This window comes from Thermomonas sp., assembly GCF_023953935.1.
GTDB lineage: Bacteria > Pseudomonadota > Gammaproteobacteria > Xanthomonadales > Xanthomonadaceae > Thermomonas.
In genome coordinates this window covers 1-57,671 of record NZ_JAMLIW010000008.1, presented here as the reverse complement: position 1 = coordinate 57,671, position 57,671 = coordinate 1, and the positions used below count along the sequence as shown (strand labels likewise).

Annotated in this window: 41 protein-coding genes (1 of these 41 running past the window's edge); 24 read left to right on the top strand and 17 right to left on the bottom strand. The window is 64.8% G+C overall.

The annotated features are described in order from the left end of the window. The 3 genes from M9902_RS09800 to M9902_RS09790 form a co-directional block, all read left to right on the top strand. Positions 1-4,399: the 3' portion of an NAD-glutamate dehydrogenase domain-containing protein gene (locus M9902_RS09800; protein WP_297174036.1), read on the top strand. It extends 557 nt beyond the left edge of the window; the window shows 4,399 of its 4,956 coding nt (coding positions 558-4,956); its start codon lies beyond the left edge, outside the window; the stop codon is at positions 4,397-4,399. A gap of 76 nt (positions 4,400-4,475) precedes the next feature. Next, positions 4,476-5,249, top strand: coding sequence for an NAD kinase (locus M9902_RS09795; RefSeq protein WP_297174039.1), 774 nt, complete (start codon positions 4,476-4,478; stop codon positions 5,247-5,249). A 53-nt stretch (positions 5,250-5,302) separates the two neighbouring features. Further along, positions 5,303-6,208, top strand: coding sequence for a 5'-nucleotidase (locus M9902_RS09790; RefSeq protein WP_297222637.1), 906 nt, complete (start codon positions 5,303-5,305; stop codon positions 6,206-6,208). A gap of 189 nt (positions 6,209-6,397) precedes the next feature. Here M9902_RS09790 and M9902_RS09785 read toward each other — a convergent pair whose 3' ends face one another. From M9902_RS09785 to recN, 5 genes are all read right to left on the bottom strand, one after another. Then, the gene (locus M9902_RS09785) at positions 6,398-6,934 is read right to left on the bottom strand and encodes a DUF2939 domain-containing protein (RefSeq protein ID WP_297222635.1); all 537 of its coding nucleotides are present in this window, start codon (positions 6,932-6,934) and stop codon (positions 6,398-6,400) included. 275 nt (positions 6,935-7,209) lie between these two features. Continuing rightward, the gene (locus tag M9902_RS09780) at positions 7,210-8,388 is read right to left on the bottom strand and encodes a DUF4785 domain-containing protein (protein ID WP_297222633.1); all 1,179 of its coding nucleotides are present in this window, start codon (positions 8,386-8,388) and stop codon (positions 7,210-7,212) included. Between the two features lie 10 nt (positions 8,389-8,398). After that, positions 8,399-9,271 (bottom strand): hypothetical protein, encoded by an 873-nt coding sequence (locus M9902_RS09775; RefSeq protein ID WP_297174932.1) that lies wholly within the window; start codon positions 9,269-9,271, stop codon positions 8,399-8,401. A 209-nt stretch (positions 9,272-9,480) separates the two neighbouring features. Further along, positions 9,481-10,929 (bottom strand): exodeoxyribonuclease I, encoded by a 1,449-nt coding sequence (gene sbcB / locus M9902_RS09770; RefSeq protein WP_297222631.1) that lies wholly within the window; start codon positions 10,927-10,929, stop codon positions 9,481-9,483. 34 nt (positions 10,930-10,963) lie between these two features. Beyond that, entirely contained in the window at positions 10,964-12,622 is a 1,659-nt protein-coding gene (recN, locus tag M9902_RS09765) for a DNA repair protein RecN (protein WP_297222629.1), read from the bottom strand. A gap of 88 nt (positions 12,623-12,710) precedes the next feature. Here recN and hrcA point away from each other — a divergent pair, with 88 nt between their 5' ends. The 13 genes from hrcA (at position 12,711) to recJ (ending at position 30,234) form a co-directional block, all read left to right on the top strand. Next, positions 12,711-13,763: a heat-inducible transcriptional repressor HrcA gene (gene hrcA, locus M9902_RS09760; RefSeq protein ID WP_297222627.1), complete on the top strand. Its 1,053-nt coding sequence runs from the start codon at positions 12,711-12,713 to the stop codon at positions 13,761-13,763. Between the two features lie 51 nt (positions 13,764-13,814). After that, positions 13,815-14,315 (top strand): nucleotide exchange factor GrpE, encoded by a 501-nt coding sequence (grpE, locus tag M9902_RS09755; RefSeq protein ID WP_297174921.1) that lies wholly within the window; start codon positions 13,815-13,817, stop codon positions 14,313-14,315. Positions 14,316-14,429: 114 nt separating this feature from the next. Further along, positions 14,430-16,358 carry a molecular chaperone DnaK gene (gene dnaK / locus M9902_RS09750; RefSeq protein WP_297222625.1) on the top strand — a complete coding sequence of 643 codons (1,929 nt, stop codon included), beginning with the start codon at positions 14,430-14,432 and terminating at the stop codon, positions 16,356-16,358. Positions 16,359-16,510: 152 nt separating this feature from the next. Beyond that, positions 16,511-17,641 carry a molecular chaperone DnaJ gene (gene dnaJ, locus M9902_RS09745; protein ID WP_297222623.1) on the top strand — a complete coding sequence of 377 codons (1,131 nt, stop codon included), beginning with the start codon at positions 16,511-16,513 and terminating at the stop codon, positions 17,639-17,641. A 156-nt stretch (positions 17,642-17,797) separates the two neighbouring features. After that, positions 17,798-18,916, top strand: a complete 1,119-nt coding sequence (locus M9902_RS09740) for a prephenate dehydrogenase (protein ID WP_297222620.1) — start codon at positions 17,798-17,800, stop codon at positions 18,914-18,916. A gap of 114 nt (positions 18,917-19,030) precedes the next feature. Beyond that, positions 19,031-21,325 carry a DUF1631 family protein gene (locus tag M9902_RS09735; protein ID WP_297222618.1) on the top strand — a complete coding sequence of 765 codons (2,295 nt, stop codon included), beginning with the start codon at positions 19,031-19,033 and terminating at the stop codon, positions 21,323-21,325. 70 nt (positions 21,326-21,395) lie between these two features. After that, positions 21,396-22,100 carry a 4-hydroxy-tetrahydrodipicolinate reductase gene (gene dapB / locus M9902_RS09730; RefSeq protein WP_297174905.1) on the top strand — a complete coding sequence of 235 codons (705 nt, stop codon included), beginning with the start codon at positions 21,396-21,398 and terminating at the stop codon, positions 22,098-22,100. Between the two features lie 116 nt (positions 22,101-22,216). After that, positions 22,217-22,555, top strand: coding sequence for a DUF6150 family protein (locus tag M9902_RS09725; RefSeq protein ID WP_297222615.1), 339 nt, complete (start codon positions 22,217-22,219; stop codon positions 22,553-22,555). A 189-nt stretch (positions 22,556-22,744) separates the two neighbouring features. Beyond that, positions 22,745-23,881, top strand: a complete 1,137-nt coding sequence (gene carA, locus M9902_RS09720; RefSeq protein WP_297222613.1) for a glutamine-hydrolyzing carbamoyl-phosphate synthase small subunit — start codon at positions 22,745-22,747, stop codon at positions 23,879-23,881. Between the two features lies 1 nt (position 23,882). Beyond that, on the top strand, positions 23,883-27,128 hold the full coding sequence (gene carB / locus M9902_RS09715; RefSeq protein WP_297222611.1) for a carbamoyl-phosphate synthase large subunit: 3,246 nt from the start codon (positions 23,883-23,885) through the stop codon (positions 27,126-27,128). A 14-nt stretch (positions 27,129-27,142) separates the two neighbouring features. Beyond that, on the top strand, positions 27,143-27,607 hold the full coding sequence (gene greA, locus M9902_RS09710) for a transcription elongation factor GreA (RefSeq protein ID WP_297222761.1): 465 nt from the start codon (positions 27,143-27,145) through the stop codon (positions 27,605-27,607). 12 nt (positions 27,608-27,619) lie between these two features. Then, entirely contained in the window at positions 27,620-28,555 is a 936-nt protein-coding gene (locus tag M9902_RS09705) for a phosphoglycerate mutase (RefSeq protein ID WP_297222610.1), read from the top strand. A 17-nt stretch (positions 28,556-28,572) separates the two neighbouring features. After that, entirely contained in the window at positions 28,573-30,234 is a 1,662-nt protein-coding gene (gene recJ / locus M9902_RS09700; protein ID WP_297222759.1) for a single-stranded-DNA-specific exonuclease RecJ, read from the top strand. 195 nt (positions 30,235-30,429) lie between these two features. On the opposite strand, the gene M9902_RS09695 is transcribed toward recJ, so the two are convergent. The 4 genes from M9902_RS09695 to M9902_RS09680 are packed head-to-tail and all read right to left on the bottom strand — an operon-like array spanning position 30,430 to position 35,568. Next, positions 30,430-31,905 (bottom strand): hypothetical protein, encoded by a 1,476-nt coding sequence (locus M9902_RS09695; RefSeq protein WP_297222609.1) that lies wholly within the window; start codon positions 31,903-31,905, stop codon positions 30,430-30,432. Between the two features lie 35 nt (positions 31,906-31,940). Then, on the bottom strand, positions 31,941-32,942 hold the full coding sequence (locus tag M9902_RS09690) for an AAA family ATPase (RefSeq protein WP_297222607.1): 1,002 nt from the start codon (positions 32,940-32,942) through the stop codon (positions 31,941-31,943). A 51-nt stretch (positions 32,943-32,993) separates the two neighbouring features. Beyond that, the gene (locus tag M9902_RS09685; RefSeq protein WP_297222605.1) at positions 32,994-34,853 is read right to left on the bottom strand and encodes a hypothetical protein; all 1,860 of its coding nucleotides are present in this window, start codon (positions 34,851-34,853) and stop codon (positions 32,994-32,996) included. Next, positions 34,846-35,568 carry a hypothetical protein gene (locus tag M9902_RS09680; protein WP_297222603.1) on the bottom strand — a complete coding sequence of 241 codons (723 nt, stop codon included), beginning with the start codon at positions 35,566-35,568 and terminating at the stop codon, positions 34,846-34,848. Before M9902_RS09680 ends, M9902_RS09685 begins: the two co-directional genes overlap by 8 nt. Positions 35,569-36,458: 890 nt before the next feature. On the opposite strand from M9902_RS09680, the gene M9902_RS09675 reads away from it, so the two are divergent. Further along, on the top strand, positions 36,459-36,821 hold the full coding sequence (locus M9902_RS09675) for a hypothetical protein (RefSeq protein ID WP_297222601.1): 363 nt from the start codon (positions 36,459-36,461) through the stop codon (positions 36,819-36,821). Positions 36,822-36,859: 38 nt separating this feature from the next. Here M9902_RS09675 and M9902_RS09670 read toward each other — a convergent pair whose 3' ends face one another. Continuing rightward, on the bottom strand, positions 36,860-37,576 hold the full coding sequence (locus tag M9902_RS09670) for a hypothetical protein (RefSeq protein WP_297222599.1): 717 nt from the start codon (positions 37,574-37,576) through the stop codon (positions 36,860-36,862). Between the two features lie 177 nt (positions 37,577-37,753). On the opposite strand from M9902_RS09670, the gene M9902_RS09665 reads away from it, so the two are divergent. The 6 genes from M9902_RS09665 to M9902_RS09640 all read left to right on the top strand — a co-directional run bounded on the left by M9902_RS09665 (position 37,754) and on the right by M9902_RS09640 (position 48,205). Beyond that, complete coding sequence (locus tag M9902_RS09665; protein WP_297222597.1) at positions 37,754-38,017, top strand: helix-turn-helix transcriptional regulator; 264 nt, start codon at positions 37,754-37,756, stop codon at positions 38,015-38,017. Positions 38,018-38,443: 426 nt separating this feature from the next. Then, entirely contained in the window at positions 38,444-41,809 is a 3,366-nt protein-coding gene (hsdR, locus tag M9902_RS09660) for a type I restriction-modification system endonuclease (protein WP_297222595.1), read from the top strand. A gap of 18 nt (positions 41,810-41,827) precedes the next feature. Beyond that, positions 41,828-43,270, top strand: coding sequence for an N-6 DNA methylase (locus M9902_RS09655; protein ID WP_297222593.1), 1,443 nt, complete (start codon positions 41,828-41,830; stop codon positions 43,268-43,270). Then, the gene (locus M9902_RS09650; protein ID WP_297222591.1) at positions 43,267-44,652 is read left to right on the top strand and encodes a restriction endonuclease subunit S; all 1,386 of its coding nucleotides are present in this window, start codon (positions 43,267-43,269) and stop codon (positions 44,650-44,652) included. The genes M9902_RS09655 and M9902_RS09650 overlap by 4 nt, the downstream gene beginning before the upstream one ends. Further along, entirely contained in the window at positions 44,652-46,898 is a 2,247-nt protein-coding gene (locus M9902_RS09645) for an AAA family ATPase (RefSeq protein WP_297222589.1), read from the top strand. Before M9902_RS09650 ends, M9902_RS09645 begins: the two co-directional genes overlap by 1 nt. Continuing rightward, positions 46,895-48,205 carry an McrC family protein gene (locus M9902_RS09640; RefSeq protein ID WP_297222587.1) on the top strand — a complete coding sequence of 437 codons (1,311 nt, stop codon included), beginning with the start codon at positions 46,895-46,897 and terminating at the stop codon, positions 48,203-48,205. The genes M9902_RS09645 and M9902_RS09640 overlap by 4 nt, the downstream gene beginning before the upstream one ends. 45 nt (positions 48,206-48,250) lie before the next feature. Here M9902_RS09640 and M9902_RS09635 read toward each other — a convergent pair whose 3' ends face one another. Both M9902_RS09635 and umuD read right to left on the bottom strand, forming a co-directional pair. Further along, a complete protein-coding gene (locus tag M9902_RS09635; RefSeq protein WP_297222585.1) occupies positions 48,251-49,597 on the bottom strand; it encodes a Y-family DNA polymerase in 1,347 nt (448 codons plus the stop codon). Next, positions 49,542-49,997, bottom strand: a complete 456-nt coding sequence (umuD, locus tag M9902_RS09630) for a translesion error-prone DNA polymerase V autoproteolytic subunit (protein ID WP_297222583.1) — start codon at positions 49,995-49,997, stop codon at positions 49,542-49,544. Before umuD ends, M9902_RS09635 begins: the two co-directional genes overlap by 56 nt. 172 nt (positions 49,998-50,169) lie before the next feature. Here umuD and M9902_RS09625 point away from each other — a divergent pair, with 172 nt between their 5' ends. Continuing rightward, positions 50,170-51,141, top strand: coding sequence for an SOS response-associated peptidase family protein (locus M9902_RS09625; protein WP_297222581.1), 972 nt, complete (start codon positions 50,170-50,172; stop codon positions 51,139-51,141). A gap of 32 nt (positions 51,142-51,173) precedes the next feature. On the opposite strand, the gene M9902_RS09620 is transcribed toward M9902_RS09625, so the two are convergent. The 5 genes from M9902_RS09620 to M9902_RS09600 form a co-directional block, all read right to left on the bottom strand. Next, positions 51,174-51,461 (bottom strand): P-II family nitrogen regulator, encoded by a 288-nt coding sequence (locus M9902_RS09620; protein WP_297222578.1) that lies wholly within the window; start codon positions 51,459-51,461, stop codon positions 51,174-51,176. Beyond that, positions 51,458-54,571, bottom strand: coding sequence for a CusA/CzcA family heavy metal efflux RND transporter (locus tag M9902_RS09615; protein WP_297222577.1), 3,114 nt, complete (start codon positions 54,569-54,571; stop codon positions 51,458-51,460). The genes M9902_RS09620 and M9902_RS09615 overlap by 4 nt, the downstream gene beginning before the upstream one ends. A gap of 30 nt (positions 54,572-54,601) precedes the next feature. After that, positions 54,602-55,801 carry an efflux RND transporter periplasmic adaptor subunit gene (locus tag M9902_RS09610; RefSeq protein WP_297222575.1) on the bottom strand — a complete coding sequence of 400 codons (1,200 nt, stop codon included), beginning with the start codon at positions 55,799-55,801 and terminating at the stop codon, positions 54,602-54,604. Between the two features lie 11 nt (positions 55,802-55,812). Then, positions 55,813-57,093, bottom strand: a complete 1,281-nt coding sequence (locus M9902_RS09605; protein ID WP_297222573.1) for a TolC family protein — start codon at positions 57,091-57,093, stop codon at positions 55,813-55,815. Positions 57,094-57,158: 65 nt separating this feature from the next. After that, positions 57,159-57,542: a hypothetical protein gene (locus M9902_RS09600; RefSeq protein ID WP_297222571.1), complete on the bottom strand. Its 384-nt coding sequence runs from the start codon at positions 57,540-57,542 to the stop codon at positions 57,159-57,161. Positions 57,543-57,671: the final 129 nt, after the last annotated feature.

The following is a 57,671-nucleotide window of genomic DNA, read 5'->3' as shown; positions in this document are numbered from 1 at the left end:
GATGCGGGCGCAGATGCGCACGCTGGCCGACGATCTTCCGAACCGCAAGCTGCCGCTGAGCGCAGCCGAGAAGCACGAGGCGCAGGAATTCCTGGGCTGGGCCGCGGACAACCACTTCACCTTCTTCGGCTATCGCGAATACCGGGTCGAGCGCGAAGGCAAGGAAGACGTGCTGCGCGCCGTGCCCGGCAGCGGCCTGGGGTTGTTGCGCAACGACGGTGACAGCAAGGCGCGCCCGGTCAAATCACTCGCCGCCCACACCATGCGTCATTCCGGCGCGGTCGATGCGCTGATCCTGACCAAGACCAACGCCCGCGCCACGGTGCATCGCCCGGGCTACATGGATTACATCGGCGTGCTCGAGTTCGACGCCAACGGCCGGGCGATCCGCGAGCAGCGTTTCCTCGGCTTGTACACCTCCAGCGCATACACCCGCCGGCCGTGGGACATCCCGCTGGTGCGCGGACGCCACAATTACGTGATGGACAAGTCCGGGCTGGACCCGGACAGCCACAGCGGCAAGGCCTTGCGCCACATCCTGGAGACCCTGCCGCGCGATGAGCTGTTCCAGTCCGGCGAGGAGGAGCTGCTCAAGACCTGCCTGGGCATCCTGTCGCTGCAGGAGCGGGTGCGCAGCAAGCTGTTCCTGCGCCGCGACCGCTACGGGCGCTATTACTCCGCGCTGGCCTACGTGCCGCGCGATCGGGTCAACAACCGCATTCGCGAGCGGATCGAGGCGATGCTCCGCGACGCCCTCGGCGGCGAACGGGTCGACACCAACGTGCAGATCGACGACTCGCCGCTGGCACAGCTGCATATTCTGGTCCGGCCCTCGGCCGACGCCGAACGCAAGCCGGCCGACCTGCCGATGCTGGAGCGCCGTCTGGGCGAAATCGTGCGCGATTGGCGCGACGAATTGCGCGAGCGCCTGGTCGAACGCCACGGCGAGGAGGCTGGCCTCAAGCTGCTGGCGCGCTTCGGCAGCGCGCTGCCGGCCGGCTACATCGAAGACGTCAGCCCGAACGTGGCCGCCGATGATGTCGAGCACCTGGCGGCGTTGACCGGGCCCGAGGATCTGCGGCTGGCGCTCGACGCCGCTCCCGGCAAGCAGGGCGGGATGCGCTTCAAGCTGTACCGGCCGCTGAAGGACATCCCGCTTTCCGATGCCCTGCCGATGATGGAGAACATGGGGCTGCGGGTCATCACCGAGCATCCGTATCGGCTCGATGCGGAAGGCGGGGTGGTGTACATCCAGGACTTCGAAGTCGAATCGCTGCTGGGCGACCTGGACGTCGATGCGCTGGACGAGAATTTCGAGGAGGCTTTCGCCCATATCTGGCGCGGCGCTGCCGAAAACGACGGCTTCAACCGGCTGGTGCTCGCCGCCGGGCTGTCGTGGAAGCAAGTCGCAATGCTGCGCGCCTACTGCAAATACCTGCTGCAAACCGGCATCGCCTTCTCCCAGAGCTACATGGAGTCCACGCTGGCGCGCTACCCGCTGCTGGCGCGGCTGCTGGTCGAACTGTTCGAAGCACGCTTCGATCCGGCCACCGGCCATGAGAGCGCCGGCGAGATCAAGCGCGGCATGGAACATTTCGGCGCGCAGCTGCGGATGCTGGCGGCGGGCGACGAGAATGCGATGAAGGCACTGACGACGCTGGTGAAGGCCCGCGCCGGCACCCGCGAAGCGCAAGCCACGGCCGCCCGCGAAACCCTGCTGGGCCTGCTCGACCGCGTCGCCAGCCTCGACGAAGATCGCATCCTGCGCAGTTTCATCGGCGTGATCGAAGCGACCCTGCGCACCAACTACTACATCGACTACGCGCGGGATGAAAGCGGGGATGGCCTGCGCAAGGACGGCGGCCCGGCCGATTACCTTGCCTTCAAGTTCGATACCGCCAAGGTGCCGGACTTGCCCAAGCCGCGTCCGTTCCGCGAGATCTGGGTCTGCGGCCCGAAGGTGGAAGGCACCCACCTGCGCTTCGGCGCGGTGGCGCGCGGTGGCCTGCGCTGGTCGGATCGGCGCGAGGATTTCCGCACCGAGGTGCTGGGCCTGGTCAAGGCGCAGATGGTGAAGAACACCGTGATCGTGCCGGTCGGCAGCAAGGGCGGGTTCTATCCCAAACAGCTGCCGAATCCGGCGCAGGACCGCGAAGCCTGGCTGACCGAAGGCAAGGCCTGCTACCGCCGTTTCATCAACGGCCTGCTCGACCTGACCGACAACCTGACTACCGACGGCAAGATCGTGCCGCCGCGCAACGTCGTCCGCCACGATGACGACGATCCCTATCTGGTGGTCGCGGCCGACAAGGGCACCGCGAGCTTCTCGGACATCGCCAACGGCATCGCCGAGGCGCACGGCTACTGGCTGCACGACGCTTTCGCTTCCGGCGGCAGCGCCGGCTACAGCCACAAGGGCATGGGCATCACCGCGCGCGGCGCCTGGGAGTCGGTCAAGCACCACTTCCGCACCTTGGGCAAGGATTGCCAGAAGGAAGACTTCAGCTGCGTCGGCATCGGCGACATGTCCGGTGACGTGTTCGGCAACGGCATGCTGCTGAGCAAGCACATCCGGCTGGTCTGTGCCTTCGACCACCGCCACGTGTTCCTCGACCCGAACCCGGACGTGGCGGTTTCGTTCAAGGAACGCCAGCGCCTGTTCAACCTGCCACGCTCCAGCTGGGCCGACTATGACGCCAAGCTGATCAGCAAGGGCGGCGGCGTGTTCGCGCGTTCGCTCAAGTCGATCACGATCACGTCGGAGATGCGGGCGGCACTGGGCCTCGACGACGCGATCAAGCAGATGACCCCGACCGAGCTGATTCACGCCGCGCTGCGGGCGCCGGTAGACCTGCTCTACAACGGCGGCATCGGCACCTACGTCAAGTCTGCCGGCGAGAGCAACGCCGATGTCGGCGATCGCGCCAACAACGGCCTGCGCGTCAATGGCGGCGACCTGCGCTGCAAGATCGTCGGCGAAGGCGGCAACCTCGGCATGACCCAGCTCGGTCGCATCGAGGCGGCCCAGGCCGGCGTGCTGCTCAACACCGACTTCATCGACAACTCGGCCGGCGTGGACACCTCCGACCACGAGGTCAACATCAAGATCCTGCTCAACGCCGAAGTGCGCAGGAAGCGCCTCACGATCGAGGCGCGCAACAAGCTGCTGGCCTCGATGACCGACGAGGTTGCCCGGCTGGTGCTCAAGGACAACTACCGCCAGAACCAGGCGCTGACCCTGATGGAGCGCATGAGCGCCAGTCGGCTCGGCTCGAAGATGCACTTCATCAACACGCTGGAGTCGCATGGCCTGCTCGACCGCCAGATCGAGTTCCTGCCCACCGATGCCGAAATCGCCGAACGCAAGCTGCGCGGGCAGGGCCTGACCCGGCCCGAACTGGCGGTGATCCTGTCCTATTCCAAGCTGGTGGCGTTCCCCGAGCTGCTGGCTTCGGACATCCCGGAAGACCCGTATCTGTCCAAGGAACTGGTCAGCTACTTCCCGGCGCCGCTGCGGAAGGATTTCGCCAAGGCGATGGAGGGGCACCGGCTGAAGCGCGAAATCATCGCCACCGCGGTGACCAACTCGACCATCAACCGGATGGGCGCCACCTTCCTGCAGCGCATGCAGGAAGACAGCGGTCGCAGCATCGGCGAAGTGGCGCGCGCCTACACCATCACCCGCGAGACCCTGGACGCACGCGAGCTGTGGACGCAGATCGACGCGCTGGACGGCAAGGTGGCCGATGCCGTCCAGGTCGATGCGCTGATGGTGATCTGGGAGTTGCAGCGCGGTTTCACCCGCTGGCTGCTGGCGCGGCCTGGCGCCGTCCCGGCGATCACCGCGGCGGTGGAGCGCTACCACGACGGCTTCCGGGACATCCGCGCCGGCGAGGGCATCCTGCCCGACTCGCAGCGCCCGGCCTACGAGGCGATGCGCAAGGAATGGCGGGCCAAGGGCGTGCCGGCGGCGCTGGCCGACCAGCTCGCGGCGCTGCCGTACCTCGAATCCTGCCCGAACATCATCGAGCTGGCGCGCGAACGCAAACTGCGCGCGATCGAGGTGGCCAAGGTCTACTTCCGTCTGTCCGACGCCCTGCGCGCGCCCTGGCTGCGCGCCCAGATCGACGGGCTCAAGGTCGAAGGCCGCTGGCATGCGGTGGCGCGCGGCGTGTTGCGGGACGAGCTCTCCGCGCAGCTGCGCACGCTGACCGCGCAAGTGCTGTCGCTGCCCGGCAAGACCGCCGATGCCAGGGTTTCCGCATGGTTGGCCCGCGATGATGCGACCTTGCGCTTCACCCTGGCGATGCTGACCGAGCTGGGCGCCCAGAAGTCCCTGGACTATCCGACTGCCTCGGTAGCGGTGCAGCGGGTGGCGCAGCTGGCCAGCCGGGCTTGAGCGTGGCCGTGGCCCCGGTGTGCCTGAAAACACGACTCCGGGGCTTGCGGGTGGCGGCGGGTTGTATGCTCAGGCCATGAGCAGCCCGCCGCGCCTTGCCCTGTTGGCCAGCCCCGCCGAAGAGGCGCAGGCGGCATTGGCCCAGTTGGCGGCGCGCCACGGCCATTGCCGGCCGGAGGAGGCCGACGTGCTGGTGGCCTTGGGCGGCGATGGCTTCATGCTGCAAACCCTGCATCGCTACGGCGGGCTCGGCAAACCGGTGTACGGCATGAAGCTGGGCACGGTCGGCTTCCTGATGAACCAGTATCACCAAGGCGATGACCTGCCGGCGCGGATCGCGGCGGCCGAACCGGATCTGCTGCATCCGCTGGAAATGGTGGCGCATACCGAATCCGGCGCCAGTGTCACCTCTCTGGCCTACAACGAGGTCTCGCTGCTGCGGCAAACCCGGCAAACCGCCAATATCCGCATCGAATTGAACGGCGAGGTGCGGCTGGGTGAACTGGTCTGCGATGGGGTGATGCTGGCAACTCCGGCCGGCAGCACCGCCTACAATTTCTCGGCGCACGGGCCGATCCTGCCGCTGGGCGCCAATGTCATGGCCTTGACGCCGATCGCGCCGTTCCGGCCGCGACGCTGGCGTGGCGCAGTGTTGAAATCGGGCACTGAGGTGCGCTTCCGGATCCTCGAACCGCACAAGCGCCCGGTCAGTGCCACCGCCGATTCACACGAAGTGCGCGACGTCACTGAAGTGCTGGTGCGCGAATCGGACAAGCGCGGGGTGAGCCTGCTGTTCGACCAGGGCCACAATCTGGAAGAGCGCATCCTGATCGAGCAGTTCGCGGTTTGACTGCATCTGCGTCGGTCGCAGCATCTGCGACCCGGATCGCCGACAATGCGCCCATGCAGGAGCCGGTCGCCACCCTCACCGTCGCCATCACCGCGCGCGCGCTGTTCATGATGGAGGACAGCCACGCGTTGTTCGAGCGCGAGGGCATCGCGGCATTCGCGGATTTCCAGCGTCGCCATGAGGACGACGTGCTCATGCCCGGCATTGCTTTCCCGCTGGTGCGCAAGCTGCTGGCCTTGAACGCGGGTGCCGCCAAGAATGCGCCGCGGGTCGAGGTGATCCTGCTGTCGCGCAACTCTTCCGATACCGGGCTGCGGGTATTCAATTCGATCGAGCATTTCGGCCTCGATATCCGCCGTGCCACGTTCACTGCCGGCGCGCCGGTCTGGCCCTACATCCGACCCTTCGGTGCGCAGTTGTTCCTGTCCGCCAACCCCGAATCGGTACGCGCCGCGCTGGCGGCCGGGGTGGCCGCTGCCACCATCCTGCCGGAAAAAGCCAACGAGCCGCGTCAGTCGCAATTGCGCATCGCCTTCGATGGCGATGCCGTGTTGTTTTGCGACGAAAGCGAACGGGTCTCGCGCGAGCAGGGCGTGGAAGCGTTCGGCCGGCACGAACAGGCGCTGGCGCACGAGCCGCTGTCGGGCGGACCGTTCCGTGCCTTCCTGTCGGCCCTGCATGACCTGCAAGTGGCGTTTCCGGCGGGCGAGGACGCGCCGATCCGCACCGCGCTGGTGACCGCGCGATCGGCGCCGGCGCACGAGCGGGTGATCCGCACCCTGCGCGAGTGGGACGTGCGTCTGGACGAAGCGCTGTTCCTCGGTGGCCGCGACAAGGGCCCGTTCCTGGAGGCCTTCGGCGCCGATATCTTCTTCGACGATTCCCCGCACAACATCGATTCCGCGCGCCGCCACGTCGCCGCCGGCCACGTGCCGCACGGCGTGGCCAACGGTGAGTAGCTCGAACCATTGGCTCCGCTCGTCACTCCCGGGCCGGCGGTAGGGGGTTCCGAGAGCGCGTTTCCTCATGAATATAACTATTTATATTCAATAAATTGTACTGAATTATTAAAGATATACATTAATTGAAGGAAGGGCACGCAACGCCCTGAACACCCAGAAGAAACAGGCCGGAAATCCGTCCGGTGCTCAGTTGTTCTCAGGCAATCGCAGGCCGGTCAATTTCCAGGTCAGGCCGCTGCGGCGGAATTCGAACACCAGTGGCTTGCCGTTCGCGTTTGGCACGGTGGCGGTGAACAGCGACGCCGATTCGAATTGTGTCTTGGCGTCCTTCAGCGGATCGGAAGGTGCGCGGTTGCCAGGTCCACCGCTTCCGGCGGGCGTGAGGATGTTGTTGCGCAGCAGGTGCTGGATGCCCTCGGGCGAAGCGAGGGCGTCGATCGGGCGCTTGCTGATCATTTCGGTCACTTCAGCCAGGGTCTGCGGCCGCTCGCTCGCGCCAACCCGGGCCAGCAGCCCACGGGCGATGCGCTCGCGGAGCTGCGGACCGACGCTGGCGCGCAGCTGGTCGAAATCGACGAAGCGCCACAGCTCGGCGACATTGCCGCTGGCGGCGACCTTGCGGATGCCGTTGATGGCGATCCACGGCCCGGCCACAACGTAGCCCAGCGTGGCCAGCAGCGCCGCCACGACCAGCGCCAGGCCCCATTTGCTTTTCTTGCCCATCCAACGCTCCATCAGCAGTGGTGCCTAGGGCAACGCTGATCGAGTCAGCGTTGCCTGCCGGCCAAGGATGGCCGGCCACGGATCATTCACGCAAGTGATTGATCCGTGTGGGCCGAGTCCGGACATGCCCGCCCTGAGCTTGACGAAGGGTGCCGGACTCGGCGGTGCTGAAAAAGTCCAGGACGGACTTTTTCAACATTTCCCTAGACTGCGCAAAAGCGAACGGCCGGGCAAGCCCGGCCGTCGCTGCAAACGCTCCTTGCGTCGGAATGCGGTCAGAACCGCGCCGCCCTTGCCCGTGATTCCAGCGGTGCCATCCGGCCCTGGTCGTTCAATTCGAGCTGGCGCAGTTCATACGGCGCGCCGTAGCCTGCCGGCAGGTGCGCGCGTTCAAACTCCAGCACCAGCGTTCCATTGCCAGCGTTCATCCAGGCCGCCGCGTGAGCTTCCGAGACCGCACGCAGGCTGCGATCGGGCGCGGTGGCATAGAGCGTGCCGCGCGCTTCGTAGCGTCCCGGCGAGGCGGCCTGCACCGGCAGCGAGACGCGCAGGTGGCTGGAATCGAGTGCGAAGTTGCCGGCAAAACGCGCCGTTGGCTGCGCCACCGCGAAGGCGGTGCGGGCATCGCGCGGGGTCCCGCCGACGATCGAAAACACCTGCAGTTCCCACAGCCCGCCGCCTTGGTGCGCCGCGGTCGGCAGCTTGAACACGGCTTCCTGACCGCCGCCGGCCGCAGTGCGCACGGCCACTTTCTGGCTGCTGCCGTCCGGCGCGACCAGCAGGGCGCTGGAGCGCAGCCCGGTCGCACGCCCGGCGCTGGTGGCACCGATGGCGACCCGCATCTGCTGGCCGGCGAGGGCGTGGTCGCGGTCGGCGCGCGCGAACATCACCAGCGCACTGTTGGGTTCGAACACGTGCACCACGTAGCGCCCATTGGCGTTGGCCGCACGCAAGGTGGCTTGCCCGGCGCCGCTGCCGGCGCCCAGCCGCAGGACCTGGGTGCCGGCGCTGGCGTCCATGCCGGCCTGCCGCAGCGCGGCGGCGTCGGCGCTGCGGTCGACCGTCACGCGCCGGCCCTGGCTCGACACGGCGAAGTCGCTGGCGCGCAACGGGGTTGCGCCGCGCGCCGGACTGACCCGCACCAGCGCGCCGCTCGCCGTCATCGGCAAGGCCACGCCGCGCTGCAGCTCCGTGCCTTCGACCGTGAGCCAGTATTCGCGGCTTTCGGCCATGTAGGGCGCCGGCTGCGCCAAGGCCAGAGCAGGATCAAGCTTCCAGGAGAAGGCAACCGGCTGGCGTTCGATCGCGCCGGTGGGCGCGGGCAGGGACACCAAACGCGCCGGCACCTGATCGCCATGTCCGGCCGGAAGCAGCGGTTGGGCGGCGAAGGCGGAAGCCATCGCCAGGGTGCTCAGTGCGGCCAGCGCCGCGGCATGCAGTTTGGAAATGCGCATGGTCGTGGCCTCACTTCATGTCATTGCGGAGGATGGTGTCCAGGCCGAAGCAGGCGCGTCGGCTCTGGTTGTGGCTGAGCGGCTCGCCGCCGGCCATCCGCGATTTGTCCTTGAACCACACCGAACCGGCGCCCGACTGGCTGCTGCAGTTGAGGAAACCGTCGGAGCAGGAGTCCAGCCAGGCTTGGGTGATTTCCAGACCGACGTTGAGCGTGTAGCCGCCGCAATAACTGTCGGAATCCCAGACCGCGGTTTCGACATCGGTGCCGACCACGCTGCGGAAGAGTTTTGGCAGCGACGGGCGGCCGCTGGTGCCGTACAGGTAGTTGCCGTTGTAGTAGGCCATCCAGCTGACCTGCTGCTGGCGCACCGCGTCGGACTTGTAGCCCAGCAGCCAGCCCAGCGAGGTTTCGAACACATTGCCGTTGATGGTGGCATCCGCCAGCGGTGTGCCCGTTGACGATGGCGCCAGCGCGTTGACGCGCACGATCTTGCTGATGATGTTGGGATAGCGGCTGTCCCAGGTCGGGTTCGACATGATCCAGCGGATCACGTTGCCGCCGTTGGAGTGGGTGATGATGATCAGCCGGGTGATGCCCTTGGCGTTGATGAAACTGGTGAGCTGGGTGGCGAGGCAACCGGCGGCGCGGCTGTCCCACATGTACTGCTCGAAGTCGCAGTTGATCACCGTGTAATTGGCCGGATTGGCCAGGCCGCCGCGAACGTTGTTGACCATGGTCGGCTGCCAGTAGTCGTTGTAGGCGTCGGTCTGGTGGCCGGTGCCGTGGACGAAAGCGACGCCCGTCACATCGGCGGCCAGCGCCGGCGTGGCGGCAAACAAGGCGGCGCACGCCAACAGCGCGCCGAACGCGAATCTACGCATGGAATCCCCCCCGGGTTTCTGCGATGCCGCTGGATCGCCTGCGGCGGACGACCATCACCGTCCCACACGGTGCGGTATGGACAGCATACGCACGCGTATAGAGCCTTGTCATGTCGCAGTGCGGCATGGATGGGAAGGGGGGAGATACAGCTCAGCCCGCTCCGGATCGATCCGCGCCTGTCCGCGTTGATCCGCGTCCGGAATGCCTGTCAGCGACCCAGCGCCATCCCGACACGGGCGCCCCAATCCTGCAGCCGATCGAGCAAGGCCAGCGCGCGGGCATCCTCCGCGCGCTGCACGCGCAGTGCCGCAAGCTGCGCATCGAATTGCGCCAGCGTCAGTTCCGACATGCCGGAATCTTCCAGCAGGCGCTGCCGACGATAGGCATCCCAGCGTTCGGACTCACTTGCCGACAGCGCCTCCGGCCAATTGCGCGCACGGTAGCGGAACAGCAATTCCGGCAGGCGCGGATCGTGGAACGGGAAGTGCGCGCTGGCGAGGCGTTGCGGTGGGGTGACGCGTATCTGCGCCTGCAAGCGCCTGTCGGGATCGCCGAGGAAGCCGTCGTACAAAGCGGCATCGGCGTCCGCTGTTGCGCCTTGGCGGGTGCGTGCATACACGCGGCGCAGTTTTTCCGCCAATGCGGGGGCGGTGGCCCGCAAGCGCACCGCGCGGGCCTGTACGATTTCCGGATCAATGCCGAGCCGCTGGAAATCCGCCGCGCGCAGATGATCCCAACGCACCAGCGCCGGGCACCGATTGGCGTGGACTTCCTTCAGCGGGATTCGGGTTGCGCCCTCCGGCAGCGCGTCCTGTCGCAGGTACAGGCGTGCCGCGATGGTGTCGGCGTCCAGTGCCAGCAAGTCATCCGGTTCGGCATCGAGATCAATGACTATCGTGCGCGTGGAATAGTGCGGATGCACGACCAGCGGCAGCACCGGCGCGGCGCACAGGCGCGTGGCCGGGTAGCGCTGGGAGATGTGCAGCAGCGGCGTCATGCCGATGACATCGAGCAGGGACGCGACGAAACGCTTGTCGCGCAGCTGCAGTGCGTAGTCCCACAACCTGGGCTGGGCCTGCTTGAACAGGCGGGCAAGACCGATCAGCGCGCGCACGTCGGACAACGCCTCATGCGCGCTGCCAACGCGCAGGCCGTTGTCCTCGGCCAGGTGTTCGAGCTTGAAGCTGGTGCCCTTGCCGTCGTCGCGCGCTCGCCAATGGATGCCGTCCGGGCGCAGCGCATGCATCAGCCGCAGCGCGTCGAGCAGGTCCCAGCGCGAATTGCCGTGCTTCCATTCGCGCTCATACGGTTCATGGAAATTGCGATACAGGCCGTAGCGGATGAACTCATCGTCGAAGCGGATCGAGTTGTAGCCGAGGCTGCACGTCTGCGGGCGGCCCATCTCGTCGAGGATGCGGGCGAAGGCTTCGGCTTCGATCACGCCGTCACGCAGCGCGTCCTGCGGCGTGATCCCGGTGACCAGGGTCGCCTCCGGCGAGGGCAGCAGGTCATTGGCCGGCTGCACGAAGAAGCTGATCGGTGGCTCGACTTCGTTCAGGTCCAGGTCGGTGCGAATCGCCGCGAACTGGGCGATCCGGGTTTGCCGCGGATTGCTGCCGAAGGTTTCGAGGTCGTAGAACAGGAAGGAGGCGGGCATGCCGGCATGGTCGCACAGGCGCCGGCGCTGGAGCTCAATGCGCGTCCAGCAAGCGTCGCGCCGCGGCGCGGGCTTCGTCGCTCACGTCCGCACCACCGATCATGCGCGCGATCTCCTCGATCCGGCCGGCGCCGTCGAGTGCGACCACCGCGGACTGGGTGATGCCTTCGCTGGCGGCCTTGCTGACCGCGTACTGGGCGTGGCCTGCGGCGGCGACCTGTGGCTGGTGGGTCACGCACAGCACTTGCCGGTCGTTGCCCAGCGTTCGCAGCATCTGCCCGACCGCCGCGGCGACCGCGCCACCGATGCCGGCATCGACTTCATCGAACACCATGGTCGGCACCGCGTCCTGGCCCTGGGTAGCGACTTCAATGGCCAGCGAGATGCGCGACAGCTCGCCGCCCGACGCGATCTTGCGCAGCGGGCGCGGCGGCTGGCCGGGATTGGCGGAAACCAGGAATTCGGCGCGTTCGCTGCCGTTGGGGTCGGGCTGCGCGTCGGGATTGCGTTCGAGCTGAATCTCGAACACGCCGCCTTGCATGCCGAGCTCGGCGATCAGGGCGGTGACCGCTTCCGACATTCGCGCGCCGATGTCGCGTCGCGCTGCGCCCAGGCGCGCGGCGGCTTGCGTCCAGGCGGCGTGCGCGGCGGCGATATCGGCCTCGAGGCGACGCAGCCTGGTATCGGCATCGGTCAGTGATTCCAGTTCGGCGGCCAGTGCATCGCGCTGCGCCTGCAATTGGTCCGGCGCGACCCGATGCTTGCGCGCGAGGTCCTGCACGCGGGTCAGTTGGCGCTCCAGATCGGCCAATGCATCCGGATCGAGGTCGAGGTCGTCGCGGATGCGTTGCAACAGCGAGGTCGCTTCGTCGAGCTGGATGCTGGCGGAATCGAGCAGGGCATCGACTTCGATGAGGCGCGCCTCGTGGCTGGCCTCGCGTTGCAGGCCGTGGCGCAGGCGCTGCACGCGCGAACCGACCGACGTTTCCCCGGCGAGCGTCTCCAGAGCATCGTCACACACCGCGATCAGCGCGGCGGCATGGGCGTGGCGGCGATGGCTGGCGTCGAGCTCGGCCAAGGCGTCCGCGGCCAGCGGCTGGGCATCGAGCTCCTCCAGCTGGAATTGCAGCCAGCGCTGGCGTTCGCCGACGTCACCGCGTGCAAGCAGGGCGTTGCGCTCCGCGTGCAGGGCTTTCCAGCGCTCCGCGGTGGTGCGGGTGTTCTGCAGCAGGTCGGGTTGGCGGATGCAGGCGTCCAGCAGCGTGGTTTGCCGGGCGCGCACCAGCAGCGCTTGCTGCGCGTGTTGTCCATGCACTTCCACCAGCAGCCCGGCCAGCTCGGCCAGTTGCGCCAGCGCCACCTGTCGTCCATTGATCCAGGCCTTGGAACCGCCGTCCGCATGCAGCACCCGGCGCAGCAGGCAGGTCTGGTCTTCATCCAGCGCGGCGGCTTGCAGCCAGCGCGCGGCCTCGGGGCAGTCGGCCAGTGAAAACTCGGCGCTCAATTCAGCCCGCTGCGCGCCGAAGCGCACCGCGCCGGCGTCGGCGCGGGCACCGGACAGGAAGCCCAGCGCATCGACCAGCAGGGATTTGCCGGCGCCGGTTTCGCCGGAAATGACGGTCAGCCCGGCAGCGAAGGCCAGTTCGGCGTGGGCGACCACGGCAAAATCGCGGATGGACAGGCGCAGCAGCATGGGTCGGAATTGTGCCTGTGCAAGCCGTGCGGGGATAGCGTTTGCGCAATGACTTGCACGATGCCGCCGCTGCGCATACAACCGTGGCATGTCCCGACACCACCGCGATGACATCGCCCTCGACCCACGCGCGCGCCAGCTGCTGCGCGCACTGGTGGCCCGCCACATCCGCAGCGGCGAGCCGGTGGGCTCGCAGACCCTGGCCCGGCATGCCGGCCTGGATGTCAGCCCGGCGACCATCCGCAACATCCTCGCATCGATGGAGGACGCCGGCCTGCTGGCGGCGCCGCACAGCTCGGCCGGACGGGTGCCGACGGCGCAGGGCTACCGCCTGTTCGTCGATTCCCTGCTCCAGCTCAAGCCGCTGCCTGTCGATGAGGTCGAACACCTGCGCCACGAGCTGCCCGCCGGCGCCGGCACCCAGGCCTTGCTGGGCACTGCCAGCGAACTGTTGACCACGATGACACGCTTTGCCGGCATGGTCAGCGTACCCAAGCGCGAGAGTTTCGCGTTCCGCCAGATCGATTTCGTGGCGCTGGATCCGCAGCGGGTCCTGGCGATTCTGGTGTTCGCCGATGGCGAGATCCAGAACCGCATCGTGCCGGTGCGACGTGCCTTGACGCCGTCCGAATTGGAGCAGGCGGCCAATTACCTGAACACCCATTTCGCCGGCATGCCGCTGGAGCGGATCCGGGCAGTGCTGCTGGGCCAGTTGCGCGATGCTCGCAGCGAGCTGGACCGGCTGCTGGCGGCATCGATTGATCTTGCCGAACAGGCGTTCGCACCGGCAGCAAGCGGCGACATGCTGGTGGCCGGCCAGACCCGGCTGATGGGCCTGCAGGATTTGAGCGACCTGGAGCAGCTGCGCGCCCTGTTCGAGGCGTTTTCGGAAAAGCGCGAACTGCTGCGACTGCTGGAGAAGATCGCGAAGGCGCCGGGGATGCGGGTCTTCATTGGCGAGGAAACCGGGCTGGCGCCGCTGGAAGGCATGTCGCTGGTGGGCGCGCCCTACGGCAGCGAGGGCAGGGTGCTGGGCGTGGTCGGCGTGATCGGGCCCAGCCGGATGGCCTACGAGCGGGTGATCCCGGTGGTCGAGGCGACCGCCGCCGCGCTCGGGGCCGCCTTGATTCCCGAACCTTGAGCCCCCATGACGGGTTCGGGCGCGGCGTGGCCGCGAAATCGAACCGTGGACATGAGCAACGATCCGATGCAAGACAGCAACGAACCGGCCGCAATGGAGCCGGTGGATGAACTCGAGGCGCTGCGCGCCAGAATCGAGCAGCTCGAAGCACAGAAGCTGATCGACCTGGCCGATCTGGAAAATCGCCGCAAGCGCATCGAGCGTGACATCGACAACGCCCGCAAGTTCGCCAACGAACGCCTGCTGGGCAGCCTGCTGCCGGTGTTCGACAGCCTCGATGCCGGACTTGCAAGCGTGGACGACGCCCATTCGCCGCTGCGCCAGGGCCTGGAGTTGACCCAGCAGCAATTGCTCAAGGTGGCCGGCGACAACGGCATGCAGATCGTGAACCCGGCGGGCGAAGCATTCGACCCGCAGTTCCACCAGGCAATCAGTCAGGGCGAAGCCGAGGGCGTTGCCCCGGGCCACGTGATCACCGTGTTCCAGAAAGGCTACCTGCTCAACGGGCGGCTGCTGCGGCCGGCGCTGGTCATCGTCGCCAGGCACGAATGACGGCGGTCTGAACGGCCGCCCTTGAAGGCGCAGGCCGGCAACCCCAGATAGCAACCAGCGGCGCGCAGCGCCGAACCCGATACGGACCAACACGAATTTTCAGAGGGCATCACCATGGGCAAGATCATCGGCATCGACCTGGGCACCACCAATTCCTGCGTTTCCATCATGGAAAACGGCAAGCCGCGCGTCATCGAAAACAGCGAAGGCGACCGCACCACGCCGTCGGTGGTGGCCTGGACCAAGGACGGCGAAGTGCTGGTGGGCGCAGCGGCCAAGCGCCAGGCGGTCACCAATCCGAAGAACACCTTCCACGCGGTCAAGCGCCTGATCGGCCGCAAGTTCACCGACGCCGAGGTGCAAAAGGATCTCGGCGTGGCGGCGTTCAAGATCACCGCGCACGACAACGGCGATGCCTGGGTCGAGCTGGCCGACGGCCGCAAGCTGGCGCCGCAGGAAGTCTCGGCCAAGGTGCTGGAGAAGATGAAGAAGACCGCCGAGGCCTACCTTGGCGAGACCGTCACCGAAGCCGTGATCACGGTGCCGGCCTACTTCAACGACAGCCAGCGCCAGGCCACCAAGGATGCCGGCCGCATCGCCGGCCTCGACGTCAAGCGCATCATCAATGAGCCGACCGCCGCCGCGCTGGCCTATGGCCTCGACAAGGGTGACAGCAAGGATCGCAAGGTGGTGGTGTACGACCTCGGCGGCGGCACCTTCGACGTTTCGATTATTGAAATTGCCAATGTCGACGGCGAAAAGCAGTTCGAGGTGCTGGCCACCAACGGCGACACCTTTCTCGGCGGCGAGGACTTCGACAAGCGCGTCATCGACTATCTGGTCGAGGAATTCCAGAAGTCCGACGGCTTCGACCTGCGCAAGGACCCGCTGGCCCTGCAGCGCCTGAAGGACGCCGCCGAACGCGCCAAGATCGAGCTTTCCGGCGCCCAGCAGACCGACGTCAACCTGCCCTACATCACCGCCGATGCCAGCGGCCCGAAGCACCTCAACATCAAGCTCACCCGGGCCAAGCTCGAGGCGCTGGTCGAGGACCTGGTCAAGAAGACCATCGAGCCCTGCCGCATCGCGTTGAACGACGCCGGCCTGCGCGCTTCCGACATCCATGAGGTGATTCTGGTCGGCGGCCAGACCCGCATGCCCAAGGTGCAGCAGGCGGTGGCCGAGTTCTTCGGCAAGGAACCGAAGAAGGACGTGAACCCGGACGAGGCCGTCGCCATCGGCGCGGCCGTGCAGGGCGGCGTGCTGGCCGGCGACGTCAAGGATGTGCTGCTGCTGGACGTGACGCCGCTGAGTCTGGGTATCGAAACCCTGGGCGGGGTGATGACCAAGATCATCGAGAAGAACACCACCATCCCGACCAAGGCCTCGCAGGTGTTTTCCACCGCCGAGGACAACCAGAATGCGGTGACGGTGCACGTGCTGCAGGGCGAACGCGAGCAGGCCCGCTACAACAAGTCGCTGGCCCGTTTTGATTTGACCGGCATCGACGCGGCGCCGCGCGGCATGCCGCAGATCGAGGTCAGCTTCGACATCGATGCCAACGGTATTGTTCACGTGACGGCCAAGGACAAGAAGACCGGCAAGGAGCAGAAGGTCGAGATCAAGGCCGGCTCGGGCCTGTCCGATGACGAGATCCAGCGCATGGTGCAGGACGCCGAAGCCAATCGCGAGGAAGACAAGAAGTTCCACGAGCTGGTGCAGGCGCGCAACCAGGCCGACGGCCTGATCCACGCCACCCGCAGCACGATCAAGGACAACGGCGACAAGCTGCCGGGCGATGCCATCGGCCGCGCCGAATCGGCGATCGCGGAACTCGAAGTGGCGATCAAGGGCGAGGACAAGGCCCAGATCGAAGCCAAGGCCAAGGCGCTGGAAGAAGCCGGCCAGGCCTTGCTCGCCGCCGCTGCGGCAGCCGGCCAGGCGCAGGCCGGCGGCGGTGACCAAGGGCAGGCCAAGTCCGGCGACGACGTGGTCGATGCCGAGTTCACCGAGGTCAAGGACGACAAGAGCCGGGATTCGTGATCGGTGCGTGATTGGTGATTGGTGATTGGTGATTCGAAAAAGCGGAGTCCCGGCTCCGCTTTTTCCACCACGCCCCGCCAATCCCCGCCATTGCCCTCGCTCTTGATCTTGCTCTTTCCAATCACCAATCACGAATCACGAATCACGTTTCCATGACCAAACGCGATTACTACGACGTCCTGGGCGTGGCCAAGAACGCCAGCGAGGAAGAGCTGAAGAAGGCTTACCGGCGCTGCGCGATGAAGTACCACCCGGACCGCAATCCGGGCGACAAGGGCGCCGAAGCGGCGTTCAAGGAATGCAAGGAAGCCTATGAGGTGCTGTCCGACGGCGGCAAGCGCCGCCTGTACGACCAGCACGGCCATTCCGCGTTCGAGCAGGGCATGGGCGGCGGCAATCCCGGCCCGGGTTTCGCCGACATGGGCGATATCTTCGGCGACATCTTCGGCAATATCTTCGGCGGCGGGGGCGGGCGCCAACGCGGCCCGCGCCGCGGTGCCGATGTCGGCTACGTGCTGGAGCTGGACCTCGAAGAGGCCGTCGCCGGGGTCGAAAAGCAGATCCACGTGCCCACGCTCGCGCAGTGCGGGCGCTGCAAGGGCAGTGGTTCCGAAGATGGCGTGATCGAAACCTGCAGCACCTGCCAGGGGCGCGGGCAGGTGCGGATGCAGCGCGGTCCGTTCGTGATGCAAACGCCGTGCCCGCAGTGCAATGGCGCCGGCAAGTCCGTTGCCAATCCCTGCCATGAGTGCCACGGCCATGGGCGGGTGCAGGAAGACAAGACCCTGGCGGTGAAGATTCCTGCCGGCGTCGACGTGGGCGACCGCATCCGGCTGGCCGGCGAGGGCGAAGCCGGTCCGACGGGCGCTCCGCCGGGTGATCTGTATGTCGAAGTGAGGGTGCGCCCGCACGCCATCTTCGAACGAGACGGCGACGATCTGCACTGCGAGGTGCCGATCAGGATTTCCCAGGCGGCATTGGGCGATGCGATCCGGGTGCCCACCCTCGGCGGCGCGGCCGAGCTGCGCATCCCCGCCGAAACCCAGACCGGCAAGGTGTTCCGCCTGCGCGAGAAAGGGGTCAAATCGGTCCGCAGCCGCCAGCCCGGCGATCTCTACTGCAAGGTGGTGGTGGAAACCCCGGTCAACCTCACCGGCGAACAGCGCGAGCTGCTGGAGAGATTCGAGACGACGTTTGTCGGTGATGGCGCCCGCCGCCATTCACCGAAATCCAGCACCTTCCTCGATGGCGTCAAGGGCTTCTGGGACCGGATGGTGTCCTGAAGGCTGCTGGAAACAACGGCAGGCCACGCCGCCGCAACTTGATCCCGCACCTCGCAAAGCGTTCGTCCCTGTCATGGCGGAGGCTGGCCTGGCCGATCCGGGCGCAGCGCACGGGGCTTCTGGCAGAATCCGCAAGCCCCCGCAGCAGGCGCGCTCGTGGATTTCAATTCTCCTTGCATCGGCATCGTCGGCAGCGCCGGCGCCTACGGGCGCTGGCTGCAGGCGTTCTTCGCGCAGCGCATGGGGCTGGAGGTGCTGGGTCACGACCCGGCGGACCCGGAGTCCAATGACCCGGAGGTACTGCTGGAGCGTGCCGATGTGCTGCTGTTCTCGGCGCCGATCCGGATCACCGCCCCGCTGATCCGGGACTGGGCGGCGCGCGCGGCCGGCCGTGAAGCCGGACGACTGTGGCTGGACGTCACTTCAATCAAGGCCGCGCCAGTGGCGGCCATGCTTGCGTCGAGGGCGGAGGTCGCGGGCCTGCATCCGCTGACCGCGCCCCCGAAATCGCCCACGTTGAAGGGCCGGGTGCTGGCGGTGTGCAGGGCGCGGCTGGAGCGCTGGACGCCGTGGCTGGAAGCGCTGCTGGCGGCGCTGGAAGCCCAGTGCGTCGAAGTCGAGCCGGAGCAACACGACCGCGCCATGGCCTTGGTGCAGGCGATGGTGCATGCCACCCACCTGGCCCAGGCCGGCGTGCTGCGGGAAAACGCGGTCACGCTCGGCGATCTGGACGCGCTGTTGCCGCTGCGCAGCGCGGCATTCGAGCTGGATGTGGCGATTGCCGCCCGCATTCTGTCGCAGAATCCGGCGATCTACGAAGACATCCAGTTCGGCAATGCCCACGTTCCGGAAGTATTGCGGCGGTTGTCCGCCCAGCTCGACCGGATCGCCGGGCTGGTGGAGCAGGGCGATGAGGCTGCCCGCGCGCGCTTCCGCGACGAAGTGCTCGGTGGCGGGCGTGCAGCCTTTGGCGCGCAGACGCTGGCGGCGGGCAACGACACCTTCGAACGGGTGGGCTACCTGCTGGCGGATCTGACCGATGCGTGCAGCCTGAGCGTCTACCTGCCGCGCGACCGACCCGGCTCGCTGCGCGCGCTGTTGCACGTATTCGAACAGCATGGGGTGAACATCGCCTCCCTGCATTCCTCGCGGACCCGGGCCGGCGAACTGCACTTTCGCTTCGGTTTCGACCGCGGTGTCGATGCCTTGCAGTTGCAGGCGGTGACCGCCGCCCTGCATGTCGCCGGGATTGGCCGGGTGCTGGCTGCGGGCTGAACGGTCGCCCTGCGTGGATGGGCGGTCGTCAAACCATGACGGGCATCAATATCTGTGCCGGCAAACTGGGCTAGTGTTCACCTTGAGTCAATACATCACGTCACAGGCAACGCCATGAACATCCGGCCCCCCACGGATTCCAGATTCGGCGCAGGCACAGCGACCCACTCGTTGTTCGACGCCCTGCAAAAACACGTCCTCGACCGCATCACGCCCGCCCTGGATGCGGCGCTGGGCGACGCCGACGACTACCTGTTCGATTTGAGCCAGAAGGGGGATGAAGACCTGGGCTTGGGTGCCCTGCGGGAGATGCGCCGGGCGCGCGCGCAGATCGTCCAGGGATTCCGCAGCCAGGTGACGGCGCGCTTCACCGTGCTGGCCACCTGCCGCGCGATGACCGGCGAGGGCGGAGCCGGATCGGGGCTCGATGCCGGCCTGAGCCTGCTCTCGGATCAGGATCTGGAGCAGCAGCTGGCGGTCGAGCAACTGGCCGCGGCGGTGCTGCGCACGCATGGCCCCGCGTTCGAGATCGCCAGCAAGCGGATGGCGGTGGTGGCCGGCAGCGCCAAGCTGGAACGTCGCGACGATCCTTTGGATCCGGTGTTCCTGGCCAGCGCGATGGGCCACGCGATGGTGGACCAGAACCTCAGCGACGAGCTGCGGATCATCATGTTCAAGTTTTTCGAACGTGAACTGGATTCCGCGCTGGGCGACTTGTATGAACGCTGCAATGCCCTCATGGCCAGTGCCGGCATCCTGCCCGAGCTGAAGGCATCGGCCGCAACCGCCCAGCCGCGGCGCGCGCCGCCGCAGCAGGCCCAACCACACCCGACGGATTCCAACCAGGTCGAAGCGCTGCAACGCGATCCCGCCACCCAAGCCGGTGCGCCGCAGATGGGCATGCCGCAGATGGGCATGCCAGGTGGCGCGGTGCAGGCGCCGATGCAGGTCAATGTCGCCGACCAGGCGATGTTCGCCAACATGCTGGGCCAATTGCAGGGCTGGCGGGTGGCGATGGGTCTGAACACCGGCGTCGGGACCGCCGGCCCAATGGGCGGCATGGCTGCTCCGGGCCCGACCCTGGGCACCAACGACCTGCTCTCGATCCTGTCGCTGATGCAGCGCGACGCCGCGCCGATCCTTCCCGAAAGCGGGCACGGCGGCGATGCCGGCCTGTCGATCGCCGCCCAGTTGCGCAAGCACATGGGCCAGAGCGCGCGCAAGCTGGGGGTCGCCGGGGACAACGTCAACCTGGACGGGCTCGATGGCGATGCCGTCGACCTGGTGGCCCTGCTGTTCGACGTGTTGCTCGACGGTCCGCAGTACGACACCCGCATCCGCCAGAAGATCGGCCGCATGCTGGTGCCCTGCGTCAAGGCTGCGGTCAAGGATCGGCGTATGTTCCTGATGAAGGAACACCCGGCGCGCAAACTGCTCAACACCGTCGCCGAGGCCTGCGAGGGCAACCGAGGCGAGGAGCCGCAGGAGCGCGAGCTGCTCGACCACGTCGATCACACCATCGACCGGCTGGTGGCCGAGTTCAACGAAGACGTTGCAATCTTCGAAACCCTCGAACAGGAGCTGCGTTCGTTCATGGCGCAGCACCGCAAGCGTTTCGAGCTGGTGGAGCGCCGCACGACCGAGGCCCAGTGGGGCCGCGAACGCCTCGATTCCGCCCGCGAAACGGCCCTGCGCGACATCGAGTCCCGTCGCGGCGAGCGCGATCTGCCCCCGGTCATCGCCGACTTCCTGTCCCGCCACACCGCCCACCACCTGGTCCAGGTGGCGCTGCGCGACGGTGTCGATTCGGTCCGCTACGATCGCGCGTTGACAACCGTGGATGGGTTGCTGGCGGCGCTGGATCGCGCGGCCGCCGGCCGCTGGCCGGATCCGGCGTGTCCGCTGCCGGAAGCGGGCTTGCTGGAAATCCTCTCCAGCGCCGGTTTCACCGATGCGGCGGCGCATGCGGCGCATGACGCGCTGAACGAGTTGCTCGCGCGCATGGCTGCCGGGCAGGCCGTCCCCGAGGCGGATGCGCGGATCGCCACCCAGGTCGTGCCGGTCGAACAGGTGGCCCCGCCAAAACTCGAGGTGGTCGCGGACAATGCACATCTGGACTTCGATGCCGGCGTCCTTGATCGCATCAAGGCCTTGAAAGTGGGCGACTGGCTGCAGCTGGCCACCGCCGACCAGCGTTTCGCGCCGGCCAAGGTGTCCTGGATCAGCCCGATTTCCGCGCGCCTGCTGCTGGTCAACCGGCGCGGCATCCGCGTGCTGGTGGCATCGGCGCAGGAACTGGCGGCGATGGTGGCGCTCGACAAGATCCGCCTGCGCGAAGGCCAGACCGCCTTCGACGATGCCATGCACCAGATGGTGGACCGCCTGCAGAGCGTGAATGCGGAACGTTGAAGCTGTCCAAGCAAGGTGCCGGCAAACGGGGGCCTTGCCGCAACGTGCCGCCGCAGGCTAGCCTGCGGGCATGAGCCCGCCTGTCCGCCTCCTGATCCACGGTGCCACCGGCCGCATGGGCCGTGCGCTGCTGCGGCTGTGTCGCGAGGAGGGCCTCGGCTGTACCGTGGTCGCCGCCGTCGCACGACATGCGCCGCAGGAGACCGGGGTCCCCGGGTTCGCGGTTGCCGAACTCGATGATGTCCCGGATTTCGACGTGGCGGTCGACTTCAGTCTGCCGGACGGTTTCGATACCGTACTGGCCCTGTGCCTGGCGCGCCGGACCGCCCTGGTTTCGGGAACGACCGGCCTTTCGGAGGGGCAGCAGGCCGCGCTGGATGCCGCCGCTGCGCGCATCCCGCTGGTCTGGGCCAGCAATTACAGCCTCGGCGTTGCCGTACTGCAGGTATTGGTGTCACAGGCCGCAGGCCTGCTGCACGGCTGGGACTGCGACATCGTCGAATCCCACCACGCCCACAAGAAGGACGCGCCGTCGGGCACCGCGCTCACCCTCGGCGCCAGCGCACAGACGGCCGGCGTGGTGCCGCACTACGCCTCGATCCGTGCCGGAGACATCGTCGGCGAGCATCTGGTGCAGTTCACCGGGACCGGGGAGCGCATCGAGTTGATCCACCGCGCCAGCTCCCGCGACATCTTCGCCCGCGGCGCCCTGCACGCGGCGCGGCGGTTGCACGGCCGTGAACCGGGGCGCTATCCATTCGAAAACCTGGTTTGACGAGGACTCGAGCCGGTCCCGACCGCTTGCTTGCAGGCTTGCGGGCTTGAAGGTTGCCGGTTTCCGCAGCGTTTGCCGTTCCACCTGTCAAAGCCCATTGCAACAGGAAGGTACCGATGAAATTCCGGCCGACGCTGCTCGTTATCGCCCTGTTGGCATGCGGTCAGGCCCAGGCGGTGCGCGTGATCGAGGTGCAGTATCCGTCGGAAGCCGACATCAAGGTCTATCGCGTGGACCGTCGTTCCGACGCGGACCTGCGGGTGCAATGGGTGGAATCCCGCAGCGACGCCAATGGTGATGCGCTTTGGTGGCGGGCCGACTCCCGATCCGACGCACAGCTGAAAGTCTTCTACGTCAAGTATCGATCGGAGGCGGACCTGCGAGTGTTCGAGGTCGATCGCCGCAGCGATGCCGGCTGGAATGGCCCGCCGCGCGGCCTCATCCTGAAACCCTGACGCCTGCCTCGAGGTTTTCAGGTTCCACTTGCCAAGGCCGTTGCGCAGGCAGCCAAACCCCTGCGTTGCAACCCGCACTGGCGCGCCCGCGCCCGCGTCGGTACAATTTCCCCTCGCCTGAACACCCGCAGTTCCGGACCGGCCAACCCGCTCCGGCGCTTTCGTGCAACCCAAGCAAAGGCGACGCATTTGGATATCCCCGCAATCCTCGCGCTTGAAGACGGCACCGTCTTCGAGGGCATTTCCACGGGCGCGGCCGGTCTGGCGGTCGGTGAGGTGGTCTTCAACACGGCCATGACCGGCTATCAGGAGATCCTCACCGATCCTTCCTACGCCCGCCAGCTGGTGGCACTGACCTATCCGCACATCGGCAATACCGGCTGCACCGACCAGGACGATGAATCGTCGCAGGTCTGGGCCGCAGGTCTGATCGTCCGCAACCGACCGACCACGCCGAGCAGCTGGCGCAGTCAGGGCGCGCTGCCGAGCTGGCTGGAAGCGCGCGACATCCCGGCGATTGCCGGCATCGACACCCGCAAATTGACCCGGCTGCTGCGTGAGCGCGGCGCGCAAAACGGCGCGCTGCTGGCGGGCAGCCGTCACGACGAAGCCCTCGATGTCGATGCCGCGATCGAAGCGGCGCGCAAGTTCCCGGGCCTGGCCGGGATGGACTTGGCCAAAGTGGTGACGACGCAGGCACCGTATCGCTGGAGCGAGGGCCAACTGGATCTGGACCGCAACGCATTCCGTGGCGGTACACCGAAGTTCAAGGTGGTCGCCTACGATTTCGGCTGCAAGCGCAACATCCTGCGGATGCTGGCCGAGCGCGGCTGCGACGTCCACGTGGTGCCGGCGCAGACCCCGGCCAGCGAGGTGCTGGCTATGCGGCCCGACGGGGTATTCCTGTCCAACGGCCCCGGCGATCCGTCGGCCTGCGATTACGCGATCGCGGCCACTCGCGCCTTCGTCGAGGCGAAGATTCCGCTGTACGGCATCTGCCTCGGCCACCAGCTGCTGGCGCTGGCAATCGGCGCCAGGACCATGAAGATGCGCCACGGCCACCACGGCGCCAATCATCCGGTGCAGGATCTCGACAGCGGGCGGGTATTGATCACCTCGCAAAACCACGGTTTCTGCATCGACGAGGCCAGCCTGCCGGGCAATGTCCACGTCACCCACCGCTCGCTGTTCGACGGCACCAACCAGGGCATCGCCTTGACCGACGCCCCGGCGTTTTCCTTCCAGGGCCACCCCGAAGCCAGCCCGGGGCCACAGGACATGGACCCGCTGTTCGACCGCTTCGTCACCCTGATGGAGGGTCGCTGAGATGCCAAAACGGACCGATCTGCGCAGCATCCTGATCATCGGCGCCGGCCCGATCGTGATTGGCCAAGCTTGCGAATTCGACTACTCCGGCGCCCAGGCCTGCAAGGCCCTGCGCGAAGAGGGCTACCGGGTGGTGCTGGTCAACAGCAACCCGGCAACGATCATGACCGACCCGGAAATGGCGGACGCAGTCTACATCGAGCCGATCAACTGGCAGACTGTCGAAAAAATCATCGCCCGCGAAAAACCCGACGCAATCCTGCCGACCATGGGCGGGCAGACCGCGCTCAACTGCGCGCTGGACCTGGCCGACCACGGCGTGCTCGACAAGTACGGGGTCGAGCTGATCGGCGCGCGCCGCGAAGCGATCCGGATGGCCGAGGATCGTGAGTTGTTCAAGCAGGCCATGTCCGAAATCGGGCTGGAAAGCCCGCGCTCGCACATCGCCCGCACGTATGAAGAGGCGGTGGATGCGCAGGCCGAGGTCGGCTACCCGACCATCATTCGTCCCAGCTTCACCCTCGGCGGCACCGGCGGCGGGATTGCCTACAACCGCGAGGAGTTCGAGACCATCGTCAAACGCGGCCTGGAGCTGTCGCCGGTGCACGAGGTGCTGGTCGAAGAGTCGGTGCTGGGCTGGAAGGAATTCGAGATGGAAGTGGTCCGTGATGGCGCGGACAATTGCATCATCATCTGCAGCATCGAGAATTTCGATGCGATGGGTGTGCATACCGGCGATTCGATCACGGTGGCGCCGGCGCAGACCCTGACCGACAAGGAATACCAGCGCATGCGCGATGCCTCGATCGCCGTGCTGCGCAAGATCGGCGTCGATACCGGCGGTTCCAACGTCCAGTTCGGCATCAGCGCCACCGACGGGCGCATGGTGGTGATCGAAATGAATCCGCGGGTGTCGCGTTCCTCGGCGCTGGCATCGAAGGCCACCGGCTTCCCGATCGCCAAGGTCGCGGCCAAGCTGGCGGTCGGCTACACGCTGGACGAGCTGAAGAACGAGATCACCGGCGGCAAGACCCCGGCCTCGTTCGAGCCTTCGATCGATTACGTGGTCACCAAGATTCCGCGTTTTGCGTTCGAGAAATTCCCGGCCGCCGATGCCCGCCTGACCACCCAGATGAAGTCGGTGGGCGAGGTGATGGCGATCGGGCGCAGCTTCCAGGAGTCGCTGCAGAAGGCGCTTCGCGGGCTGGAAACCGGCAAGATCGGACTGGATCCGACTGGTCTCGACCTGACCTCCGAAGATGGACTGATGACGCTGCGACGCGAGCTGCGCGAGCCGGGCCCGGAGCGCGTGTTCCATCTGGCTGATGCCTTCCGTGCCGGTCTGGATGTGGCCGCCGTGCACACGCTGTCGTTCGTCGATCCGTGGTTTCTCGAACAGGTCGAGGCCCTGGTCGATGCCGAAATCGACGTGGCCCATCGTGGCCTGGAAGGCCTGGACGCCCGCCGCCTGCGTGCGCTCAAACGGATGGGCTTTTCCGATGCGCGCATCGCCCAGTTGGCTGGAACCAACGAGACCGCGGTGCGCGCTCTGCGCCGCGCGTTCGACGTGCGCCCGGTGTACAAGCGGGTGGACAGCTGCGCCGGCGAATTCGCGACCGGCACCGCCTACCTGTATTCGACCTACGAGGACGAATGCGAGGCCGCGCCGAGCGAGCGCCGCAAGATCATGGTGCTGGGCGGTGGCCCGAACCGGATCGGGCAGGGCATCGAGTTCGATTACTGCTGCGTGCACGCCGCGCTGGCGCTGCGCGAGGACGGTTTCGAGACCATCATGGTCAACTGCAACCCGGAAACCGTCTCCACCGATTACGACACCTCCGACCGCCTGTACTTCGAGCCGCTGACGCTGGAGGACGTGCTGGAGATCGTCGAGCTGGAGCAGCCCGAGGGCGTGATCGTCCAGTACGGCGGCCAGACGCCGCTGAAGCTGGCGCGCCTGCTGGAAGCCAACGGCGTGCCGATCATCGGCACCTCGCCCGACTCGATCGATCTGGCCGAGGACCGCGAGCGCTTCCAGAAACTGGTCGACGACCTCGGCCTGAAGCAGCCGCCGAACCGCACCGCGCGCAGCGCCGACGAAGCCCTGCTGCTGGCGCGTGAGATTGGTTATCCGCTGGTGGTGCGCCCGAGCTACGTGCTGGGCGGGCGGGCGATGGAGGTGGTCCACGCCGACGCCGACCTCGAACGCTACATGCGCGAGGCGGTCAAGGTATCCAATGATTCGCCGGTGCTGCTGGATCACTTCCTCGATGCCGCGGTGGAGGTCGACGTCGACGTGATCGCCGACCGCGCCGGCAACGTGCTGGTCGGCGGTGTCATGGAGCACATCGAGGAAGCCGGCGTGCATTCCGGCGATTCGTCCTGCTCGCTGCCGCCGTATTCGCTGTCGAAGCGCACCCAGCAGCGCCTGCGTGAGCAGGTGGTGGCGCTGGCCCAGGCGCTGCACGTGGTCGGACTGATGAACACGCAGTTCGCGGTCCAGGTCGGCGTCGCCGACGGGGACGAGGAAGACACCATCTATCTGCTGGAAGTCAACCCGCGCGCCAGCCGCACCGTGCCGTTCGTCAGCAAGGCCACCGGCCGCCCGCTGGCCAAGATCGCCGCCCGCTGCATGGCGGGAACCACGCTGGCGGAGCAGGGCGCCACCGCGGAGATCGTGCCCGCGTATTACTCGGTCAAGGAAGCGGTGTTCCCGTTCGCCAAGTTCCAGAACGTGGATCCGATCCTCGGCCCGGAAATGCGCTCGACCGGCGAGGTGATGGGCGTGGGCCGCAGCTTCGAAGCCGCCTTCGCGCGCGCCGAGGAAGCGGCCAACATCAAGGCGCCGCAGCCGGGCCAGGCCTTCATCTCGGTCCGCGACCCGGACAAGGCACGGGTGCTGCCGGTGGCCAGATACATGCTGGAACGCGGGTTTTCGATCGTCGCCACCGGCGGCACCGCGGATTTCCTGAGCAGCCACGGCGTTGCCTGCGCGCGGATCAACAAGGTGGCCGAAGGCCGTCCGCACATCGTTGACCTGATCAAGAACGGCGAAATCTGCTATATCGTGAACACGACCGAAGGACGCCAGGCGATCGCCGACTCGTTTTCGATCCGACGCGAGGCATTGCAGGCCCGCGTGACATATTCCACCACCGTGGCGGGCGCCAGCGCGCTGCTGCATTCCCTCGATCACCGCGGCGCGGGCGACGTGCACCCGCTGCAGGAACTGCACAAGGAGCTTTGAACATGCCGGTCCCGATGACGGCCAAGGGCGCGCAGCGGCTGCGCGCCGAGCTGGAAGAACTCAAATCGGTCAAACGTCCCGCCATCATCGAGGCGATCGCCGAAGCGCGCGCCCATGGCGACCTCAAGGAAAACGCCGAATACCACGCCGCCCGCGAACAGCAGGGCTTCATCGAAGGGCGCATCAAGCATCTGGAAGGCGAACTGTCGAACGCCCAGATCATCGATGTGGCCAAGCTGGCGGCGGGTGATCGGGTGGTGTTCGGTGCCACCGTGGTGCTGGCCGACGCCGACAGTGGCGATGAAACCACCTACCAGATCGTCGGCGACCTCGAAGCCGACATCAAGCAGGGGTTGATCGCCATCTCCTCGCCGGTGGCGCGCGCGCTGATCGGCAAGAACTCCGGTGATGCCGTCACCATCGAAGCACCCGGCGGCACCCGCGAATTCGACATCGTTTCGGTTGCCTACCTCGGCTGAGCCCCGCAGCGCGTGACCAATCGCCTGATCCTGCTGCTGCCCGCACTGGCAAACTTCGCCGGGCAGCCGCTACCACCCGCGCTGGGCAAGGCGCTCGGCCGGGCGGAACGGGCGCGGCTTGCCACTGGCGAGCGCGCGCAGCTGCTGCGCCACTTCCAGCCGCGCCCGCAGGCGTGGCCTTCCGCCGCGCTGGCGCGCGTGGCCGAAGCCGGCATCGAGGGCGCCAGCCCGGATGCTTGGCTGCGCGCCGATCCCGCCCACCTGCGCGCCGATATCAATGGCGTGCGTCTGCTGGGGATCGGCCGCACCGTCGGCCTCGATCCGGCCGATGTCGAAGCCTTCCTGCCGGCGCTGCGGCCGCTGTTCGGCGACGCCGGGATGACCCTGGATGCGCCACATCCGGAGCGTTGGTACCTGCGGCTGGCGCCGGCGGTGAAGCTGCCGGAATTCGCGACGCCCGAGCAGGCGCTCGGCGATGACGTGTTCGAGCACGCGCCCGATGGGCCCGAGGCGCGGCGCTGGCGCACCCTGATGAGCGAGGCCCAGATCCTCCTGCACAACCACCCGCACAATGCGCGCCGGCTGGAGTCGGGCCGGGTGCCTGTCAATGGTCTGTGGTTCTGGGGGGGCGGGGTGTTGCCTGATGCGATTGCGAGTGCCGGACCGACCCTGTATTCAGACGATCCAGAGCTGCGCGGCGCCGCCATTCTGGCCAAGCTGGGCGGCATGAATCTGACCGAATTCAAGGATTTTTCCGCCGCCGCGCTGGTCGACCTGCGCGGCCAGCGCGACTGGTCGGGGCTGATCCAGCACTGGCTCGACGCAGCGGCGGCCACGGTCTCCCAACACGCGGTGGTGCTGGATTTCAGCGACGGCCATGTCTTCACCCTGGCGCGCCGCCAGCGCTGGCGGCTCTGGCGCAAGCCGCTGGAGCGCCTGCTGCCGTGACGGTGCGCCGCCGCATCGTGCGACGCCCCGCGGTGCTGCCCACTGGGGAGTGGCCGGCCGATTGGCCGGACGTGCTCCGGCGGGTCCACGCCGCGCGCGGCAGCCGCGACTTTGCAGCCGCCATGCCGCGGCTGTCCGGGTTGCTGCCGTACCACGCCCTGAAAGACATCGACGCCGCGACCGCGCTGCTGCAATCGGCGATCGAACGCAATGCGCGCATTCTTGTCGTCGGTGATTTCGACTGCGACGGTGCCACCGCCTGCGCCGTCGGCGTGCGCGGCCTGCGCCTGCTCGGGGCGCGCAACGTGCTGCACGCGGTGCCCAACCGCATTGTCCACGGCTACGGGCTGACGCCGGGGCTGGTCGATGAATTGGCCGCGCTTGCGCCCGATCTTGTCGTCACCGTGGACCACGGCATCGCCTGCCACGCCGGCATCAGCGCCGCCAAGGCGCGCGGCTGGCAAGTCCTCGTCACCGATCACCACCTGCCGGGAGCGACGCTGCCGCCGGCCGATGCGATCGTCAATCCGAACCAACCGGGCGACGGCTTCGCCAGCAAGGCCCTGGCCGGCGTCGGCGTGATCTTCTACGTGCTGCTGGCACTGCGCGCGCGGCTGGGATCCAGGGCCGACCTGCCGTCACTGCTGGATCTGGTGGCGGTGGGCACCGTGGCCGACATGGTGCCGCTGGATGCCAACAACCGGGCGCTGATCGGTGCAGGGCTCAGGCGATTGCGGACCGGGCAGGGCTGCACCGGGCTGCACGCCTTGATCGAAGTCGCAGGGCGCAAGAATGCCACCCTCACCACGGCCGACATCGGATTTGCCATCGGCCCGCGCATCAACGCGGCCGGGCGCCTGGAAGACATGGCGATCGGGATCGAGTGCCTGCTGGCTGAAGATGCCGGCCAGGCGCGCGAACTGGCCACCACCCTGAACGATATCAACACCCAGCGCCGCGCCTTGCAGGCGCAGATGCAGGACCATGCGGAAACCCGCCTCGATGCCCTCAACGACGTCCACGGCGCCTGCCTCTTCGACCCGGACTGGCACCCCGGCGTGGTTGGCCTGATTGCCTCCAAACTCAAGGAAAAGCTGCACCGGCCCGCGATCGCGTTCGCGCCGGTGGAACCGGAGGCCGCCGTGTTGCGCGGTTCGGCGCGGTCGATCCCGGGATTTCACATTCGCGATGCACTGGCACTGGTCGATGCACGCCATCCCGGCTTGATCCTGCGATTCGGGGGCCACGCCATGGCCGCCGGCCTGAGTCTGGCACGCGGGGATTTCCCGATTTTTCGTGATGCTTTCGACGCCGTCGTCGGGCAGACGCTTGCCGAAGAGCTCCTGACCGACGTGATCCACAGCGATGGCGCCCTGGCCCCGGATGAGCTCACGTTCCGCGCCGCCGTGGCACTGTGCGACGGCGGCCACTGGGGACAGGGCTATCCGGAACCGATGTTCGACGATGTGTTCGACGTCCTCGACTGGCGCGTGCTCAAGGACCGGCACCTGAAGCTGGAGCTCGGGCTGAACGGAGCGCGGTTTTCCGCCATTGCGTTCAACGGCTGGGACGGCAGCGCGCCCAGTCAACGGCTGCACATTGCCTATCGGATCGCCCCTGACAGCTGGCGTGGCGGCGAGGCCATCCAACTGCTAATCACTTATAAAGAATCCTTGTAAATCATTCAATTCGTACGGTTAGTTCATGTTGATTGACGCCGAGCATTCGCCCTGAAACCACCCGATTGATTTCAAAAGAGAAGCGCGAGATGGACGGGCGTTTCGTTGGGGCTTTCATTGTCAACAACTCGCCCGGAATTCCCAGAACTACCAACAACCGCCCATTATTTCTTCAAACCGCTGACGATCTGCCCGCTATTTCTTCTGCCGCATTTTTCCAGCTCGACGCGCCGGACGATTACGGGTCCGCGGTCGCGTTGCCGACGGCGTGGATCCGGTCTTGGTCTTCGTGGCGGGTGAGATGGGTGCGGAGGTATCAACTATACGCCTAGCAGAGGGCGGCCGTGTTGCCGTCCAGCACACCCTGACCGAACGGATTACATCGTTCTCGATGACGATCTCGGCCGTGGGCAAGGACCAGCGCTGGCACTTCGATGATTTCCCGGCGGCCACTATCGACCTGAGTACCGTCTCCAAACCTTGGGTATATGCCCGGGCAAGGATGGCTTCCAGGGCTCTGGCCACGTGGCGTCGCCCTGCGATCCCATCCAGCGCATGGGATCGTGCGGCTTGAAGGGAACGACTACATCCGTCGTTGCGCACCTCCAGACCGGAAATAACCCTGTCCAGCAACTCGCCGCAGAAACAAGCTGCCGTCGGGTCGACGGCCGAGAGGTTGAGCCAAGTGCTTTTGTCGCTGGACAACCCGTGCGGAGCGATCAGGCATTCAGGGCGGTTGGCGAGGTTCTGTTTGAGGGTTTGTCCTTCCTCCAAGCCATTCATGTTGGCAAGCTCGAGCGGTGTGGGGGTATCGGCCGGAAATGCTGCTATGGCATCTTGGGTTGCCTGAGCGAGCTTGGCGTGCATTGTGGCGGGGAGCGGCACGAACGTCAGTGGGCGCTCTCCACCCAGAAGGCTCCAACCCCAGAACTCGCCTTCTGGTGGGTCTTCCCCAGCATCGGAAAATTCTTCCAGTTCGGCCGTGGGCTTGGCGGTTTCGAGCATGGCCTTGAGTTCAAGCGATTGGCGCGCCAGTGCAGCGTATCCCGGCATCCAGTTGCTATACGGTGCAGGGACGACGAGCAGGCGGGACTTTCGTTCCTCAGCCGCCCAATACAGATATCGGCTGGCCCATGCGTCGACTTCCGCCGCCGGAAAATGCCACATGTCGATCGAAGCCGTCCTGACATCGAACGCGTTGTATCCGCAGTCGCAGCGACCAAGACGAAGATCCGGGTGAAAGCGTGCCCAGCGAGTTCGACCACACTGAGGACAGCCGGTGTGCAACTTGGTGGCATGCCAGGGACAGTGATCGATGAAAGGCAGTTGGAAAAGCGCACAGTGGTAGCCATGGGCCGCGCAAAGAGGACAATCGCGAAGCGGGAAGTTGTGGCGTTCCAGTACACGCCCGGTGCGTAACGGGCTCCAAACCTCTGGTGACCAATAGTCACCCACGCGCGTCGCGCGCAGCCCCAGTGCGTGAAGTAGCCCCGCTTTAGGGGCACCAGGCCTTTGGGTCGCGGTCAGTGCATCGGATGTCACTCGATTGCGAATCCCTAGCGCTGTCAGCTCAACGCCCATCAGCCGGCCCAGCTGCGTCATCCGTCGAAGCAAGCCGTAGCCGGAGATATAGGGATAGGGTTCGAGTTCGGCGCCAAGGAGAGCCGGCAATGCCGGCCTTCCTTGGATGACGTCACACCAAGCCATTACGCGGCCTCGCCATGGCCTATGTCGGGCATGCGCATCTTGGCGCGGACGAACTCCAGGCGGAGATAGCCGCTGGCCAGAAGGACGTGCCTGACCTGCTCAGGCGTGAAACCGTTGAAGTCAGGATTGTCGTGAGCGATGTCGGCCAGGAGCGAGTGCACGACCAAGGTAAACGTTGCCATCGGCCACGCATCGGTTTCGGGCAGCTTGTACTCCTTGCGCAGCGACCGGACGCCCTCGAAGATCACCGGCGCATCTTTCGACAGGCACCAGCCGTGATCGAACGCGTCCTTGGCGAAGTAACGTGAGAACGGCATGTCCGGCGTCGGCCAGGCAGCCGAACGGTCGTAACGCCCCAAGGCATGGGTGATTTCCGCAATCCCCATCAGCGGCCGGAACGGTGCGGTGTCCATGAACCAGCGGCGAACGGTATGGGACGGGCGTTCCAGCCAGTCGTCGCCGACATCGACGCCCTCGGCATCACTCTGGCGAACCAGCACGAGGAACAGGCTGAGGTTCTCGTCGAGTACCAGGCCATCCAGATCCTCGAGATACTGGTATTCAGCCTCGGTGATGCGCTGGGCGTTGTCGATAAAGAGCACCATGCGGCGTTGCCGCGCCTGGCCACAGCGTGTGCGAATGAAGTTCACCAGGCGTTCGAGGCCCAGGCCTGGATCCATGCGGATGGCATTGACCAGCTTCAGGCGCCGGTTCATGGCGGTCCAGAACGCACGGTCCGAGCGACGGATGCCGCTTGGCATCACCATGCGCGCCGCGACTCCGATCTGTAGTTTCGTCTTGGCGTTGACCAGCCAGCGCGACGCGTTGTCGGTCAAGTATTGCTGCGCGGTCGTCTTGCCAAGCCCGCCGCCGCCGTACACCGAGCAACCGTGGTGACCCTGGCTGATATTGGAGAGGATAAAGTTGGCGAGGTACTCGGTCGGCTTGGTATAGATCTGGTAGCTGTTGGGAATGAAAATGGGGTGTTCGTTGTTGTCCATAAATTCTCCTGGGCGCGTCCGCGCCATGCGGGATCGTGGAAAACAAAAGCTTCAGAAGTCGTTTTCGTCGTCGAGGCTGATCCAGCCGCCCGGTGGGACTTTCATAGGCGCATTGATCACTGGCGGACGTGAACTAGGTGGCGCGCCGTTATGGACCTGTTCCATGCGGGCAAGTTGATCCACAGCCTGCTGGGAGGTTGGCGCCAGCGCACGCAGGAACGCGACATAGGCCGCAATCGCGCAGTCCACGCCGGTGATCGAGAACCCTGTCCGCAACTTCGACCATTGCATGATCAAGGCCCGTGTCGTTTCATCGTGCGGGGTTCGATTCCATGGCGCGGCCGCCCGAACGGCGCATAGGGGCGCGGTGGCGGTGCGCATCAGTACGAACGATCGAAGGTCGTGGCGAGAGACGCGGGCCAGAACCGTCTTGCCGACCAGTTCCCACTTGTAATCCAGATCCGTGCTGCGATAGCGCACGTACATGTAATTGACGTGCGGCATCACGCCTTCGTTGCGGTTGCCGTGAACCGTTAGCGGCACCAGCACGCTGCTCATGTCACTGGCGTCTTCCTCAGCCTTGTCCGGCATGAAGGCGAAGGCTTTTGGTCCTTGCATCTGCAGGTACTGCAGCGGACTCAGGTCGCCCAGCGCGGTGTGGGGCGTTGCGTTGTAGTTCGCAATGATGACGTCCAACAATTCTTCGAATGCATGCAACTGGATCGGATAGTCGTTCGGCGCGAAATTGCTGATGCGGATCTTGTTCTCGCCCAAGCGTTTGGCAGGCTCGAAACCACCCGGAACGTCGCGGAGTGCGCCGCGTTCTAGGCGCGAGAAGAACTGCTCAACGATTGGGCGGGAGCGTGGCTCGTGCGCGCGCCCATAGAACAGCATGCCGCCACGGGCTCGACAGAATGCCTGCTCGAAGTCAAGAGCCGAATGCGCCTTCGCGTTGTCCAACGCCAGCAAACGCGAGCGCCATGACGAGTTTGTGCCCAGTGATCCCGAGGGTAAGCCGGCGCCCGGCGCGTACTCCAATCCGGGAATCGTCAATTCCCTGCGTTTCCACGGTTGCAGGGATTTCGTGAGGCAGGCGGCGAGATCGAGGTTGTTATACGCCCTGCCAACGCGCAGGATCCAACCTACGATGGCGCGGGACTCGACCTCGATCTCGACCAGCAACCACAGCGAGGTGATCTGGCGCTTGATGGAGCCGCCATTGGGCAATGCCACCCCGAGGACGGCCTCGATGTCAATGCGATGCCCGTCGATTTCCGTGCGTGCGAATGGGACCCCCCGGAAAATTCCAGACAAGGTGGAGGGCGGTGCATCGGCGGTATCGAGGTTGCCGACGTCCGCGTGGTCGATGCGACGCTGGCGGATAAAACGGAGCAGGGCACGGCGCCCTTGGTCCGCCTGGTTCAAGGGATAGAAATCCCGCAGGTCCAGACGCTTGAGCTCGGCCACGATCTTCGCATGCAATCGGTCGAAGGATTTCGGCGGTCGCCCGGGTGGCAAGGGCTGTCTGAAATCGCTGATCCAGATCGCGATTTCGGGGCGTGCCGAGAGGAGTTGGCTCATCGCATGCGGGCTGGCCCGGCGCGGCATTTCCGCATCGCCTTCCTGTTCGCTGCGCTGATAGGTGCCCCATGGCACGCACACCCTGAACCCGTATGGCTGCCCGTCGGGTGCCAGTTGAGGGGCGCGATTGACCATGGTACGCAGTCGTTTGTGGCATAACCCATGTGCGTTGGCCGCACGGGTGATGCCCATGTCGCCGGTCAGAACCGACGTCAGCGCCGCGCACGCTTCCCTGAAGCGCGACCGAACTGATTCGGCGAGATCGGACTCCTTGGGTTTGTACCATGCAGCAAGCTGCTCGGAGGGATAACATGTGTAGAGGCTACGCACGGACCACCTCCAGGACGGCGTCGGCTGCGCCCGGCAGGTAGTCCGCCAGCTGCAACTCACCTTGATGGATCATGGCAGCCACTACTGCACGCACATTTGCAGGAGTGAAATCCAAGGTATTGATTAGGTTCGATATCGAAACACGTTCGGTGTTGACGAGGCGTGCGCGGATCTGGTTCCGGATGAGCGAGCGCGTCGCCAGCCGCCCGTAATCCCACACCAGCGGCAGCAGTTCGAAACCGGTTGCAAGCCAGGTCCGTGCGGAAAGCAATTCGGGCTCGGTGACGTAGTGCAGTCGGATGCCATTGCGCAGCGCGGCGTCATCGAGTTCAGCTCGATTCCGGATGGAAACGGTACCCGTCGTGCTACCGATAGTGCCTGCTTCGGGAACAACCAAGTAGAAGCGCTCCTCGCCAGACTTATTGCGAGTCCAAAACGACACATCGATCTGTTGTTTGACAGTAAACCGGATGCGGCGCGGACGTTCGATGTATTTCTGGATGTTGGGATCGAATTCCAACTTGAGTGCTACCGCCGCGTTGATTGCGTCGGCGATGGTGACGACCCTCTGGTTGCGTGGCGAAAAAAAGACAAATACTTCGCGTCGACTACGTTCGCCTCGAGTTAGTTTTCGAGGCGTGTAGGGAAGATACGAATCCGTGGCATGCGATGCAATGGACGAAGCGTCCGCGGTCGCGGAGGTTCCAGCAGTCATGACAGCTCCTTCGCAGGCCTCAATGTGAGGTCTGATGCAGGCCACATCGGCGGCCGCTTGGAGGCGCGCATACTCTTGAGGGCACGGCGCGCCTGCCCGGCCAGCCATCTGGGGCGGCTTGACTATTTGAGGGAAATGCGGGAGCCTACTAAGGCACTGGTACAGCTCCGCTACTTCTTGCTCCGACGAGAGGCAATCGCCCCCCACCAACGGGGGCGGTTCATTTCCGTAGTTCGGAGTGCAGATCTCAGCTGGTCATGTACTGACTCTCCGTGAAAGGGGCGCGGTTATCCGGACTGCCGGGAGGTCATCCATGCTGCGATGTCCACCGTATTCGCGAATAGGCCACGACGATGTGGCAATGCGTACATCCTGATCGGCAGTTGGCCACGAGAACGTGCTTTGGCTAGCGCCGCGGTGCTTCGGTAACCCAGCACCTGAGCGGTCTGTGCTGCAGACAATACAGCCCCAAAAGCGCGGAGGTACTGCATTTCGATCGCGTCTAATTGCGCCACAATGGTGCTCTCAAGTCACGGCTTGTCCTTGACTTTACCCCTCGTGTCACCCACTTGCAAGCCTTTGATTTAAAAAGATATATTTGGTTGGTTTAAACTGAATTGAAAAGGTTGGATGTTTTTTTTGGCTCAGGCAAAATTAGGGTGTACCTGACACCTAAATAATTGACCTACGGTCAATTATTTAGGTTCTGTTTGCGTTGAGTAGTGACCATCTCAGCAGAGCCTTCAACCACGGCCACAAACGTCTGGCATGCGCCTGCACGATGGCGGCACGCGCACCGTGCATCAACAGGGTGCGCAGAAAAGGTCGCAGCCAGATGTGTCCAATTCTGGCGCCGCAACTCCGGGCAAATACACCTAGACCGTCAGGCGATGCAGCTTCGCCTATGCGGGCACGAAACCGTCTATGTCCTGACGCCGCGAACAGCCCACTCTATGAAGTTTAGTACGCATGGCGCTGACAGCGCGTGGATCTGCACTACGACAAACCCAGATGGGGCTGCCAATGCGCGGATCGAGCATGACAAGGCGCTAGGCCGTGTGCTGATCGAGCTGATGGAGGACGATACCGAACTGTTCCGGCAGTACAGTGACAACGATAGCTTCAGGAAGTGGCTTGCGGATTCTTTATTTGGTATGACCTACCGCAAGGGCATTTGTCCGCAACTTGACGCCGCATTTAGCGCACGCTCGAGTTGTCAAGAATCAAAACTGCAAATTCTTACGGTGAATTGACTGGATAGTTGAAAGGGTGGTACTAAGCAACACGACCCCTAACATATTTGAAGCGCTTCGAGTGAAGGAGTGCGTTGCCAATAAATCGCAGGTACACGCAGTAGATGAGTGGCGAACGCATCAACCGCAAGGCTGAAAGGCCGAAGATCTTTTGGTTCGAATCCTTTGATGTCCCATTTGCCGCTGTCTGCACGCGAAGGGCGTACTGCTAATTCTCGTACGACTGCATTTCGCGTCATGCGTTCTTCACCACGAAACCGCAGGTAAGCCGAACTTCCGGCACGCACGGCCGCCCAAATGAAATAGCGCACTTGTGTTAAAGGCCGATTACGCGTCATTGCAGCAAGCACTGGCGCCGAGTCTGCACTCCATTCTCGGGTCAAACCGGCCATAGCAAGCCGATGACCCAGGTAATCGATGGCCTCGGCCGCGGCGAAGCGACGCCATAGATCGAGGATGTCTTCCGGGGGTGGCCAATCGCAGGTCCGTGCTACAAGCAGACCGGTCAGGAACACATCTAAGTTTTCGTCGGTGATGGCCGGCCAGTTCAGGCGCCAGCCAATCCTCTCGTAGGAGGTGTGCTCGCCCATGACGTGTTCAGGCCACTGAAGCTGCGGCCAGGGTACGGCGACGACGCCACGTTCGACCAGGGTGCGGACGATGTCGATGGCACAGAGGACGGTCGGCGCGAGGGGGCGATAGTGGCTGCGAGCCCGTACCAAGGCATGCAGTGCCAAGACCTCGATCAGGCTCAATTCTTCAAGGCTCGAGGGTGGCGGGGGTGAGACAAGAGCTTGAGACATGACGCCTCCCCGCAGGCCGGCGCTCACCGAGTGTGATCACCGATCGATACTGCAGGCGCAGTGATATGTGATTTTCGCATATGTAGAAATCGAATATAGCGTAGGTGGTCGCCCGATCCAAGAGCGGCCATGGCCAAATCCATCCACCGTCCCGAATCCGCCGTTTTACGCCGCAGGCTCCGGGAGATTCGGGTGGCGGCGGGTCTGACCCAAGCCGAAGTCTCGAGCCAGCTAGGACGGGATCAAACCTACATGAGCAACATCGAACGCGGTGTGCGCCGGTTGGACGTGATCGAGTTAAGGGACATCTGCCGGCTTACCGGCAAGGACTTCCTGGAGTTTCTCGCCGAACTCGAGCGCGAACTTGCCTCGCGTACGCGCCGTCGTATCTGAGCAATGGAAGCCGTCCTGTTTCACGCCTTGAATCCACCGCGCTGCACCATGGTGCGCCTCGACCCAAGACCTTCTTCGAGAAGAAGGCTGCTGTCGCCTACGCACAGAGCGTGGGGCTGCTGCTCGCGCAAAAGGCATGGGGTGCTCGGACCCGGTAAGCCGCTCACCTACCATCACAGGAACATTGGGTCGACTGGTTCAACCACAAGCACTTGGTGGTGCCGATCGGGAACATCCCACCGGCGCAAGCAGAAGCCGTTTACTATCAGTAGCAACGTGAACTCGCCATGGTGGCGTGACTAACACCAACGAGCCTCCAGGATTCCCGGGGCGGTTCACCCGAAGCGCTCAGGCATTTCTCCGTACAACTGCCGCGTCCGATAGAATCGACCGGAACCAGTAGGAGCTGAAGCAGGGACGGAGGGAATGGCCGAACCACAACGCTCCAATTTCGCGCATCTGGCCCGCTTGCAGGCCGACTTGGCCCAGCTGGGTGGCCGGGCGGAACGTTTTTTCGGCGAAGACCCCAATACCTGCCTGCTCAAGCTGCGTCAGTTCGCCGAGTTGATGGCGCAGCAGGTGGCTGCACGCGCTGGTCTTTACGTCCCCGAGGAAGACAATCAGGCGACCCTGCTCAACCGCCTGCGGCAACAGGGCTGGCTGCCGCGCGAAGTGGCCGACCTGTTCCACTGGATCCGCAAGGCCGGCAACGAGGCCAACCATCAGCTGCACGGTAGCCATGCGCAGGCCCTGCAGGGCCTGAAGATGGCAGCCCAACTGGGCGTCTGGTTCCACCGCAGCTTCCACGACGTCGCATTCAAGGGCGGCGCGTTTATCCCGCCGCCGGTACCGGTAGACGAAACTGCCGAACTCCAGCACCAGTTGGCCGAGCTGCAAGAAAAATTGCAGCACTCTGACGCCGCGCGTCAGGCCGAAGCGGAAAAGTCCGAAACCGCAGCCCAGCAACTGGCACAGGCCCAAGCCGACGCACGGCTGTGGGAGGAGCTCGCCCAGTCCGTCACCAGCGACGCAGACGCCGCCAAGGCACAGCTGACCGAACTCCTGTCACTGCAGGCGCAAGCGGCGGGCCAGTCGACGGCGTTCATGACTCAGCTGCAGCAGACCGCTAATCAATCAGCCAGCCACATCGACCTGGACGAAGCCGCCACCCGTGTGCTGATCGACCAGCAACTGCGCGAGGCCGGCTGGGAAGCCGATTCGGTTGCACTCAACTACCGCAGCCACCGCACCACGCCCGAGCCGGGGCGCAATATGGCCATTGCCGAATGGCCCTGCGAGGGCGGCGATCGCGCCGACTACGCCCTGTTCACCGGCACCCGGCTGGTCGCGGTGGTCGAGGCCAAGCGCGCCAGCAAGAACGTTTCCGGCGACATCGAGCAGGCCAAGCGCTACGCCCGCGGCATCATCGGCGATGGCGGTGAGGTACTCGATGCCCAGTGGCAGGGCAAGTACAGGCTGCCGTTCGTCTACGCCACCAATGGTCGTCCGTTCCAGCGCCAATACCAGATGGCCAGCGGGGTCTGGTTCTGCGACCTGCGCCGGGCGCAGAACACCCGCAAGCCACTGGAGGGCTGGCATACGCCCACCGGCCTGACCGAATTGCTCAAGCAGGACATCGACGCAGCCACGACGAAGCTCGACGCCACCCCGGTGGAGTTCGATTTCCCGCTGCGCCGCTACCAGCGCGAAGCCATCCTCGCCGTCGAGGCAGCGATCAAGGCCGGCCAGCAGGAACTGCTGGTCGCCATGGCCACCGGCACCGGCAAGACCAAGACCTGCATCGCGCTGGTGTACCGCCTGCTCAAGGCGCAGCGCTTCCGCCGCATCCTGTTCCTGGTCGACCGCAGCGCGCTGGGCGAACAGGCCGCCGACAGCTTCAAGGACACCCGCATCGAGAACCTGCAGTCCTTTGCCGACATCTTCGGCATCAAGGAAATCGACGAGGCCCAGGCCGAAGCGGACACGATGGTCCACATCGCCACCGTGCAGGGCATGGTCAAGCGCGTGCTCAACAGCGACAACGGCGGCATCCCGATCGACGCCTACGATTGCATCGTGGTAGACGAGTGCCACCGCGGCTACCTGCTGGACCGCGAAATGTCACAGGCCGAGTCGGACTTCCGTGACCAGGGCGACTACATCTCCAAGTACCGCCGCGTGCTGGACCACTTCGATGCGGTGAAGGTCGGCCTGACCGCCACCCCGGCGCTGCACACCAGCGAAATCTTCGGCAAGCCGGTGTACGTGTATTCCTACCGCGAGGCGGTGCTGGATGGCTGGCTGATCGACCATGACCCGGCCACGGTCATCACCACCGAACTGAGCCAGGGCGGCATCCACTACGCCAAGGGCGACGAAGTATTGGTGCTGAACGCCCAGACCAAGGGCGTGGACCGCTACAAGACGCCGGACGACCTGGGCTTCGACGTCAGCCAGTTCAACAAGAAGGTGCTCACGGAGTCCTTCAATCAGGTCGTCTGTGCCGAGCTGACCCGGCATATCGACCCGTACGGGCCGGCCAAAACCCTGATCTTCTGTGCCACCGACGAGCATGCTGACCTTGTGGTGCGCCTGCTCAAGCAGGCTTACCGCGATGCCGGCTTCGATGAGGTCGGCGACGACAGCATCGTCAAGATCACCGGTGCCTCGGACAAGCCGCTGTCGCTGATCAAGCACTACAAGAACGAGCACAACCCCACCATCGCCGTCACCGTGGATCTGCTGACCACCGGGATTGATGTTCCGGCCATCAGCAACCTGGTGTTCCTGCGCCGGGTCAACAGCCGCATCCTGTACGAACAGATGCTGGGCCGCGCCACCCGCCGCTGCGACGAGATCGGCAAGGACGTGTTCCGCATCTTCGACGCGGTGGATCTGTACAAGTCCCTGGAACCGTTCAACAGCATGCAGCCGGTGGTGGTGAACCCCGGTATCGGTTTCACCCAGTTGATCCGCGAAATCACCGAACACACCGGCGAGACCATCGCCACCGAAGCCCGCGACCAATTGCTGGCCAAGTGGCAGCGCAAGAAGCGCCACCTGACCGATGCGCAGAAATCCGCGCTGGAATCCACCGGTATCAAGGTCGAAGACTTCGGCAAGTTCATCAAGAGCAGCGACATCCACACGCTGGCCGCATGGCTGAAGCAACACCCCGGCCTGGGCGCAATGCTGGACAAGCCACGGGAATTCCCGTCAGACCCGGTGGTGGTGTCCAAGCACGGCGACCGCATTGCCGACGTCGGCCCGGCCTACGGCAAGCCGGAGGACTACCTGGAGCGATTCAGCCAGTTCATCAAGGACAATGGCAACAAACTGCCGGCGCTGGTGGCGGTGGTGCAGCGCCCGCGTGACCTGACCCGCAAGGACTTGAAGGAACTGGTCGCGGCGCTGGAAGGCAACAACTTCGACGAGAAATCCCTCACCCACGCCTGGGCACAGGCGAAGAACCACGAGATCGCCGCCCGCGTGCTCGGCTTCGTGCGGCAGGCGGCGCTGGGCGAGGCGCTGGTGCCGTGGGAGCAGCGCGTGGACCATGCCGTGCAGGTGCTGGTCTCCAAGCGTGGCCTCAATCCCAACCAGCAGAACTGGCTGAAGAAGATTGCCGCGCAGATCAAGGCCAATATCGTGCTGGACGAGCAGTCCATCGACGAAGGCCCGTTTGGACAACAAGGCGGCTTCAAGCGCCTCAACCAGCAATTCGAAGGCCAGCTCACCGAGCTGCTGGCCGACATGAATGAAGCCATCTGGCTGCACGCAGCCAATCAGTAACCGAGAACCATCAAGGCAATGAGCAATATCACCACCGACATCGTCGGCAAGCTGTGGAACCTGTGCAACATCCTGCGCGACGACGGCGTCACCTACCATCAGTACGTCAGCGAGCTGACCTGGCTGCTGTTTTTGAAGATGGCCAAGGAAACCGGCAGCGAGAAACACCTGCCGCCCGGCCACCGTTGGGATGACCTGGAGCGCAAGTCCGCGCCGGAGCGGCTGGAGTTCTACAAGACCAGCCTGATCCACCTCGGCTCGCACGGCAGCCGCCTGACCCGCGAAATCTTCGCCAACGCCAGCAGCTTCATCAAGAAGCCGGCCACCCTGACCGCGCTGGTGACGGCCATCGACGCCATCGACTGGTACAGCGCCAAGGCCGAGGGTCTGGGCGACCTGTACGAAGGCCTGCTGGAGAAGAACGCCAACGAAAAGAAATCCGGCGCCGGCCAGTACTTCACCCCGCGCGTGCTGATCGACGCCATGGTGGCGCTGATGCAGCCGCAGCTGGGCGAATCCATCCAGGACCCTGCTGCCGGCACCGGCGGCTTCCTGATCGCCGCCAACCACTACATCCGCGCGCACAACGACGTGTACGCGCTGGACGAGAAGGCCTACAAGCGCTTCCGCCGCCAGTTCCACGGCATGGAGCTGGTGCAGGATACCCACCGGCTGGGCCTGATGAATCTGATGCTGCACGACCTGGACTCGGACGAGGACGCCGGCCTGCGCTTCGGCGACACCTTGTCCAGCGAAGGCGAGGACCTGCCCAAGGCCGATCTGGTGTTGACCAACCCGCCGTTTGGCACCAAGAAAGGCGGCGGCCTGCCGACCCGCGACGATTTCACCTACCCCACCAGCAACAAGCAGCTGGCCTTCCTGCAGCACATCTACCGCACGCTCAAGCCCGGCGGCCGCGCCGCGGTGGTGCTGCCGGACAATGTGCTGTTCGAGGCCAATGTGGGTGCGGAAATCCGCCGCGACCTGATGGAAAAGTGCAATCTGCACACCCTCCTGCGCCTGCCCACCGGCATCTTCTACGCGCAGGGGGTGAAAACCAATGTGCTGTTCTTCAGCCGCGGCCGGACCGACAAGGGCAATACGCAAGACGTGTGGGTCTACGACCTGCGCGCCAATATGCCGCAGTTCGGCAAGCGCACGCCGCTGACCCGGGCGCATTTTGCCGAGTTCGAGCAGGCCTTCGGCCAGCAGCCCGATGGCAGCGCCCAGCGCAAGGACTTGGGCGCGGAAGGCCGCTTCCGCAAGTTCAGCCGCGCGGAGATCAAGGCGCGTGGCGACAGCCTGGATATTTCCTGGCTGAAGGACGACAGCGATGCGGCAGCGGGCGCGTTGCCGCAGCCGGAAGAGCTGGCGCAGCAGGCCATGGCCGAGCTGGAAGGCGCGATGGAGGAGCTGCGCGGCATGCTTGCCGAGTTGGGGATTGAGGAAGAGGACGCATGAGCGGGCTTCCGCAAGGCTGGGGAACGGCGGCACTTGGTGAAGTATGCAATGTGATTCGCGGGGTCACGTTTCCCGCTTCAGCCAAAGAATTCGAAAAGTCCATTGGTAATGTGTGCTGCCTTCGCACAAGTAATGTGCAGAAGGAAATCGACTGGGGTGACATCTACTTTGTTTCTCGCGAGCATGTGAAGCGCGAAGAACAGTTTGTGCGCATTGGCGATGTGCTCATGTCGATGGCCAACAGCTATGAACTGGTCGGCAAGGTCGCCGTGGTACGCGATTTGCCCTATGACACGGCATACGGCGCATTTCTTGCAGCCATCAGGCCGACACCAGCAATCGACGGCCAGTATTTGTTCCATCTTCTCCGCACAGGCCATGTGCAAGCGGAACTGCGGAAAGGCTCAAGCCAAACGACGAACATCGCCAACATTTCGGCAAAGGCCCTTTCTGAGATTGAGGCGCCAGTCGCCCCACTCCCCGAACAAACCCGCATTGCCGACAAACTCGACGCCCTGCTGGCCCGCGTGGACGCCGCCCGCGAACGCCTGGACCGCGTGCCCGCGCTGCTCAAACGCTTCCGCCAATCCGTGCTGGCCGCCGCCACCAGCGGCGAACTGACGGAGGATTGGCGGGGTGGTGCGGAGGCGGAGTGGGACGATGTCACGCTAAGTGAAGTTATCGCGCCGAATCGTCCGCTTTGCTACGGCGTCGTTCAACCTGGAGCTGAGGAAGCTGGTGGCGCTTCACTGATCCGTGTGCAGGACATGCATGATGGCCGGGTACTCGTTGACGAGCTGCGTACCATCGCGGCATCCGTTGACCATGACTTCCGCCGTTCTCGTGTTGAAGCTGGCGACTTGCTGGTCTCCGTTGTCGGCACGATTGGTCGGACCGCCATCGTCCCCGCTGGGTTGAATGCCAACATTGCACGTGCTGTTGCACGCATTGCATGCAGGGACGGCATTGACTCGCGCTGGGTTAGGGCATGGCTTTCCACCGATGATATGCAATGGTGGCTCCTCAATAGCTCAAAGGAAGTCGCCCGCAAAACGCTCAACCTTTCAGATCTAAGCACAGCGCCAATCAAGCTCCCGCCACCTGACGAACAAGCCGAAATCATCCGCCGCGTCGAAGCCCTGTTCGCCCTAGCCGACAAGGTGCAGGCCCACTACGACACCGCCCGCGCCCGCGTGGACAAGCTCAGCCCCGCCCTGCTGGCCAAGGCCTTCCGTGGCGAACTGGTGCCGCAAGACCCGAGCGACGAACCGGCCAGCGCGCTGCTGGAACGCCTGCGCGCCGCCAAGGCCAGCCAACCCGCAGCCACCAAGCGCGGCCGCAAACCGGCCGCCGCCGCAGCGAAAGCAAGGAAACCTCGCTGATGGCCGCCGCCACCTTCACCTGGATCCCCGCGTTCCGCGCCGTGGCCGCGTGGCTGGCCGGCTACGAAACCCGCCAGCCCGAACTGGTGCAGATCCTCAAAGACGTCGGCATCGATGCCGGACTGGACGACAAGGACGGAAGCGACCAGACGATTCCTTTGCAGGCGATCGACCCGTTCACCTTCTTCTGCATGTTCATGAAATACGGCGTCGAAAAGCGCAAGCAGCTGTTCGCCCGGCTGATCGAAATTGCCGGGCTGGACGTGGCCGCGCCGACCGACTTCGACGGCGTGCCCAGCGCCAATGCCATGAAGGTGTGGCTGTTCCCGTTCCAGCGCGACCGGCAAGACTGGATGATCCCCACCCTGTGGCGGCTGTTCAAGACCGCCCGCAGCGGGCTGGACGCCGACACCTTTGCGCGGGCGCTGCAGATCCCCGGCACCGGTTTCACCAAGCTGACCCAGGCCCTGTTCTACATCGCGCCGGAGCGCTATTTCCCCATCGACACGCAGACACGCCCATGGCTGCAGGCGATCGGCGTGCCCAAGCCGGAACCCACATTGCCGGCCTATCTGGCTGCGCTGGATGCCGTGCGCAAGCATTCCAACCAACCGTTTGCGGCGTTGTCGCTGGCGGCTTGGGAGGCCAATCAGGCGTCGCTTTCCACTGCGGAGGTTGCTACCGGCCATCCGCCCGCGACACCGGCACCGCCCGCCGTCAAATCTTCCAATGCCAAGCCCGCCATGACCACTCAGCCGCTGAACCAGATCCTTTACGGCCCGCCCGGCACGGGCAAGACCTACGCCACCATCGACAAGGCGCTGGCCATCCTCGACCCCGGCTTCAGCGGTAGCCGCGAGCAGAGGAAGCAGAAGTTCGACGCCTACGTGGCCGCCGAGCAGATCAAGTTCGTCACCTTCCATCAGAGCTTCAGCTACGAAGACTTTGTGGAAGGCATCCGCGCCGAGACCAATGCAACCACCCATCAGATCGAGTACAGCGTCGAGGACGGCATCTTCAAGCAGCTGTGCAATGCCGCCCGCCGCCGCGTGCTGCAATCGGCCGGCAAGCACATCGACCTGACCGGCCGGCGCATCTGGAAGATTTCACTGGGCGAAGCCGGCACCGAAGAAGGCATTTACGAGGACTGCATCCAGCAGGGGCTGGCGCTGATCGGTTTCGGTGCCGCTGCCGACTACAGCGGCGTGCAGTCGCGCCAGGACATCGCCAGCAGGTACCAGCAAGCCGCGGGGCAGGTGGATGCTTCCGATTACCCGGTCACTGCGCTCAATACCTTCATCCGCCAGGTCAAGCTGGGCGACCTGTTCGTGGTCACCCAGGGCAATCTGCGTTTCCGCGCCATCGGCGAGGTCACCAGCGACTACCTGCACGTCCTGCGCGAGAACGACAGCTACGCGCAGGGCCGCAAGGTCAACTGGTTGCGCGTGTACGAGACCGGCCTGCCGTATGCCGAGCTGATGGAGAACCGCTTCAGCCAGATGACCATTTACGAGCTGCGCCCCGGCTCGATCAACTTGGACAAGCTGGCCAAGCTGCTGGCTCCAGCGGAAGCAGCACAGGACAACGCGCCGCGCGTCCTGATCATCGATGAAATCAACCGCGGCAATATTTCGCGCATCTTCGGCGAGCTGATTACCCTGATCGAGGCGTCCAAGCGTGCCGGCCAGCCCGAGGCGCTGGAGGCGACCCTGCCATATTCGAAGGACAAGTTCAGCGTCCCGGACAACGTGTACCTCGTTGGCACCATGAACACCGCCGACCGTTCGTTGGCCGGGCTGGACGTGGCCCTGCGTCGCCGCTTCGTGTTCGAGGAAATGCCGCCCCGGCCTGACTTGCTAGGCAGCGTGGCCGGCATCGACCTGTCGCAACTGCTGTCCGTGATGAACCAGCGCATCGAGGTGCTGCTGGGCCGCGACCACCTGCTGGGCCACGCCTATTTCATCGGCGTGGAGTCACTGGATGCACTGAAGACCGTATTCCGGCGGCAGATCCTGCCGCTGCTGCAGGAATACTTCTTCGAGGACTGGGAACGCATCGCGCTAGTGCTGAACGACCCACGCAAGGCCAAGCCGCACCGGTTCCTGTCCAAGCTGGAGCACGACGAGCACGCCCTGTTCGGCCAGACCGGCTTGGGCGGTGGCAGCCGCTGGCAGATCAATACCGAGGCGTTCGACCAGCCCGAAAGCTACCTGGGCATCTACGCGCAGACCGGCACCGCCGAGTGAGTCAGCTGATCACCGTTCGCGAGCATGCGCGCCTGACCACGGCCGATGTGCCCGCGTCGGATCGGCTGGCGCAGGTGTCGCAGACGGCCTTCGACTGGCTGCTGGCCGAGAGCGCGCGCCTGCGCGGCGCAGACACTGGCGCTCGGCTGGTCGAACTGGAAAGCCGGCGCGAACTGCGGCTGGACAACTATGTTGGCGTGTTGGAATCCCCCTGCGGCACCCGCATCGAGATCCTGCCCAAGGCGCTGGAACCGGGCGAAGGCATCGAAGCCGGACGCGCCCTGCTGCAGAAGATGCTGGCGCGCTGTCTGAATCTGACCCCGCGCCAATCCAATCCGACCGCACTTCGCACTTTCGATGCGCCGTTGAGCGAGTGGGTGGCGCGGCAGTTCCTGCAAGGTGTGGATCATCTGGTCAAGCGCGGCCTGCGCTTCGACTACCACTCGGTACAGGAAGAACTGCGCTACCTGCGTGGCCGGCTGCTGGTGGCCAGACAGCTTCGCCAAGCGCCGGGCCGCGCGCACTGCTTCCAGGTCGAGCATGACGTGTTCGATGCCGACCGCGCCGAGAACCGCCTGATCCGCTCGGCGCTGGAGGTGGTGCGCAAGCACACCCGTGAGCCGAAGAACTGGCGGCTGGCGCATGAGCTTGCCCACCATCTGCATGAGATCCCAGCCAGCAGCAACGTGGCCGAGGATTTCCGGCGCTGGCGCGATGACCGCCTGATGGCGCACTACTCACCGCTGCGCGGCTGGTGCGCACTGATCCTTCATGAGCAGATGCCGTTGACGGTGGTTGGCACGCAGCGCGGCCAGAGCCTGCTGTTCCCGATGGAAAAAGTGTATGAGCAGTACGTCGGACTGGGGCTGCGCCAGTGGCTGCCGGCCGGGGCAAAGCTCACGCTGCAGGCGGCCAGCCAGTTCCTTGCCAAGCACCGCGATCAGCACTGGTTCCAGCTGCGTCCCGATTTCCTGATCGACCACGACGGTCAGCGCGTGGTGGCAGACGCCAAGTGGAAACTGCTCGACGCCGCGCTGGACAACAGCGAGCAGAAATACCGCCTGTCGCAAGCGGACTTCTACCAGCTCTACGCCTACGGCCAGAAATACCTCGCCGGCGTGGGCACCCTGTACCTGTTCTACCCCAGAACTTCACGCTTCAGCGCGCCACTGCCGCCGTTTCATTTCAATGAACAGCTGCGGTTGCTCGTTGTGCCGTTTGATCTGGCACGTGTGCAGCCAACCTGCAGATTTGCCATGAATCAAGATTGCGAATCAGCGTTGAACCCGGCTCTGAAATCGAATTGAATCGTATTGCGAGCCCTTGATGCCAACCGGTACTCACAAGCGCATCTACCGCACCCGCAACAACTCGCTCCACTTCGTCGTATAGGCCGGCGATAGTGTCTTGAGCATTGGTCGCCACTGGGCGTCCCTGCTGCCCCAGCGGCGTTCGTCAGGACGTGCGCCACCCACACGCCAACCCGCACTACCAATCCCTACCGTCCCGCGGCCGAACTTGGCATTGATACGATCCAGTACCTCCATGCCGCGCTCCCGACGCGGATCCGGTAAGGAGAACATGTCCGCTTGACGTCGTTCACCCCGCACCAGATCCGCCAGCCCGACACCTCCGCGCTTGAATTTCTGCCCCGGGCGCATGATCGATGTGGCCAGCCAGCGCACGGCACGCAACACATCGCGGGTATCCCGGGTCGGGAGCGGCAAGGGCACGGCGCGTGAGACGTGGAAGCCATCGCCCTTGTGCGCATTGCCGTCCAGCCAGACCCACACCGCAGCGACGGCAAGACCGCGCTGGCGTAGCTTCTCGCAAGCCACGGTTGCGAATGTGGCCAACGCATCGCAGGGATCGGCGACATCGCGCCCGAAGGTGCGCGAGACCACGATCTGCTCGCGATCCGGTACCTCCAGCTCCAGATCGCCGCACGACACCCCGCGCAACTCCTGTTGCGTCCGTGCCAGCACCACGCCATAACGGGCGCGCAAGGACTCCGCAGGCAACGCGGCCAAGTCGGCCGCAGTCTCCACCCCTTCCTGTGCGAGCCGGGCCGCATAGCGCCGGCCAACGCCCCAGACATCTTCCACCGGCAACTGGTTGATGTTCGCCGGCGTGGCCTGGAACACGGCCAGCCGGCCTGCCTGCACGGCTCGCTTGGACTGCACCTTCGCCAGCTTGTTGCCCGCCTTGGCCAGCGTGCGCGTGCTGCCGAGGCCGACGCAGCAGGGAATGCCGACCCATTGCAGGATGCGTTCGCGGGCTTCCAGCGTGGCCGCGATGGGATCCTTCAGGCCCTCCACATCCACGAAATTTTCGTCGATGGAATAGACCTCTACCCGTGGGAACAGGTCGCGCAGGATCGTGACGATGCGGGCCGAGAGATCGCCGTACAGCGCAAAGTTTGCCGACCGGACCTGAACCTGCTTTCGGATGGCATCAGGCACCTGGAAGATTGGCGTCCCGATCTTCAGCCCCAATGCCTTGGCCTCGGGTGACAGGGCGATGCAACAGCCATCGCCATTGCCCAGAACGACCGTCGGCACCCCCCGCAGCTTCGGGTCGAAGACGCGCTCGCAGGACACGTAGAACGTGTTGCCGTCGATCAGGCCGAAACGTGGTGCGGACTCAGACATGGAAATGCACGTTGCTGCGAACCACGCCCCAGATATCCAGCTCGACATCCTCGGGCACGATGATCGGCGGGTAGCCGGCACTGGAGGCCAGAACGATGCGGCCATCACGGCAGTAGAGCTTCTTGACCGTGAAGCCACCCTCCCATAGAACCACGACGGTATGCCCAGGGCGTGCGGTGATCGAACGATCCACGATCAGCAAGTCGCCATCGTGGATTCCGTAATCAACCATCGAGCCGCCGCAGTCAGCTTGCACCAGGAAGGTCGCTGGCGGGTTGACGATCAGCTTCTCGTTGAGGTCAAGCCGGTCCTCCTCGCGGAAGAAATCCTCGGCAGGACTGGGGAAGCCACAAGCGGCCTGCATGGCCAGTAGCGGCAGTTGGCGCTGGGTCAGGACCGACACCGGGCCGATCAGGGTCGGCGGGTCACGATGGGCTGTGTTGTGCATGGCGCAAGATCCTCACACGCCCGTGACTCACCAGCTGAGACACGGGGTAGCGAGCCTACGCCCGGGCCCAGCCGCTCGCCATTAGTATTTCGCTGAATACGTGCGTGTTCCGCGCAGTGGAACACGCGGGCATGGCAGGATGCTTATGTGCCAAGCGAACCGGAGCCGGATCGTGTGTTATTCCGCTGAGTGCTGGGCCAAGTACGACAACTATGTGCGCGAGTTCGGTGCTGACGTCGACATCAAGGCGTTCTGGACGCTATACCTGAATCGCGACGAGCGATACCGCGCCCGTCAAAGACTGTCCGACGGAATGAAAATCCCCAAAGGCATGGATCTGAATTTCATGCGACCCAGAACGGAGCTGGAACGGAAGATTCAGGATCTCATCGCCGTATGGAACGGACGCAGGCTGGTCGAGAGCGAGGCTGAACTTGCGAAACAGCAAGCCCGGCTTGCCGCAGCCGAAGCGAAGCTGGACGTCAAGGAAACCAAGGCCGCGCTCAACGAGCAGCGGATCGCCAGCAACAAGATCAAACAGATGCAGCGCTGGATCGAGGATGCCAAGCGTACCCGACACGACCCTGCGCGAGATGACCGCATCTTTCCCGACTGGTACGCACCGGTACTCATCATCGAAAACGGCAAGAAGGTCGTACGCCCCATGCGCTACCACTGCCGGCCCGCTGGGATGGAGGCATCGATCGATCGCACCAAATCGGGCCAGATCTCCGGCACCTACAACGCCCGACGTGACAACCTGACACGGTTCTGGCGTCAACAATTCGGACACACGCATGCATTGATGCTGGCGGAGACGTTCTACGAGAACGTGGATGACGGCAGGGGCGGCAGCAAGGAGATTCAGTTCCGCCCACGCACCGGTGAAACGATGTACATCGCTTGTCTCTACTCCCACTGGGTCGATCCCAAGGGCCAAGCCCCCGACTTGTGGTCATTTGCCGCCATCACTGACGAGCCCGAACCCGAAGTCGCCGCAGCCGGCCACGACCGGACCATCATCAACATCAAGCCCGAGCACATCGATGCATGGCTGAACCCCGATCCGGCCAATCTGGATGAGCTATACGCCATCTTCGACGACAAGCAGCACCCGTACTACGAACATCGAGAGGCGGCGTAAGGTGGAAATCGCACCGGGATAGTCTGGCGGGTCTAGTCGGCAGTGGCGGAGCGTGGATTAGGTCGATTTATCGGGGGTATGGTGGTCAAGTTGCGCTCCCAATTCCGACCCTCGTCATCGTCTTCACAGAACAACTCCATCTGTATTTCATTGATGACCTTGTCGCCCAACTCGACCGAGTACTGCTGCTCGCGCGCACTGAGTGCGCGTAGCAGGCCTTTCACGTCGAACAGGCTCAGTCGCTGGAAACCGGCAGCCTCCAGTGCGTGGATCAGATCAGTGACCCGGTTGCGGTGCACGAACGCCTTGATCTGTTTCATGGAGTGGTCTCCTGTGCTTTGCGCTCAGCGCGGTTTTCCAGCCATTCGTACAAGACGGGCAACAGGATCAGCGTCAGAAACGTCGAGCTGATCAGGCCGCCCACGACCACCGTCGCCAATGGACGCTGGGTCTCGGCGCCGACGCCGCTGGACAGCAGCATCGGCACCAGGCCCAGGATCGCGACGCTGGCCGTCATCAGCACAGGGCGCAACCGCAAGGCCGTACCTTGGATCACGGCCTCACGCACCGATCGTCCCTTGTCGCGCAACTCGTTGAGGAAGCTCACCAGCACGATACCGTTGAGCATGGCCACGCCGAACACCGCAATGAAACCGATCGCCGAGGGCACCGACAGATATTGGCCGGTTACAAACAGTGCGATCAAGCCGCCGATGGTGGCGAACGGCACGTTGGCCAGGATCAGCGCGGCATACTTGATCGAGTTGAACGCGGTATAGAGCAGCACGAAGATGAAGAAGATCGTGATCGGCACGATCAACGCCAACTTCGCCAAGGCGCGTTGCTGGTTCTCGAATGCGCCGCCCCACTCGATCCAGTAACCTGCGGGCAGTTTCACCTGCTGCTTGATCGCGGCCTCAGCCTCCTTGACGAAACCGTCGACGTCTCGGTCGCGCACGTCCATCTGGATCACGGCGTAGCGTTGCAATTGCTCGCGGCGAACGAAGGAGTAGCCTTCGGCCACACTCACGTCAGCAACCTCCGACAACGGCACCAGGGCACCGGCGGCTGTGCGCAACGGGATCTGCCGCAAGGCCTCGACCGAATCGCGTGTCGCATCGCTCAACCGCACCGCGATGTCGAACCGCTTCACGCCGTCGAGCAGCACGCTCACCGGCTCACCGCCCAGGCCATTGCGGACGATGGTCAGCACTTCCTCGGCGTTCATGCCGTGGCGGGCCAGTTCGTCACGATCGACCTGGATGCGGATCTGCGGCTTGCCGACATTGGCTTCCAGCGAGAGATCGGCCACCCCTTGCACCTTGCCGAGGACAGTCTTGAGCTGGCCGCTGATGCGGTCGAGTTCCTCCAGGTCTTCGCCATAGAGTTTCAGCGCCAAGGTCGCGCGCACGCCCGAGATCAGTTCCTCCACGCGCATCTGGATCGGCTGGGTGTAGCCCGGCACCACGTTGGGCACGACCTGTTCCAGCGTCTCCTGCATGGCTTCTTCGAGTTGCTTGATGTTTCGGCCCGAGGTCCACTCGTCCTCAGGTTTGAGGGCGGTGTAGATTTCCATGTAGTTGACGTCGGCAGTTTCGCCCTTCTCGGCGCGGCCGATCATCGCCAGCGTGGTTTCGACCTCCGGAAACTGCTCGAATGCCTTGGCAATGGTGTTGCTGGTCTCGATCGATTCGTTCAGCGAAGTCGACGGGATGCCCGTGACGCGCCACATGATCGAGCCTTCCTGCAACTGCGGCATGAACTCCTTACCCAGGAACGGGAACAGCGCTAGGCTTGCCACCAGCGCGAGGACGGCGCTGACCACGACCACCCGCTTGCGTGCGAGCGCCTTGTCCAGCAGCGGCCGGTAGCCGCGCTTGATTTTGGCGACCAGCCACGTATCGCGCTCCGGCTTGGGCTTGAGGATCATCGAGGCCAGCACCGGGATCAGGGTCAGACTCAGGATCAGCGAACCTGCCATCGCAAAGGCGATGTTGAAGGCCATCGGCTTGAACATCTTGCCTTCGAGTCCTTCCAGCGCGAACAGCGGCAGGAACACGACGATGATGATGCCGATCGCAAACGTAATCGGATTGGCCACTTCCTTCGCCGCCGCCAGCACCGCGGAGGTCCTGTCGACCTTTTCGCCGTGTTCGAGACGCTCGGCCATGATCCGGAAGGCGTTCTCGACCATCACCACCGCGCCGTCGACCATCATGCCGATGCCGATCGCTAATCCAGCCAGCGACATCAGGTTGGCCGACAGGCCAACCTGGCCCATCCCGATGAAGGCAATCAGCATCGCCAGTGGCAACGTCACGATCACGACCAGCGCCGAGCGCAGTTCGCCCAGGAACAGGAACAGGATGATCGCCACCAGGATCGAGCCTTCGATCAACGCGCGAGTTGCTGTCCCCACCGCTTTGTTGACCAGGTCGGTGCGCTCGTAAATCGGCTTGAGCACCATAGTCTTTGGCAACGCATCGCGTACGACATCGAGTTTGCCCTTGACCGCTTCGACCACGTCCTTGGCGTTCTCGCCGATGCGCGCCAGGGCCATGCCCAGCACGACTTCCTCGCCGTCGCGGGTCACCGCACCAAAACGCGGTGCCGGGGCTTCCACCACGGTGGCCACATCGCGCAAATACACCGGCACGCCATCCTCGGCCTTGAGCACGATCTCACCGATATCCTTGGTAGATCGCAACAGGCCCAGGCCACGAACAAGGAACTGTTCGCGCCCCACGTCCATGACGTTGCCGCCGACCTGGCCGTTGTTGGCCGGAATCGCGTTGATCACGTCGCCAAACCCCAGTCCGCGCGCATAGAGCCGTTGCGGATCGATCTGGACCTGATACTCGCGCTCGCCGCCGCCCCAGGAGGAGACATCGTCCACACCAGGAGCGGTGCGCAGGATCAGGCGCACCGTCCATTCCTGCCAGGTGCGCAGGTCCATGTCGGTGACCTGATCCTTGCTGACGCCCGGAGCACGCTCGACCGTGTACCAGAACACCTGACCCAGACCGGAGGTATTGGGCCCCATGCTCGGCTTGCCATAACCTTCGGGCAGTCGATCGCCAATCTCCTGCAGTCGCTCGTTGACCAGCTGCCGCGCGAAATAGATGTCCATGTCGTCCTCGAAATAGACGGCGACATATGACAGACCAAACAGGCTGACCGATCGGATTTCCTGCACTTTCGGCAGACCGGCGAGCGCCGATTCGATCGGGGTTGTCAACAGAAGTTCGATGTCCTCCGCGGCCAGGCCGGGGGACTCGGTATAGACGTTGACCTGGACGGGCGTGACGTCCGGAAAGGCGTCGATGGGCACGTTGCGCACTGCGCTGATACCGAGGAAGGCCACCACCGCGAAAGCGATCAGCACCAGAAACTTGTAGCGCAGGGAAAGTTCGACCAGGCGATTCAGCATGGCGCACCTCCGCGTATCACGAGGGAGAGATCAATGACCATGACCCTCTCCCAGTTGCGCCTTGAGAATCTGCGACTTGACCGCAAACGCACCGGCGACCACGACGTTATCGCCTGCCTTCAACCCTTCGCGGATGACGGTGCGATCGCCGATCACTTCACCCACGCGCACCGGAACGGGTTCGAGAGCCCCAGCGCGGTTGCGACGAAATACCACGGTTTCACCTTCAAGTTGCACCAATGCATCGGTTGGGACGGCTAGCTGCGTGGCGGATTTGTTGTCCGTATTAGCCGCAGGAGCGGCCTCGAAATACACTTCGACGAAATCGCCGCCATGCAGACGGTCGCCCTCGTTCGGCACCTCGACCCGGACTGAAGCATTGCGGGTGGCTTCGGACGTGCGATGGGCGCTACGTAGCACCTTGCCGACAAGATGCTCCCCACCCACCACGATGGTTGCCGCGCTTCCGGCCTCAATGCGGGAGGCTGTGCCAGACGGCAACTTGGCATCCACCCAGACGGTCGACTCGTCCACCAGTCGGAACAGCGCCTTGCCCGGCTCGATGCGCTCGCCGACGACAAAATCGTCCTCGGTGAGGCGGCCGGCATGCGGCGCGGTCAGGGTGAATTGACCATTGACGCTGCCACTCGATGTGCCAGGCAAGCCGTAGGCCTGCGCCTTGGCGCGGGCACGCTCGACTGCCACCTTGGCTTCGTTGATGCGGCGGCCGGCAACGGCCTCGCGACCCAAGGCCGAGACACGCCGCCACTCCTGTTCGGCAATGCGCAGATCGGCCTGCGCGTCGGACACCTCGACGCTGGCCAGCGTCACCAACGGCGCGCCGGCGCGCACTTCATCACCGAGCTTGGCGTGCCGGCGGACTACGAGCGATTCGACACGGGGCGTGATCAAGGTCGTGCCATAGGCGCTGTCGACCACTTCGCCCGGTGCACGCAGTTCCTCGCTGAGCGAGGACGGTTGCAGCGTCTGCAACTTGATACCGGCGGCTTTGAGCGCGGCCTCGTCCATCTTCACTGGCTTGGCGGCTTCGCCTTCTTCGCCTGCTTCAGCGTGCGCTTCCGCACCTTCGGCATGATCGGCTTCACCCGACTCGGCATGTTCGGCGGTGGGCGCGTGGGTCGATTCAGTCTCTGGCGCTTTCGAGCAAGCGGAAATCGCCAGCAGCAATGCCGCAGCAAGCGGCAGCATGATCAGTCGGGACGGCGTCATCAGTAGGGTTCTCATGGGGTACCCTCCAGGCCGGCCCAGCGTTCGAGCTGGCCGGTGGCGGCAAGGTAATCAGCGTAGTGGCGCCACAGGCGCGCTTCGAGTTCGGCACCGGCGAGTTGCGTGTCGAGGGTCTGCTTGAGCTGCAGCAGGTAATCGGCGGTGGAGAGTTCGCCCTCGCGCCAGAGTTTTTCCAACAGGTTGGCGCGCCTGTCAACATCGGTACCGCGACTGTTCTTCCATCGCTTCCAGGCCGCGAACGCCGCGGCATAGCTGTCAATCGTGCGGCGGCGGTCGGCTTCCAGTTCCAGTTGCACCCGCCGCAGATCGGCCTGCGCCACGTCCGCATCGGCCTGGGCGGCAACGACTTCGGCGCGGTACGAATTGCGTACGAACAGCGGGATGGTGAGGGTGACCCCGACGACATTGTCGGTCAGGCCACCAACGTCGTATTCCCTGCGCCCGCCATAGGCGCCGACGGTCGGGTCTGCGATACGGTTGCGGCGCGCCACCGTGACCTCGCGTTCGGCGGCGGTGGCCGCAGCCTGCGCGGCCTGCCAGTCCGGCAGAGACTCGACACCATCAACGGCGGTTTCCGGGGCCGGCAGCAGGTCGGTCGGCAGCGCCGTGCCGGCGATCCACTCGGACGTTCCGCCGACCGTGCGGAAGCGGGCTTCGGCATCGGCCTGGTCGGCCAGCAACTGCGCCTGTTCCGCCTCCGCCTCATCCCGGGCGAGCAGCGCCAGATCGCGCTCCAGGCCGGAGATGTCGTCGGCCGTGAATTGCTTCTCGGCCAGTTCGGCAAACCGGGTCACCAACGCCAACCGACGTTCGCCGGTACGCACGCGCTGCTGCGCCGTCTGCAGATCGGCCCAACCGGCGAACCACTGCCGGGCGAAATCGCGTCGGCGCACCCGCGCTTCGGCGGTGACCTGATCGACGCGGGCGCTGGCGGCATCGCGACGGACCCGCCGTTTGCCGCTCAGGTCCAAGGTCAAGTTCAGGCCGGCGCTGTTCGTTCGTTCGGTACCTTCATCGTCGCTGGACAGCTCCAGCTCCGGGTTGTACAGCGGCTGTCCTGCGGCGGTCAGGCGGGCACGGGCGGCGGCCAACTGCGCTTCGGTCGCCCGGTAAGACGGGTGCTGCTGCCAGGCGGCTTGCAGCGCTTGACGGATGGCGGGCGGAGCGGTGCTCGCGTCAGCGGCCCAGGCAGGTGTGAGCCAAGAGCCGATGGCCAGCAGGGCGACGGCCGCACGCACGACGAAACGTCGCCGTGACGAATGGAAAACAGGCATGAATCAATCCTCTGAATCGACGGGCCCCTCCCACGCATGACGAGTGGAGGGATGATGGATGTCGATCAGACGATGGGAGGTCGAAGCTCCAGGAGCACAGGTGCACTGCGATTGGCCGATACGACATAGCCAAACCGTGCGTGTGGCAGGGCTGTTGCCATGGTGTGGGGCGTCACCGGGACGGCCACTGCATGGGGGCAGCTACAGTGCGTGCAGGCGCTACCCTGCGCCAACGTGCCTTGGGCCGGGTCTGCGCCATCCGTGTCCGACACAGAATTCACGATCAACTGGTGGGTGGAATCAGTCCCCAGCCCCAAAAGGGCAAAGTCGTGCTGGGCGCAGGCGGCGACTACGCCGATCTTCATCGCGAATACCAGTAGCACCAGCGCCGCCAGCCGCGCCGAAGCACGTAGGCGGCCAAGCATGGTGCTGGGAGCGGTCGCAAGCATCGGCGCATGATACCGGCCGGCGGGGGTGTTATGAAATTGCATCAGGCAGCGCCTTCTCGGAAGGCGTCTGCGGGCGAGCGGCGAGGCCAGGGCAGCATGCCTTGGGTTCTACCCCGAAATCACGGACGG

What these genes read in the sequence shown, in the direction of transcription:
- M9902_RS09795 (WP_297174039.1), top strand. Translation starts at nt 4,476, where the DNA reads ATGAGCAGCCCGCCGCGCCTTGCCCTGTTGGCCAGCCCCGCCGAAGAG.
- M9902_RS09790 (WP_297222637.1), top strand. Translation starts at nt 5,303, where the DNA reads ATGCAGGAGCCGGTCGCCACCCTCACCGTCGCCATCACCGCGCGCGCG.
- M9902_RS09785 (WP_297222635.1), bottom strand. Translation starts at nt 6,934, where the DNA reads ATGGGCAAGAAAAGCAAATGGGGCCTGGCGCTGGTCGTGGCGGCGCTG.
- M9902_RS09780 (WP_297222633.1), bottom strand. Translation starts at nt 8,388, where the DNA reads ATGCGCATTTCCAAACTGCATGCCGCGGCGCTGGCCGCACTGAGCACC.
- M9902_RS09775 (WP_297174932.1), bottom strand. Translation starts at nt 9,271, where the DNA reads ATGCGTAGATTCGCGTTCGGCGCGCTGTTGGCGTGCGCCGCCTTGTTT.
- sbcB (WP_297222631.1), bottom strand. Translation starts at nt 10,929, where the DNA reads ATGCCCGCCTCCTTCCTGTTCTACGACCTCGAAACCTTCGGCAGCAAT.
- recN (WP_297222629.1), bottom strand. Translation starts at nt 12,622, where the DNA reads ATGCTGCTGCGCCTGTCCATCCGCGATTTTGCCGTGGTCGCCCACGCC.
- hrcA (WP_297222627.1), top strand. Translation starts at nt 12,711, where the DNA reads ATGTCCCGACACCACCGCGATGACATCGCCCTCGACCCACGCGCGCGC.
- grpE (WP_297174921.1), top strand. Translation starts at nt 13,815, where the DNA reads ATGAGCAACGATCCGATGCAAGACAGCAACGAACCGGCCGCAATGGAG.
- dnaK (WP_297222625.1), top strand. Translation starts at nt 14,430, where the DNA reads ATGGGCAAGATCATCGGCATCGACCTGGGCACCACCAATTCCTGCGTT.
- dnaJ (WP_297222623.1), top strand. Translation starts at nt 16,511, where the DNA reads ATGACCAAACGCGATTACTACGACGTCCTGGGCGTGGCCAAGAACGCC.
- M9902_RS09735 (WP_297222618.1), top strand. Translation starts at nt 19,031, where the DNA reads ATGAACATCCGGCCCCCCACGGATTCCAGATTCGGCGCAGGCACAGCG.
- dapB (WP_297174905.1), top strand. Translation starts at nt 21,396, where the DNA reads ATGAGCCCGCCTGTCCGCCTCCTGATCCACGGTGCCACCGGCCGCATG.
- M9902_RS09725 (WP_297222615.1), top strand. Translation starts at nt 22,217, where the DNA reads ATGAAATTCCGGCCGACGCTGCTCGTTATCGCCCTGTTGGCATGCGGT.
- carB (WP_297222611.1), top strand. Translation starts at nt 23,883, where the DNA reads ATGCCAAAACGGACCGATCTGCGCAGCATCCTGATCATCGGCGCCGGC.
- greA (WP_297222761.1), top strand. Translation starts at nt 27,143, where the DNA reads ATGACGGCCAAGGGCGCGCAGCGGCTGCGCGCCGAGCTGGAAGAACTC.
- M9902_RS09690 (WP_297222607.1), bottom strand. Translation starts at nt 32,942, where the DNA reads ATGGACAACAACGAACACCCCATTTTCATTCCCAACAGCTACCAGATC.
- M9902_RS09680 (WP_297222603.1), bottom strand. Translation starts at nt 35,568, where the DNA reads ATGACTGCTGGAACCTCCGCGACCGCGGACGCTTCGTCCATTGCATCG.
- M9902_RS09675 (WP_297222601.1), top strand. Translation starts at nt 36,459, where the DNA reads ATGCAGCTTCGCCTATGCGGGCACGAAACCGTCTATGTCCTGACGCCG.
- M9902_RS09665 (WP_297222597.1), top strand. Translation starts at nt 37,754, where the DNA reads ATGGCCAAATCCATCCACCGTCCCGAATCCGCCGTTTTACGCCGCAGG.
- hsdR (WP_297222595.1), top strand. Translation starts at nt 38,444, where the DNA reads ATGGCCGAACCACAACGCTCCAATTTCGCGCATCTGGCCCGCTTGCAG.
- M9902_RS09655 (WP_297222593.1), top strand. Translation starts at nt 41,828, where the DNA reads ATGAGCAATATCACCACCGACATCGTCGGCAAGCTGTGGAACCTGTGC.
- M9902_RS09650 (WP_297222591.1), top strand. Translation starts at nt 43,267, where the DNA reads ATGAGCGGGCTTCCGCAAGGCTGGGGAACGGCGGCACTTGGTGAAGTA.
- M9902_RS09645 (WP_297222589.1), top strand. Translation starts at nt 44,652, where the DNA reads ATGGCCGCCGCCACCTTCACCTGGATCCCCGCGTTCCGCGCCGTGGCC.
- M9902_RS09635 (WP_297222585.1), bottom strand. Translation starts at nt 49,597, where the DNA reads ATGTCGAGCTGGATATCTGGGGCGTGGTTCGCAGCAACGTGCATTTCC.
- umuD (WP_297222583.1), bottom strand. Translation starts at nt 49,997, where the DNA reads ATGCACAACACAGCCCATCGTGACCCGCCGACCCTGATCGGCCCGGTG.
- M9902_RS09620 (WP_297222578.1), bottom strand. Translation starts at nt 51,461, where the DNA reads ATGAAACAGATCAAGGCGTTCGTGCACCGCAACCGGGTCACTGATCTG.
- M9902_RS09615 (WP_297222577.1), bottom strand. Translation starts at nt 54,571, where the DNA reads ATGCTGAATCGCCTGGTCGAACTTTCCCTGCGCTACAAGTTTCTGGTG.
- M9902_RS09610 (WP_297222575.1), bottom strand. Translation starts at nt 55,801, where the DNA reads ATGACGCCGTCCCGACTGATCATGCTGCCGCTTGCTGCGGCATTGCTG.
- M9902_RS09605 (WP_297222573.1), bottom strand. Translation starts at nt 57,093, where the DNA reads ATGCCTGTTTTCCATTCGTCACGGCGACGTTTCGTCGTGCGTGCGGCC.
- M9902_RS09600 (WP_297222571.1), bottom strand. Translation starts at nt 57,542, where the DNA reads ATGCTTGCGACCGCTCCCAGCACCATGCTTGGCCGCCTACGTGCTTCG.